At 67.6% G+C, this 56,131-nt stretch carries 51 protein-coding genes and 1 tRNA gene (1 of these 52 cut by a window edge); 25 read left to right on the top strand and 27 right to left on the bottom strand.

Translation table 11 applies throughout. The annotated features are described in order from the left end of the window. Positions 1-481: exopolysaccharide biosynthesis protein (locus tag FBT96_RS05240; RefSeq protein ID WP_136905282.1), on the top strand; the 481-nt coding region annotated here is incomplete at its 5' end. Positions 482-541: 60 nt separating this feature from the next. Here FBT96_RS05240 and ilvD read toward each other — a convergent pair. The 3 genes from ilvD to FBT96_RS05255 all read right to left on the bottom strand — a co-directional run bounded on the left by ilvD (position 542) and on the right by FBT96_RS05255 (position 4,686). Further along, positions 542-2,377, bottom strand: a complete 1,836-nt coding sequence (gene ilvD, locus FBT96_RS05245; RefSeq protein WP_136905283.1) for a dihydroxy-acid dehydratase — start codon at positions 2,375-2,377, stop codon at positions 542-544. A 351-nt stretch (positions 2,378-2,728) separates the two neighbouring features. Continuing rightward, positions 2,729-3,907: an acetyl-CoA C-acyltransferase gene (locus tag FBT96_RS05250; RefSeq protein WP_212635358.1), complete on the bottom strand. Its 1,179-nt coding sequence runs from the start codon at positions 3,905-3,907 to the stop codon at positions 2,729-2,731. Positions 3,908-3,918: 11 nt separating this feature from the next. After that, positions 3,919-4,686, bottom strand: coding sequence for a 3-hydroxyacyl-CoA dehydrogenase (locus FBT96_RS05255; protein WP_136905285.1), 768 nt, complete (start codon positions 4,684-4,686; stop codon positions 3,919-3,921). A gap of 162 nt (positions 4,687-4,848) precedes the next feature. Here FBT96_RS05255 and ybaK point away from each other — a divergent pair, with 162 nt between their 5' ends. The 3 genes from ybaK (at position 4,849) to FBT96_RS05270 (ending at position 7,545) form a co-directional block, all read left to right on the top strand. Further along, complete coding sequence (ybaK, locus tag FBT96_RS05260; RefSeq protein WP_136905286.1) at positions 4,849-5,328, top strand: Cys-tRNA(Pro) deacylase; 480 nt, start codon at positions 4,849-4,851, stop codon at positions 5,326-5,328. Between the two features lie 89 nt (positions 5,329-5,417). Further along, positions 5,418-6,329: a lipid A deacylase LpxR family protein gene (locus tag FBT96_RS05265; RefSeq protein ID WP_136905287.1), complete on the top strand. Its 912-nt coding sequence runs from the start codon at positions 5,418-5,420 to the stop codon at positions 6,327-6,329. 130 nt (positions 6,330-6,459) lie between these two features. Beyond that, on the top strand, positions 6,460-7,545 hold the full coding sequence (locus FBT96_RS05270; protein ID WP_136905288.1) for a Hint domain-containing protein: 1,086 nt from the start codon (positions 6,460-6,462) through the stop codon (positions 7,543-7,545). 235 nt (positions 7,546-7,780) lie between these two features. Here the strand turns inward: FBT96_RS05270 and FBT96_RS05275 are convergent, their stop codons facing one another. Genes FBT96_RS05275 through FBT96_RS05285 form a run of 3 tightly spaced genes read right to left on the bottom strand, consistent with a single transcriptional unit; the run spans position 7,781 to position 10,848 of the window. Further along, a complete protein-coding gene (locus tag FBT96_RS05275) occupies positions 7,781-9,049 on the bottom strand; it encodes a peptidoglycan -binding protein (RefSeq protein WP_136905289.1) in 1,269 nt (422 codons plus the stop codon). Position 9,050: 1 nt separating this feature from the next. Continuing rightward, the gene (locus tag FBT96_RS05280; protein WP_136905290.1) at positions 9,051-10,256 is read right to left on the bottom strand and encodes a biopolymer transporter ExbB; all 1,206 of its coding nucleotides are present in this window, start codon (positions 10,254-10,256) and stop codon (positions 9,051-9,053) included. Between the two features lie 58 nt (positions 10,257-10,314). Continuing rightward, positions 10,315-10,848, bottom strand: a complete 534-nt coding sequence (locus FBT96_RS05285; RefSeq protein WP_136905291.1) for a gamma-glutamylcyclotransferase — start codon at positions 10,846-10,848, stop codon at positions 10,315-10,317. A 60-nt stretch (positions 10,849-10,908) separates the two neighbouring features. On the opposite strand from FBT96_RS05285, the gene FBT96_RS05290 reads away from it, so the two are divergent. Beyond that, entirely contained in the window at positions 10,909-11,898 is a 990-nt protein-coding gene (locus FBT96_RS05290; protein ID WP_169583232.1) for a DUF2125 domain-containing protein, read from the top strand. On the opposite strand, the gene FBT96_RS21200 is transcribed toward FBT96_RS05290, so the two are convergent. From FBT96_RS21200 to hisC, 3 genes are read right to left on the bottom strand one after another with little or no spacing between them, the layout of a single operon-like run. Beyond that, positions 11,886-13,082: an extensin-like domain-containing protein gene (locus FBT96_RS21200; protein WP_249306322.1), complete on the bottom strand. Its 1,197-nt coding sequence runs from the start codon at positions 13,080-13,082 to the stop codon at positions 11,886-11,888. The genes FBT96_RS05290 and FBT96_RS21200 overlap by 13 nt on opposite strands. Further along, the gene (locus tag FBT96_RS05300; protein ID WP_136905293.1) at positions 13,082-14,011 is read right to left on the bottom strand and encodes a prephenate/arogenate dehydrogenase family protein; all 930 of its coding nucleotides are present in this window, start codon (positions 14,009-14,011) and stop codon (positions 13,082-13,084) included. The genes FBT96_RS21200 and FBT96_RS05300 overlap by 1 nt, the downstream gene beginning before the upstream one ends. Continuing rightward, a complete protein-coding gene (gene hisC, locus FBT96_RS05305; protein ID WP_136905294.1) occupies positions 14,008-15,099 on the bottom strand; it encodes a histidinol-phosphate transaminase in 1,092 nt (363 codons plus the stop codon). Before hisC ends, FBT96_RS05300 begins: the two co-directional genes overlap by 4 nt. Positions 15,100-15,328: 229 nt before the next feature. On the opposite strand from hisC, the gene FBT96_RS05310 reads away from it, so the two are divergent. Further along, complete coding sequence (locus FBT96_RS05310) at positions 15,329-15,724, top strand: hypothetical protein (protein ID WP_136905295.1); 396 nt, start codon at positions 15,329-15,331, stop codon at positions 15,722-15,724. Positions 15,725-15,792: 68 nt separating this feature from the next. On the opposite strand, the gene rpsD is transcribed toward FBT96_RS05310, so the two are convergent. The 4 genes from rpsD to gloB all read right to left on the bottom strand — a co-directional run bounded on the left by rpsD (position 15,793) and on the right by gloB (position 21,038). Next, positions 15,793-16,413 carry a 30S ribosomal protein S4 gene (gene rpsD, locus FBT96_RS05315; RefSeq protein ID WP_013068679.1) on the bottom strand — a complete coding sequence of 207 codons (621 nt, stop codon included), beginning with the start codon at positions 16,411-16,413 and terminating at the stop codon, positions 15,793-15,795. Between the two features lie 188 nt (positions 16,414-16,601). Then, positions 16,602-17,606 (bottom strand): M23 family metallopeptidase, encoded by a 1,005-nt coding sequence (locus FBT96_RS05320; protein ID WP_136905296.1) that lies wholly within the window; start codon positions 17,604-17,606, stop codon positions 16,602-16,604. 164 nt (positions 17,607-17,770) lie between these two features. After that, positions 17,771-20,092 (bottom strand): ATP-dependent Clp protease ATP-binding subunit ClpA, encoded by a 2,322-nt coding sequence (gene clpA / locus FBT96_RS05325; protein ID WP_136905297.1) that lies wholly within the window; start codon positions 20,090-20,092, stop codon positions 17,771-17,773. A 175-nt stretch (positions 20,093-20,267) separates the two neighbouring features. Continuing rightward, a complete protein-coding gene (gene gloB, locus FBT96_RS05330; RefSeq protein ID WP_136905298.1) occupies positions 20,268-21,038 on the bottom strand; it encodes a hydroxyacylglutathione hydrolase in 771 nt (256 codons plus the stop codon). Between the two features lie 60 nt (positions 21,039-21,098). Here gloB and FBT96_RS05335 point away from each other — a divergent pair, with 60 nt between their 5' ends. From FBT96_RS05335 to FBT96_RS05385, 11 genes are all read left to right on the top strand, one after another. Beyond that, on the top strand, positions 21,099-21,857 hold the full coding sequence (locus tag FBT96_RS05335; RefSeq protein WP_136905299.1) for a methyltransferase domain-containing protein: 759 nt from the start codon (positions 21,099-21,101) through the stop codon (positions 21,855-21,857). Positions 21,858-22,170: 313 nt separating this feature from the next. Then, on the top strand, positions 22,171-22,731 hold the full coding sequence (locus tag FBT96_RS05340) for a F0F1 ATP synthase subunit delta (RefSeq protein ID WP_136905300.1): 561 nt from the start codon (positions 22,171-22,173) through the stop codon (positions 22,729-22,731). After that, entirely contained in the window at positions 22,732-24,261 is a 1,530-nt protein-coding gene (atpA, locus tag FBT96_RS05345) for a F0F1 ATP synthase subunit alpha (protein ID WP_136905301.1), read from the top strand. A 21-nt stretch (positions 24,262-24,282) separates the two neighbouring features. Beyond that, positions 24,283-25,155: a F0F1 ATP synthase subunit gamma gene (locus tag FBT96_RS05350; RefSeq protein WP_136905302.1), complete on the top strand. Its 873-nt coding sequence runs from the start codon at positions 24,283-24,285 to the stop codon at positions 25,153-25,155. Positions 25,156-25,176: 21 nt separating this feature from the next. Continuing rightward, entirely contained in the window at positions 25,177-26,595 is a 1,419-nt protein-coding gene (gene atpD, locus FBT96_RS05355; RefSeq protein WP_136905303.1) for a F0F1 ATP synthase subunit beta, read from the top strand. A gap of 9 nt (positions 26,596-26,604) precedes the next feature. Next, positions 26,605-27,003 carry a F0F1 ATP synthase subunit epsilon gene (locus FBT96_RS05360; protein ID WP_136905304.1) on the top strand — a complete coding sequence of 133 codons (399 nt, stop codon included), beginning with the start codon at positions 26,605-26,607 and terminating at the stop codon, positions 27,001-27,003. A gap of 125 nt (positions 27,004-27,128) precedes the next feature. Beyond that, positions 27,129-27,479: an H-type lectin domain-containing protein gene (locus FBT96_RS05365; RefSeq protein WP_136905305.1), complete on the top strand. Its 351-nt coding sequence runs from the start codon at positions 27,129-27,131 to the stop codon at positions 27,477-27,479. 73 nt (positions 27,480-27,552) lie between these two features. Then, positions 27,553-28,452: a hypothetical protein gene (locus tag FBT96_RS05370; RefSeq protein ID WP_136905306.1), complete on the top strand. Its 900-nt coding sequence runs from the start codon at positions 27,553-27,555 to the stop codon at positions 28,450-28,452. Continuing rightward, a complete protein-coding gene (locus FBT96_RS05375; protein WP_136905307.1) occupies positions 28,449-29,153 on the top strand; it encodes an acylneuraminate cytidylyltransferase family protein in 705 nt (234 codons plus the stop codon). Before FBT96_RS05370 ends, FBT96_RS05375 begins: the two co-directional genes overlap by 4 nt. A 1-nt stretch (position 29,154) precedes the next feature. Then, the gene (locus FBT96_RS05380) at positions 29,155-29,946 is read left to right on the top strand and encodes an SDR family NAD(P)-dependent oxidoreductase (RefSeq protein ID WP_136905308.1); all 792 of its coding nucleotides are present in this window, start codon (positions 29,155-29,157) and stop codon (positions 29,944-29,946) included. Continuing rightward, complete coding sequence (locus tag FBT96_RS05385) at positions 29,940-30,887, top strand: Gfo/Idh/MocA family protein (protein WP_136905309.1); 948 nt, start codon at positions 29,940-29,942, stop codon at positions 30,885-30,887. Before FBT96_RS05380 ends, FBT96_RS05385 begins: the two co-directional genes overlap by 7 nt. Positions 30,888-30,889: 2 nt before the next feature. Here the strand turns inward: FBT96_RS05385 and neuC are convergent, their stop codons facing one another. Next, entirely contained in the window at positions 30,890-32,011 is a 1,122-nt protein-coding gene (gene neuC / locus FBT96_RS05390) for a UDP-N-acetylglucosamine 2-epimerase (protein WP_136905310.1), read from the bottom strand. Between the two features lie 102 nt (positions 32,012-32,113). Here neuC and FBT96_RS05395 point away from each other — a divergent pair, with 102 nt between their 5' ends. Further along, complete coding sequence (locus tag FBT96_RS05395) at positions 32,114-32,872, top strand: hypothetical protein (RefSeq protein ID WP_136905311.1); 759 nt, start codon at positions 32,114-32,116, stop codon at positions 32,870-32,872. A 5-nt stretch (positions 32,873-32,877) separates the two neighbouring features. Here FBT96_RS05395 and FBT96_RS05400 read toward each other — a convergent pair whose 3' ends face one another. The 4 genes from FBT96_RS05400 to FBT96_RS05415 form a co-directional block, all read right to left on the bottom strand. Continuing rightward, positions 32,878-34,020 (bottom strand): rhamnan synthesis F family protein, encoded by a 1,143-nt coding sequence (locus FBT96_RS05400; protein ID WP_136905312.1) that lies wholly within the window; start codon positions 34,018-34,020, stop codon positions 32,878-32,880. A 41-nt stretch (positions 34,021-34,061) separates the two neighbouring features. Next, on the bottom strand, positions 34,062-34,838 hold the full coding sequence (locus FBT96_RS05405) for a glycosyltransferase family 25 protein (protein WP_249306325.1): 777 nt from the start codon (positions 34,836-34,838) through the stop codon (positions 34,062-34,064). Beyond that, positions 34,835-35,863, bottom strand: a complete 1,029-nt coding sequence (locus FBT96_RS05410) for an N-acetylneuraminate synthase family protein (RefSeq protein WP_136905314.1) — start codon at positions 35,861-35,863, stop codon at positions 34,835-34,837. Before FBT96_RS05410 ends, FBT96_RS05405 begins: the two co-directional genes overlap by 4 nt. Positions 35,864-35,971: 108 nt before the next feature. Continuing rightward, entirely contained in the window at positions 35,972-37,024 is a 1,053-nt protein-coding gene (locus FBT96_RS05415) for an extracellular solute-binding protein (protein WP_136905315.1), read from the bottom strand. A 134-nt stretch (positions 37,025-37,158) separates the two neighbouring features. Here FBT96_RS05415 and FBT96_RS05420 point away from each other — a divergent pair, with 134 nt between their 5' ends. From FBT96_RS05420 to FBT96_RS05450, 7 genes are all read left to right on the top strand, one after another. Next, a complete protein-coding gene (locus tag FBT96_RS05420; protein WP_136905316.1) occupies positions 37,159-38,577 on the top strand; it encodes a cryptochrome/photolyase family protein in 1,419 nt (472 codons plus the stop codon). 99 nt (positions 38,578-38,676) lie between these two features. Next, positions 38,677-39,153 carry a TrgA family protein gene (locus tag FBT96_RS05425; RefSeq protein ID WP_136905317.1) on the top strand — a complete coding sequence of 159 codons (477 nt, stop codon included), beginning with the start codon at positions 38,677-38,679 and terminating at the stop codon, positions 39,151-39,153. A gap of 28 nt (positions 39,154-39,181) precedes the next feature. Continuing rightward, positions 39,182-40,324, top strand: coding sequence for an NUDIX domain-containing protein (locus FBT96_RS05430; RefSeq protein ID WP_136905318.1), 1,143 nt, complete (start codon positions 39,182-39,184; stop codon positions 40,322-40,324). Positions 40,325-40,388: 64 nt separating this feature from the next. Beyond that, positions 40,389-41,417, top strand: coding sequence for a cysteine synthase A (locus FBT96_RS05435; RefSeq protein ID WP_136905319.1), 1,029 nt, complete (start codon positions 40,389-40,391; stop codon positions 41,415-41,417). Then, the gene (locus FBT96_RS05440) at positions 41,414-43,897 is read left to right on the top strand and encodes a DUF3772 domain-containing protein (RefSeq protein ID WP_136905320.1); all 2,484 of its coding nucleotides are present in this window, start codon (positions 41,414-41,416) and stop codon (positions 43,895-43,897) included. Before FBT96_RS05435 ends, FBT96_RS05440 begins: the two co-directional genes overlap by 4 nt. Positions 43,898-43,959: 62 nt before the next feature. Further along, positions 43,960-44,049: transfer RNA gene (locus FBT96_RS05445), tRNA-Ser, on the top strand. Between the two features lie 361 nt (positions 44,050-44,410). Next, the gene (locus tag FBT96_RS05450) at positions 44,411-46,777 is read left to right on the top strand and encodes a methyl-accepting chemotaxis protein (protein WP_169583234.1); all 2,367 of its coding nucleotides are present in this window, start codon (positions 44,411-44,413) and stop codon (positions 46,775-46,777) included. A gap of 61 nt (positions 46,778-46,838) precedes the next feature. Here the strand turns inward: FBT96_RS05450 and FBT96_RS05455 are convergent, their stop codons facing one another. The 9 genes from FBT96_RS05455 to FBT96_RS05495 form a co-directional block, all read right to left on the bottom strand. After that, positions 46,839-47,879 (bottom strand): LacI family DNA-binding transcriptional regulator, encoded by a 1,041-nt coding sequence (locus FBT96_RS05455; RefSeq protein WP_136905322.1) that lies wholly within the window; start codon positions 47,877-47,879, stop codon positions 46,839-46,841. Then, positions 47,876-48,517, bottom strand: coding sequence for a dual specificity protein phosphatase family protein (locus FBT96_RS05460; protein WP_249306327.1), 642 nt, complete (start codon positions 48,515-48,517; stop codon positions 47,876-47,878). The genes FBT96_RS05455 and FBT96_RS05460 overlap by 4 nt, the downstream gene beginning before the upstream one ends. Next, positions 48,501-49,346, bottom strand: coding sequence for an inositol monophosphatase family protein (locus FBT96_RS05465; protein ID WP_136905323.1), 846 nt, complete (start codon positions 49,344-49,346; stop codon positions 48,501-48,503). The genes FBT96_RS05460 and FBT96_RS05465 overlap by 17 nt, the downstream gene beginning before the upstream one ends. 57 nt (positions 49,347-49,403) lie before the next feature. Then, on the bottom strand, positions 49,404-50,501 hold the full coding sequence (locus FBT96_RS05470) for an ABC transporter substrate-binding protein (protein ID WP_136905324.1): 1,098 nt from the start codon (positions 50,499-50,501) through the stop codon (positions 49,404-49,406). Positions 50,502-50,512: 11 nt separating this feature from the next. Then, positions 50,513-51,655: an ABC transporter ATP-binding protein gene (locus tag FBT96_RS05475; RefSeq protein ID WP_136905325.1), complete on the bottom strand. Its 1,143-nt coding sequence runs from the start codon at positions 51,653-51,655 to the stop codon at positions 50,513-50,515. A gap of 3 nt (positions 51,656-51,658) precedes the next feature. Continuing rightward, a complete protein-coding gene (locus FBT96_RS05480) occupies positions 51,659-53,455 on the bottom strand; it encodes an ABC transporter permease (RefSeq protein ID WP_136905349.1) in 1,797 nt (598 codons plus the stop codon). A 413-nt stretch (positions 53,456-53,868) separates the two neighbouring features. Then, positions 53,869-53,991, bottom strand: a complete 123-nt coding sequence (locus FBT96_RS21420) for a hypothetical protein (protein ID WP_283234917.1) — start codon at positions 53,989-53,991, stop codon at positions 53,869-53,871. A gap of 25 nt (positions 53,992-54,016) precedes the next feature. Continuing rightward, on the bottom strand, positions 54,017-55,261 hold the full coding sequence (gene arsJ / locus FBT96_RS05490) for an organoarsenical effux MFS transporter ArsJ (RefSeq protein ID WP_136905326.1): 1,245 nt from the start codon (positions 55,259-55,261) through the stop codon (positions 54,017-54,019). Between the two features lie 77 nt (positions 55,262-55,338). Further along, a protein-coding gene (locus tag FBT96_RS05495) for an ArsJ-associated glyceraldehyde-3-phosphate dehydrogenase (protein WP_136905350.1) crosses the window boundary here: on the bottom strand, positions 55,339-56,131 show its 3' portion. Its footprint extends 215 nt past the window's final position; only the last 793 of its 1,008 coding nucleotides appear in the window; its start codon lies beyond the right edge, outside the window; it ends in the stop codon at positions 55,339-55,341.

Here is a 56,131-nt window from a genome sequence, read left to right on the forward strand (position 1 = left end):
GATCTTTTCGCTGCCGAACGTGCTGCCGACGCCGCCGGGCACCTCGGCCGTGCTGGGGCTGCCGCTGATTTTCCTGACCTTTCAGATGCTGATCGGCGGGCCGCCGTGGTTTCCCGCCTTCATCGCCACGCGCTCGATCGCGCGGGCGGATTTCGCCCGTCTGGCGGCGGTGGTCGTGCCGCGGCTCTTGCGCGCCGAGAAGATGCTGAAACCGCGGCTGAGCTTTCTGTCCACGCGCTGGGCCGAGCAGGGGCTGGGGCTTCTGGCGCTGGTGCTGGCGATCATCCTGACGCTGCCGATCCCGCTGGGCAACATCGGCCCGGCCTTTGCGCTGGCGCTGATCGGCATCGGCCTGTTCGAGCGCGACGGGCTTTGGGTGATGGCCGGGGTGGTGGCGGGGCTGGGCGCGCTGGCGCTGGTGCATGGGGTGATCTGGGCGATGATCGCTGCCGCCGCGCATGTCTTGCAAAACTGGTCCTGAGGATCGGCGATGAAAAAAGGCCCCCGCGGCGGGGGCCTTGTTCCCTGCGCGGGGGGGCGATCACTTCGGCAGGATCCGCACGCCGCCCTTCGCCGCCGAAGACGCGAACAACGCATAAGCCCTGAGCGCGGTCGACACCTGGCGCGGACGCGGCGCCGCGGGCGCCCAGGGCAGCGGCCCCTTGGCGGCGCGGCGCGCCTCCAGCACCTCCTCGGCCACTGCCAGATGGATGGTGCGGTTCGGAATGTCGATCTCGATCACGTCGCCGGTCTCGACCAGCCCGATCAGCCCGCCTTCCTCGGCCTCGGGGCTGACATGGCCGATCGACAGCCCCGACGTCCCGCCCGAGAAGCGGCCATCCGTCAGCAGGGCGCATTTCTTGCCCAGCCCCTTCGATTTCAGATAGCTGGTCGGGTAAAGCATCTCCTGCATCCCCGGGCCGCCACGCGGGCCTTCGTAGCGGATCACCACCACTTCGCCCTCGGTGACCTTGCCGGTCAGGATGCCGGAGACCGCATCGTCCTGGCTTTCAAAGACTTTCGCCGTGCCGGTGAATTTGAGGATCGACTCGTCGACGCCTGCGGTCTTCACGATGCAGCCGTTCAGCGCGATATTGCCAAACAGCACCGCCAGACCGCCGTCTTTCGAAAACGCATGTTCGGCCGCGCGGATCACGCCTGCGCTGCGGTCGCGGTCGACCTCCTTGTAGCGGTTTTGCGTCGAAAACGCCTCGGTGGTGCGAACGCCCCCCGGCGCGGCGCGGTAGAAGCTGTCGACGGCGGGATCATTGGCCGTCATCACGTCCCAGGTCGCGATCGCCTCGCCCATCGAGGCGGAATGCACGGTGCGGGCGTCGAGATGCAGAAGACCCGCCCGGCCCATCTCGCCCAGGATCCCCATGATGCCGCCCGCGCGGTGCACGTCTTCCATGTGCACATCCTGCTTGGCGGGCGCGACCTTGCACAGCACGGGCACCTTGCGCGACAGCCGGTCGATGTCGTCCATGGTGAAATTCACCTCGCCTTCGTAGGCGATGGCCAGCAGGTGCAGCACGGTGTTGGTGGAGCCGCCCATCGCGATATCAAGGCTCATGGCGTTCTCGAAGGCCTGATGGGTGGCGATGTCGCGCGGCAAGAGGCCCGGTTCGTTGCCCTCGTAATGCCGCTTGGTGATGTCGACGATGCGCCGCCCGGCCTCCAGGAACAGCGCCTTGCGGTCGGCATGCGTCGCCAGCATCGAGCCGTTGCCGGGCAGGGCCAGACCCAGCGCCTCGGCCAGACAGTTCATCGAATTCGCCGTGAACATGCCCGAGCACGAGCCGCAGGTCGGGCAGGCGGCTTTCTCGATCGCCTCGACCTGGGCATCGGTGTAGCTGTCGTCGGCGGCCACCACCATCGCATCGACCAGATCAAGGTCATGGTCGATCACGTCGGGGCTGATCTTGCCCGCCTCCATCGGCCCGCCGGAAACGAAGATCACCGGGATGTTCAGCCGCATCGCCGCCATCATCATGCCGGGGGTGATCTTGTCGCAGTTCGAGATGCAGACCATCGCATCGGCGCAATGGCCGTTGACCATGTATTCGACCGAATCCGCGATCACCTCGCGCGAGGGGAGGGAATAGAGCATCCCGTCATGGCCCATGGCGATGCCGTCATCGATGGCGATGGTGTTGAATTCCTTGGCGACGCCGCCCGCGGCTTCGATTTCGCGCGCGACCATCTGGCCAAGGTCCTTCAGGTGGACGTGCCCCGGCACGAACTGGGTGAAGGAGTTGACGACGGCGATGATCGGCTTGCCGAAATCGCCATCCGTCATGCCGGTCGCGCGCCAGAGGCCACGCGCCCCCGCCATGTTGCGGCCATGGGTCGATTTGCGGGAACGATAGTGCGGCATCTGGCGTCTCCGGGCTGGCTTGGACTTGGCCCTTCTAGCGCAGGCCGGGGGGCGATGCCAACCCGAAGCCTTGCGGCAGGAACACGAAGCCTTGCGGCATGGGGCGCTTTCGCTGCCGTCGATCTCGGGCGGGGAAAGGCATCGCCTTTCCCCGCCCGCAGCGACCACAGTGCGCCACGACCGCTGCCACTGGACGCAACAGAGGCCGGCGCCAGCCCCGGCGGGCGAGAAGCGCCCGCCATGGGCGGGGCGGGCGCTGGCCGGCGGCCTTTGGGCCCCCGGCGGCCCCGGGGCCTCTGTCTCGCATGGCCAAGGCGATGGCCTTGGCCAACGAGCCGCCCGAACCCGGCCTTACGCCATCAGCTCCACCGCCATCGCCGTGGCCTCGCCGCCGCCGATGCAGAGCGTCGCGACGCCGGTTTTCAGCCCGTGCGTCTTCAGCGCCGCCAGCAGCGTCACCAGCACCCGCGCCCCCGAGGCGCCGATCGGATGCCCCAGCGCGCAGGCGCCGCCATGCACGTTCACCCGGTCCTGCGGCAGATCCAGCGCCGCCATCGCCGCCATGGCGACCACCGCAAACGCCTCGTTCACCTCGAACAGATCGACCGCCCGCAGATCCAGATCGAGCTTCCCGGCCAGCTTCGTCAGCGCGCCGATCGGCGCCGTCGGAAACAGGTTCGGCGCATCGGCATGGGTCGCATGGCCCAGCACCCGGGCGAGCGGCGTCAGCCCGCGGGCCTCGGCCTCCGAGGCGCGCATCAGCACCAGCGCCGCCGCCCCGTCGGAAATCGACGAGGAATTCGCCGCCGTCACCGTGCCGCCCTGCCGGAAGGCCGGTTTCAGCGTCGCGATCTTGTCCATCCGCGCCTTGCCGGGCTGTTCGTCGGTGTCGACCCGGACCTCGGTCTTGCCCGAAATCACCACCGGCGCGATTTCCGCCGCGAAATGCCCCGCCGCAATCGCCGCCTGCGCCCGGGTCAGCGAGGCGATCGCATAGGCGTCCTGCGCGGCGCGGCTGAAGCCCATCGTCTCGGCGCAATCCTCGGCAAAGGTGCCCATCAACCGGCCGCGGTCATAGGCATCTTCAAGCCCGTCCAGAAACATGTGATCCAGCACCTGCCCATGCCCCAGCCGCAGCCCGCCGCGGGCTTTCGGCAAAAGATAAGGGGCGTTCGTCATGCTCTCCATGCCGCCCGCCAGCACGACACGCGCCGAACCGGCCAGCAAAAGGTCATGGCCCAGCATCGCCGCCTTCATGCCCGAGCCGCACATCTTGTTGATCGTTGTCGCCCCCGCCGCAAGCGGTAGACCCGCCTTCAGCGCCGCCTGCCGCGCCGGGGCCTGACCCTGACCCGCGGGCAGGACGCAACCCATCAGCACCTCGTCGACATCCTCGGCCGGGATGCCCGCCCGCGACAGCGCCGCGCCAAGCGCCACCGCGCCCAGATCGGCCGCGGCAAGGTCGGAAAACGCGCCCTGAAACCCGCCCATCGGCGTGCGGGCAGCCCCCGCGATCACCACCGGATCCATCTGCGCCCGCCTCATTTCGCCGCCATCCGCAAGGCGCCGTCAAGCCGCAGCACCTCGCCGTTCATCATCTGGTTTTCGCAGATATGCCGCACCAGCGCGGCATATTCCGCGGGGTCCCCCAGCCGGTTCGGGAAGGGGACCGAGGCGCCCAGACTGTCCTGCACCTCCTGCGGCAGACCCGCCATCATCGGCGTGCGGAAAATGCCCGGCGCCACCGTGACGACGCGGATGCCATGCCGGGCGAGTTCGCGCGCCGCAGGCAGGGTCAGCGCCGCCACGCCGCCTTTGGACGCGGCATAGGCCGCCTGTCCGATCTGCCCGTCAAAAGCCGCGATCGAGGCCGTGTTGACGATCACCCCGCGCTCGCCGCCCGGGCCGGGGGCATTGCCCGCCATCGCCTCGGCCGCCAGCCGCAGCATGTTGAAGGTGCCGACAAGGTTCACTGTCACCGCGCGGGCGAAACTGTCCAGCCGGTGCGGCCCCTCGCGGCCGAGGATCTTTTCGCCCGGCGCGACGCCCGCGCAATTCACCAGCGCATCCAAGCGGCCAAAGACCGAGACCGCCAGCGCGATGGCCGCCCGGCCGTCCCCCTCCTGCGTGACATCGGCCCGGCAGAACCGCGCCGCCGCGCCCAGATCCGACACCATCGCCATCCCGGCCTCGGCGTTCAGATCGACGATCACCACCTTGCCGCCCGCGTCGACGACCATCCGCGCGACTGCCGCGCCCAGCCCGGAGCCGCCGCCGGTGACGACAAACACCCTCTCTGAAATCTGCATCCGTTCCTCCCTTTCCCTGACGTCAAATCCTATCGGCCGGGGGTGGTCTGGCAACGGCAAAGGCGGGCCCTGCCGTGGCCGCGACGCAACGGAATTTGCGGCGTTGACGGCGGCGTTGACGGCGGGCAGGGGTCTTGGCAAGACAGGGAAAAGGAGAGCGTGATGAGCACAGCCACCCCCGCCACCCGGGCGCTTGACGCCGCCAGGGTGGCGTTCGAGCGGATCGAATATGACTACGTTGCCGGGCAGGACAAGATCGGCCTGCATGCGGCGGCGGCGATCGGCGCCGATCCGGCCGAGGTGCTGAAGACGCTGATGGTCGAGGTTGACGGCAAGCCCGCCTGCGCGGTGATCCCGTCGGATTGCACGCTGTCGATGAAAAAGGTGGCGGCGGCCTTCGGGGCCAAGGCGGCGGCGATGATGCCCCCCGACAAGGCCGAGCGGCTGACCGGCTTTCACACCGGGGGGATTTCGCCCTTCGGGCAGAAGAAGCGGGTGCCGGTGGCCTTTGAAGCCTCGGCGCTGGGGCAGGCGCAGATCGTCGTGAACGGCGGCAAGCGGGGGCTGATGGTGCGGCTGGCGCCTGCCGCGGCGCTGGCGGTCTCGGGCGGTCTGGCCCGGGATCTGATCGCCGCGCCCTGATCGCCGCGGATGTCACGCCCGCGTCGCAGTTTCGCCGGATTTCGGCGCGATACCAAGGTTAACCGTTCCCCTCCGCCCTCTGGAGCCCCATGCCGCGTCTGATCCCGCTTGCGTTCGCCCTTCTTGGCCTGCTGGCCCTTGCCCCCGCCGCCTCGGCCGAGACCCGGCCGCTCGGCTTTGGCCATTTCCTGAACAACGATGCGCTTGGCGACGGCAAGGACCGCTGGCAGACCGGCTCTTACACGCTGTCCTGGCTGCGTGGCCCGGACTGGCAGGGGCGCCTGCCCGGGCGGCCCTTCGAGATCCTTGAATACCGGCTGAGCGGGGCGGTGATCGCGCCCTCGCGGCTGAAAAGCTTGCGCGGCGATCGGCGCTATGTCGGCAAATCCGCGCTTTCGGTGCATACGCAGTTCGCGCCCACGCCGCAGACCGAGGCCGATCTGGGCCTTGGCGTGGTCTGGACCGGGCCCGCGAACGGCCTGTCCGAGGTGCAGCGCCAGCTGCATGATCTGCTGGGCGAACCCCGGCCGCGCGCCGCCGACAGCCAGCTGCCGAACCATCTTTATCCGACCGTCACGGCGGAAATCGCCCGGCCGATCGCGCTTGGCGGCGCCGAGCTGCGCCCCTTCGCCGAGGCGCGGGCGGGCGATGAAACCCTGCTGCGTCTGGGCGCGGATCTGGCCTTCGGTCAGCGCGAGCGGGGCGCGCTCTGGCTGCGCGACGAGATCACCGGGCAGCGTCATGTCGGCATCGGCGGCACCGATGCGGGCGGCACCGCCTTTGTGCTGGGGGCCGATGTCGCGCATGTCTTCGACAGCGCCTATCTGCCGGGCGGCTGGGGCGTCGCCCCCGAACAAACCCGCACCCGCCTGCGCGCCGGGGTCTCGACGCGGCTGGGACGGGTCGGGCTGTTTTACGGCCTCACCTGGCTTTCGCGCGAATTCGTCGGCCAACCCGAGGGGCAGCTGGTCGGCTCGGTCCGGCTGCGGCTGCGATTTTGACTTTTTCGCGCCAAATCGTCCTTTCCTTGATCTGGGTCAAAATGGGGGATTCACAAGCCGAATCACCCATGTTAGGTTTTGCTTAATCAAGGACCGAAGGGTCCATAAAACGAGGCAGGACATACAGGCAATGAAGCCGGGCTATCTGGGCACCTTCGTGATCGCGTGGGACCAGACAGAGATCGACGGCACCGCAGGCGCCCCGGTCGACAGCCTTGCGACGGGGGCATGCTGGCGCTGGAGCGGCGAGGCGGTGCGGGTCGATGGCCCGACCGACCTGCTGATCCTGAGCGGGGCCGAGGGCAGCGAGGCGCTGCGCCAACGCGCCGCCCGGGTGGTGCGTCGGCTTCTGGGCGTCGCGATCGAGGGCGGCGACAGCGCCGCCTTTCGCGCCCGTGCCGATCTGCCCGACCTTCCCGATCAAAGCTTTACCGTGACCGACGGCATCCGGGCCTATGCCATCACCCTGATCGAACTGCCCGCGGCGCGGGCGCGTCTGTTGATGTTTGCGGGCGGCCTGCCGCCGCGCGACACCGATCTTTGGCTGGTCGAAAGCCGCGTCGATCCGCGCCCGGCGGGGCTGCGCCTGCCCGAGCCCGGGGTGATCTGTTTCACGGCGGGCACGCTGATCGACACGCCGCGCGGGCCGCGCCGGGTCGAGACGCTGCGGCCCGGCGACCGGGTCTGGACCCGCGACGAGGGCGCGCAGGAGCTTTTGTGGATCGGATCGCGGCGGATGAGCGGGGCCCGGCTTTACGCGCTGCCGCATCTGCGCCCAGTGCGACTTGGGGCGGTGCGGCTGCGGGCGGGAGCCCTTGGCCTGCTGCGCGCCGAAGCCGATCTGCTGGTTTCGCCGCAGCACCGGGTGCTGATCACCGGCCCCGCGGCGCGGGCGCTGTTCAACGAGCCCGAGGTGCTTGTGCAGGCGCTCGATCTGGTCGATGACGGCGCGGTGCGGGTGGAGACCCGGCTGCCCGAGGTCACCTATCTGCATCTGCTGTTCGCGCGTCATCAGGTCTTGCGGGCGAACGGGGTCGAAACGGAAAGCTTTCACCCCGCCGCAACCGAAGTCGACAGCATCGCCGAGGATCAACGACAGGCGCTGTTGCGGCTGTGCCCCGGGATCGACGCCGATCCGATGGCCTACGGGCCCTTCGCGCGGCGCGTGCTGAGTACTTCGGAAGCGGCGATCCTGCGCCACGATCTGGCGGCCTGAGCCCGCCTTCCTGCCCCGGACAGTCTTGACCGAGGCCATTGCCGAGGTCATGCGGCACCTCAGCCCCCTGACCGCCGAGGGCCCAAAGGCACTCGGTCAGCGCCCGCCCCGCCCATGGCGGGCGCTTCTCGCCCGCCGGGACGGGCGCCGACCTATGGTGTGCTTGGGGAAACGGTCGTGATGAAGCGTGGTCGCGGCGGGCGGGGAAAGGCGGTGCCTTTCCTGATCCGCCCGATCATCGTTCGGTCAGCTTCAGCTCGATGCGGCGGTTCTGCGCCCGGGCCTCGGGGCTTTTGCCCGCGGCCACCGGGCGGAACTCGCCAAAGCCCGCCGCCGCCAGCCGTTTCGGCGCAAAGCCCTGCGCGTCGATCAGATATTTCACCACCGAGAGCGCCCGCGCCTGCGACAATTCCCAGTTGTCCTTGAACGCGCCCTGACCCGACAGCGGCGTGTCATCGGTGAAGCCGTCCACCTCCAGCACCCAGTCGATTTCCGGCGGGATCTCGGATGCCAATTCGCGGAAGGTCTCGGCCACGCGCGAAATCTGCGCCTGCCCCTCGGGCAAAAGATCGGCCGAGCCGGGCTGAAACAGCACTTCGGACGAAAACACGAAGCGGTCGCCCACCACCCGCACGCCCGCGCGGCCCTCCAGCAGCTGCGACATCCGGCCAAAGAATTCGGACCGGTAGCGCGCCAGATCCTTGGCTTCGGCCTCGGCCTTCCTGCGCGCCTCTTCCTCAAGCGCGGCGCGGCGTTTCTGTTCCGCCGCCACCTGCGCCAAGGCCGAATTCAGCTGGCTGCCCAGCGCCTCGACCTGCACCTTGGCTTCGGTATCTCTCGCCTTGGCCTCGTCCAGAACCGCTTGCAGATCAGACAGTTGCCCGCGCAGCGCCGCCACCTGCTGATTGAGCAGCGCCACCTGTTCCGCCTTGCGATCGCTTTCCGCCCGCGTCTCGGTCAGGGTCTTTTCCGCCAGCGCCTGCAACGCCGCCTGCTTCTCGGTCTCGCTCAGCTGCACCTCCAGCCTGCCCTGCAGATCCTTTTGCGCCGCCTCGGCCGCGGCCAGCAGCGTCAGCGTTTCCTCGGCCTTTTTGCGCGCGTCCTCCAGCTGCAACCGCGCCGAGGCCAAGGCCGCGTCCGAGGTTTTCAGATCCCCCTGCAGGCTGGCGATCGCGGCCGATTGCGCCGCCTTCTCGGCCAGCAATCCCGCCACCTGCGCCTCGAAGGCGGTGATCCGCGCCCCCGCCGCCTCCAGCCGCCCGGTCAGCGCCTCGGTCTGCGCCTGTTCCAGCGACAGCGCCTGCGCCAGCCCCGCCACCTGCGCCGACAGTGCGTCCAGCTCATGATCCTTCGTCGTGATCGTGTCGCGCAGCATCGATTGCACCATCATGAAGATCGACAGCACGAAGATCAGCACCATCAACAGCGCGCCCATCGCATCGACGAAGCCGGGCCAGACATTGGTGGTGGTGAAACGCTGCCCGCGGCGGCCCGAGAGCGCCATCTCAGCCCTCCCCGCCGCGCGCCCGTGCCATCAGCGCCCGCGTCAGCGCCGCGAAATCATTGCGCAGATCGGCCATGCTTTCCTGCCGCCCGGCGGACATTTCCTCCAGCATCCGCGACATCTGCAGATCGATCGAGCGCAGCCGCATCCGCATTTCCGCATCGACATCGATCTCGGCATGGCGGTCGGCGGCGCTTTGTTCGGCCAGCCGGTCCAGCGCCGCGATCAGCCGGTCCTGCCCCTCGGCCATCTGCGCCAAAGCCTCGGCCTGCCTGGCGCGGCTCTCGACCTCGGCCCCCAGTTTCTGCGCCAGATCGGCAAAGCCCTGGGTCAGCTGCGCCAGCCGCGTCTCGGTCTGGCTGCGGGCCTGTTCGGCGCGGATGAACAGCGTCTGCAGCGCGTCCATCTGCTCGGCCATGTGGTCCAGCACCCCCGCCACGGCCGAGGCCTCGCCCGCGCCCTCGACCTCGGCGGTGGCGAAACTCAGCCGGGTGATCGAGGAAATCCAGTCCTCCAGCTCGCCGTAAAAGCGGTTCTGCCCATGCGTCGCGAAAAGCTCAAGCAAGCCCACGACCAGCGATCCGGCAAGCCCCAGCAGCGACGAGGAAAACGCCGTGCCCATGCCGCCAAGCTGGCCTTCAAGCCCGGTCATCAGCCGGGCAAAGACCGCCGTTGCCGCCTCGCCCTGTTGCGGGGCCAGCGCGCGGATCGTGTCGACGACGCCCGGAACGGTGGTGGCAAGGCCGTAGAACGTGCCCAGAAGGCCAAGGAAGATCAACAGGTTCGACAGATACCGGGTGATGTCGCGGGCCTCGTCGATCCGCGCCGCCACCGATTCAAGGATCGAGCGCGCGGCGGTTGTCGCGATGGTGCGGCTGGCGCCACCGCGGCCCAGAAGGGCTGCGAGCGGCACCAGCATCTGCGGCGGGCGATACATCGGCCGGCCGGGGCGGTCGGCGGCGAAGCTCTCGATCCAGCTGACGGCTTTCACCAGCTGCACCACCTGCCAGAAACAGCCCAGAACCCCCAGCACGAAGACCCCGCCAATGAGCCCGTTCAGCAGCGGATTGGTCTGGAAGATCGGATAGATGCGGGCATAGGCAAAGAACCCGCCCGCGCCCACCAGCGCCAGCACGACCAGCATCGAGACGATCTGTCGGACGGGTTGCGAAAACTGCGGGGCCTGGACCCGGACCGGTGCGCGCATGTTCTGCCTCTCTGCTCTTTGCGGGAAGGATAGGCTGCGTTCGCCCCCCTGCCAAGCCTCAAGCCAGCAGCACACGCACCCTTGCGGCCAGCGCCTCCAGATCGGGATCGGCAAGCCCCAGATCGGCCAGATGCGCGGCGGTGTTGAACAGGTAATCCCGGTTCGGGCCGCGCGCGCCGACGGCATGGGCGATGGTCTGCGCCTGCGCCTCGAAATCCAGCCTGCAATACTGCGGCCCGGCGCGGTCGATGACATAGGCGATCGCCGTGACCTGCCGCCCGTCGGAAAGCGTCACCGGAAGCGCGCGTTCCAGATAGGCGTCGGTGACCAGTTCGCGGGCGCGGATCTCGGCCAGGATGCGGGCGGCCTCGGCCTCGGGGGCGCGCAGCGCAAGGCCCCGGCACTGGGCGCCCGCGGCGGCATCAAGGGCCAGCACCAGACCCGGCGCCGCGGGCGTGCCGCGGAAATGGATCGAATGCATGCAAAAGCTGCGATGCCAGCCGTCAAGCCGCGCCGGGCAGGCCTCGGCCGGGGTGAAACCGGGATCCCAGATCAGCGATCCGTAGCCGAAAATCCAAAGCGCCTCGGGCATGGCTGGCCCTCCTTCTTCACGGGGGATAAAAGGAAGGCCGGTGTTTGGAAAGAGGCTGCGATGCGGGTCTGGGTTTGGGGCGCGGTTCTGGCGGGGGGGCTGGCGCTGGCCGATTGGGGCGCGGGGCAGGGGATGGCGGCCTGGCTGCGCGCGGCGCTGGCCGGGTCCGGGACCGCCGCGGCGCAGGTTTCGGCCGAGGGCTTTCCGGCCCGGGTCGGCGTGCGGCTTGACGCGCCGCGTCTGACCGAAGCGGGTCGGACGGTCCTCGCGCTTGAACGGCTGACGATCACCGCGCCGGTCTGGAACCCGCTGTCCTGGCGGCTCGATCTGCCCCTGCCGCAACGGATCACCTGGCAGGGCCTGCCCTTTGAAGCGACCGGAACGCGGGCGGCGTTGCGCGTCGATGCCGCCTCCGGCCGCGATCTGCCGCTGGCCGGGATTGCGCTGCGGATGGAGGCCCCGGCGCTGCGGCTTGCCGCGGCCAAGGCGCCCTCGCTGGCGGCCGAAAGCCTTGCGCTGACCCTGCAGCCGACGGACGATCCACGACTCTGGCAGCTGACGGGCAAGATCGCCGCCCCGGGCCTGCCGCCCGGGCTTGCCGCCGCGCTCAGCCGTCAGGCCGGGCTGTCAACGCCCTTGCCCGACCGGCTGGACGCGCTGACGCTGGAGGCCGGGGTGGAGGTCGCGCAGCCGCTGGCGCTGCTTTCCGATGCCCCGGCCGCGTTGACGGCGGTCGATCTGCGCCGCGCCGCGCTGATCTGGGATGGTCATCGGATCGCTGTGTCCGGCCGTCTGACCGTCACCTCCGACGGCCTGCCCGAGGGCACGCTGACGATTGCGCTGTCCGATTTTCCGGTCTGGCTTGATCTCGGCCTTGCCGCGGGGGTGGTGCCGCCCGAGCGCAAGGCGATGCTGGCGGCGATGGGCGAATATCTGGGCCGGCAAAGCCCGGACGGGGCGGTGCGGCTGCCGCTTTCCTTTGCCAAGGGCCGGATGAGCCTTGCGGCGATCCCGCTTGGGCCTGCGCCGCGGCTGCCTCAGCGGCAATAGGTGCCCGAGCGGTAATGCATCGTGTCCACATGGATGTGGTTGAGGTGGAAGCGGTCGGCCTTTGGCCCCAGCACCGTGCCAAAGACGCCGCAGGCCGAGGCGTGGATCGACTTGAAGATCCGCGGCTGGCTTTTCCAGCCCCGCTCGACATCCAGGCTCTGACCGTTCTTCAGCACCAGCCCCATCAGGTCGATCGCCTTGCCGCGGCCGTGTTCCGACAGTTTCGCGCCGCGCTGGTTGTTGCGCGGACGGCAGACATAGCCGGGTCCGACATCCAGTTTCGCGATGCCGCCGCCCTTGCCGCCCACCGCCGGAACGATGCCGCGGTCGATCCAGCGCTTGAAGGCGGTGGCGGTGGCGCAATCGACCGTCATCGGCTGCGTCAGCCGGATGCCCGAGACCGCGGTGATCTTCACCGGCGCGGCGATGCCGCAGCCCGAGCCGCGCCCGCCATTGCCGATCGGCGCCACCTCCTGCCCGATCAGGCCGGGCACGCCGCAGACCGAGCCGCGCAGGCCGGGCGCGGGGGCCGCGGGGGCTTCGGGCGTGGGGGCGTTGCGCTTGCGCGGGGCGCCGAAGAGCCGCGACAGCACCCCGCCCGGCGGCGGTTTCTGCGCCGCGGGCGTCACCGCGGCCTGCGCTTCGGCGGATGGTGCGGCGGACGGTGCGGCGGTCTCCTCCGCCGCGGCGGGGGGCAGGACGGCCAGCGCCGCGGGGCGCGGTTTCGGCCGGTAGCCCGCAAGCCGCGGATCGGAGACCGGAGCGGGGGCGGTGTCGGGGTCCGGCGGCGCGGCGGTCACCAGCCCCTTTGGGCGCGGTTTCGGATGCGCTGTCGCCAGCCGCGGATCGGCGGGCGGGGGCAGGCTTTCGGTGCGGGCGCCTGTCCCGATCGCCTCGGGGCGCGGCAGCGGGCGGCGGCCTGCCGGGGCGGCATCGGAGCCGGGCGGGGCCTCGGCCCCGGCGGGCTGCGGCCTGTCGATCGGCGATTGCCCGGAGCTTGCGGGCAGCGCCACCCCGCCCGGCGTGGCCTTGGGGGCCGCGGGCGGGGGTGCGGGCAGGGGGGAAGCCGCGGCGGCGGGCGGACGGGGCCGCGGCAGCGGCGAGGTTGTCAGGGTTTCGGCCGCAACGGGCCCGCACGCCAGCGCCGTGATCAGCGCCAGCGCAAGGCTCCGAAGGCCGCGCATCAGCGCGTCTCCGCCTTGGGCGGCGGCACGCGGCCGAAATCGGGGGCGGCGGTGTCCTGACCGGCCTCGATGATGCCGCGGCGGATCGCGCGGGTCTCGGTGAAATAGTCGAACAGCATCTGCCCATCCCCCATGCGGATGGCGCGTTGCAGCATGAACAGTTCCTCGGTGAAGCGGCCCAGAATGTCGAGCGTCGCTTCCTTGTTGGTCAGGAACACGTCGCGCCACATCGTCGGGTCGGAGGCCGCGATGCGGGTGAAATCGCGAAAGCCCGAGGCGGAATATTTGATCACCTCTTCCTGCGTCACCCGGCGCAGGTGATCGGCCACGCCCACCATCGTGTAGGCGATCAGGTGCGGCGTATGCGAGACGACGGCCAGCACCAGATCATGCCGGGCCACGTCCATCTCGTCGACATTGGCGCCGAGCGCGGTCAGGAACGCCTTCAGCCGCGCGACGGCGGCGGGGGCGTTGGTTTCCAGCGGCGTCAGCAGCCACCAGCGGTTGACGAAGAGCGTCGCAAAGCCCGAGCGCGGCCCGGAATGTTCGGTCCCGGCCAGCGGGTGACCGGGGATGAACTGCACATGCGCGGGCATGTGCGGGGCCACGGCTTCGACCACCGCCTGCTTGACCGAGCCGACATCGGTCACGGTGGCGCCGGGCGCCAGATGCGGGGCGATTTCCGCGGCAATCGCCGCCATCGCGCCCACCGGCACGCAAAGCACCACCAGATCGGCGCCTTCGACCGCTGCGGCGGCGGTGTCGAAAACCCGGTCGCACAGGCCGATTTCCAGCGCCGTCGCCCGGGTCTCGGCCGATTTCGCATGGCCGATGATCTCGCCCGCCAGACCCTTTTCGCGCATCGCATGCGCCATCGAGGAGGCAATCAGCCCCAGCCCGATCAGGGCGACGCGCTTGTAGTGGGTCATGCCGAGGCGCCCGCCTTGAACAGGCCGATCATATGCGCCACGCGCCGGCACGAGGGCTCGTCGCCCACCGTGATGCGCAGGCAATGCGGCAGGCCGTAGCTGGCCACGCGCCGCACGATCAGCCCGTCCTTTTTCAGGAAGTCGTCGCAGGCCTCGGCCTCGGCCTCGGAGCCGAACCGCGCCAGCACGAAATTCGCCATCGAGGTGTCATTCGGCACGCCGCGCTCTGCCAAAGCCTCGGAGAGCCAGTGCCGCAGACGGGCGTTTTCCGACCGCGACTGGGCGACCCAGTCCTGATCGCGCACCGCGGCCTCGGCGGTCTCAAGCTGCGAGGTCGAGAGGTTGAACGGATCGCGGATGCGGTTGAGCACGTCGATGATGTCCTTGGGGCCGTAGCCCCAGCCGATGCGCAGCCCGCCCAGACCGTAGATCTTGGAAAAGGTGCGCGTCATCATCACGTTGGGCAGGCGCGAGGCCAGTTCGGCGCCGCCGTCATAGCCCTCGACATATTCCGCATAGGCGCTGTCGATCACCAGCATCGCCTGTTTCGGGATGCCCATGGCCAGCCGTTCGAGTTCCGCCAGACCGACCATCGTGCCGGTCGGGTTGTTCGGGTTGGCGATGAAGACCAGCTTCGTCTTTTTCCCGCAGGCCTTCAGGATCGCGTCCACATCCAGCGTGCGTTCGCGTTCGGGCACCGAAACCGGGGTCGCCCCCGCCCCCAGCGCCGCGATGCGATACATCAGGAAGCCGTGTTCGCTGTGCACCACCTCGTCCTTCGGCCCGGCATAGGCGTTGACGATCATGCGGATGATTTCATCCGAACCGACGCCGCAGATGATCCGCGACGGGTCCAGCCCGTGCACGTCGCCGATCGCCTGACGCAGCGCGCCATGGTCGGTGGACGGATAGCGGTGCAGCTTGTGCACCGTGCGCGAGAACGCCTCCTTGGCGCGGTCCGAGGCCCCATGCGGGTTCTCGTTCGAGCTGAGCTTGATCGCATCGCTGATACCGGCCACATGCGAAGCGCCGCCCTCGTAAAGGGCGATGTCGAGGATGCCGGGCTGGGGGCGGATCGGGTCTGTCATGCTGAGGTCCTTGTCCTGGATGCCTCAATAGCCGGGGCAAAGCCGCATGGGAAGCGCTGTTTCAACCGGAAATACGCCTGAAAGCGGCAGTGAGGCCGCCAGACCGCAGCAGGCCGATCAAATTTTAGGAAATTTTTAGAACATCAGCCCCATATTGCCCTCTCAGCCGCCGCGCCGTGCCACATTTCTGGCGGAAACGAGGCGGGTTGGGAAAAGCTGGAAGGTCCTGATGAAACACCCCTCTCTCCGTGCCCTGTTGCTCGCTGCCCTGTGCCTGCCCGGCCTGCCGTTCGGATCCGCGGCTTTTGCCGGCGATCTGGGCGCCGCCTTTCATGCCCTGCCGGTCGATACCCGCGTTGCGGTGCAGGCCGAGCTGGCCGAGGTCGATCTCTATCTGGCCGATCCCGATGGCGACTGGAGCGCCGCGACCGAACGGGCCGTGTTGCGGTCTGTCGAGGCGATCGCGCTGAATTCCGGGGCGCGGGTGCGGCCGCAGCTGACCAGCACCCCGGCGATGCAGAGCTATCTGGAGGCGCTGGCCGAGGGGTCCTATTCCGCCTATCTGCGCCGCGGCGATTTTTCGGGTGGCGGCGCGCTTTGGCGCCGCATCCAGCTGGGCGGCTGAGCCGGACGCATGAAACGCAAAAGGCCGCCCAAAAGGGCGGCCTTTCGTTTGGAAAGCAAAGAACCGGATCAGTTCTTCGCGTAGAATTCGACGACCAGGTTCGGCTCCATGTGCACCGGATAGGGCACGTCGCTCAGGCCCGGGGTGCGCACGAAGGTGGCGGTCATCTTGCCATGGTCCACTTCGAGGTAATCCGGCACGTCGCGCTCGCCCGACTGGGCGGCTTCGAGGACGATGGCGAGTTGCTTCGAACGGTCACGGACGGCGATCACGTCGCCTTCCTTGACGCGGTAGGACGCGATGTTGACGCGGGCGCCGTTCACGGTGACGTGGCCGTGGTTCACGAACTGACGCGCGGCGAAGATCGTCGGCACGAATTTGGCGCGGTAGACGATCGCGTCGAGACGGCGCTCGAGCAGGCCGATGAGGTTTTCACCGGTGTCGCCCTTGACCCGTTCGGCTTCGCCGTAGATCTTGCGGAATTGCTTTTCGGTCAGATCGCCGTAGTAGCCCTTCAGCTTTTGCTTGGCGCGCAGCTGGGTGCCGAAGTCCGACAGCTTGTTCTTGCGGCGCTGGCCGTGCTGGCCCGGACCGTAGTCACGCTTGTTCAGCGGCGACTTGGCGCGGCCCCAGATGTTTTCGCCCATGCGGCGGTCGATCTTGTACTTGGCAGCGGTGCGTTTGGTCATCGCTGATCTCCTTCTTGACTGTGAAGGGCGTTGTCCTTTCCCGCGGCTTTTGGCCTTGGGCGACAGGCTTCCCCTTGCGGGGTCCACCAACACCAATGAAAGCCCCGGCAAGCGTCGCCGCTGCCGGGATGGGGGGCTTATACAGAGGCCGCGGGCAGAGTCAACGCCCCAGGGGCGGCTTTCGTGGCTCAAGGCGCGGCAAGGGTCACGAAAGCTTCCTTGCGGCTGATTTCGGCGCCGTCGCGGCTTTGGGTGACCGTCGCCTCGTAGCGGCCCGGGGCGAAGCCGCCCGCGGGGGCGCGCTTGCCCGCGTAACGAAAGAACAGCGCCTGCGGTTTTTCCAGCATCTCGTCATGGGCAAAGGCAAAGCCGCCGGGGCCGGTGATCGTCAGGCGCACCACGTCGCCCTTGCGGCTGTCATAGCCGTAAGCCCAGAGCACGAGCGCGGCGGCGGTGGCGGGCAGCGCGTCTTGCGCGGAAAGCCCGGCCTTCACCGCCGCGAAGCCGGGCGGGGCATCGGTCAAGGCCGCCTGCAGCAGGCCGCCGCCGACATAGGCGGGCGGGTCTTGCCAGAGCGTGCGGCGGGGCGCGGGATCGCAGGCGGCGCCGGGATCGGGTTGGAACGGATCGACATCGACGCCGTCATGGCGCAGGGCCAGATGCAGATGCGGGAATTCGGCCTTGCCCGACATGCCGACCTGACCAAGCCTTGTGCCCGCGCCGATCTTCGTGCCCGGCCGCACCGCGACCGAGCCCTGCTTGAGGTGGCAATATTGCGTCTGCCAGCCGCCGCCATGGTCGATCACGACGCCATTGCCGCATTCCTTGGTCGCGACATCGGCCCCGGCGGCAAAGGCGCCATCGGCCTCGCCATCGCGGATCGCCCGGACCCGGCCCGGCGCGGCGGCCAGGACATCGACGCCCGCCGCCATCGCGGCCAGGGTCGGCAGGGCGAAATCGGTGCCGTCATGGCCCTGATAGCTGGCGGCTCCGCAGCCGAAATCGCGCACCTCCGGGCCGGGGTCGTGATCGACGTAGTGCTGGATGTAGCAACTCTCGCCCAGGGTGCAGGCGACCGGCTGTTTCAGCACGATGTCTTGCGCCAGGGCTGCGCCGGGCAGGGCGGCAAGGCTAAGCGAAAGCGCCAGAGCACCGGCGCGGCGGTCGGCATGCCGAAGGCGGAACAGAGGCATCGAAACGTCCCCGCAAAAGATCAGGCGCCCCCGGGGGAGCGCCTGAAAAGCCTAGCACAGGGATATCGGCCGGGTCACGCCCCTTCGGGCCCGTTCCTTCGACCTGCGCTGCGGCGGCGCCTGGCCCGGACCGTCTGGCCCGGACCGTCTGTCCTGACCGCGGCTCAGCCCGCGGGCAGCAGCCGCGGTTTCGCCCCGGGCAGGCGCGGTTTGCCGGGTTCTTCGACATCAAGCGCGATCGCATCGTCGCGCACCGTCACCCGGACCACACCGCCCTTGATCAGGCGGCCGAACAGCAGTTCTTCCGCCAAGGGTTTCTTGATGTGCTCCTGAATGACCCGGCCCAGCGGACGCGCGCCCATCTTGTCGTCGTAGCCCTTGATCGCCAGCCATTCGGCGGCTTCGGGGGTCAGCTCGATATGGACGTTGCGGTCGATCAGCTGCGCTTCCAGTTGCAGCACGAACTTGTCCACCACCTGCAGGATCGTGTCGCGCGGCAGCGGCGCGAAGCTGACCACCGCATCCAGACGGTTGCGGAATTCCGGCGTGAAGGTGCGTTCGATCGCCGCCGTATCCTCGCCCTCGCGGCGTTCGCGGCCAAAGCCGATCGCCGATTTCGCCTGTTCGGCCGCCCCGGCATTCGAGGTCATGATCAGGATCACGTTGCGGAAATCCACCTGACGGCCGTTGTGATCGGTCAGCTTGCCGTGGTCCATCACCTGCAGCAGGATGTTGAACACGTCCGAATGCGCCTTTTCGATCTCGTCAAGCAGCAGCACGCAATGCGGATGCTGATCGACGCCATCGGTCAGAAGCCCGCCCTGATCGAAGCCGACATAGCCCGGAGGCGCGCCGATCAGCCGCGAAACCGCGTGTTTCTCCATGTATTCCGACATGTCGAAGCGCAGCAGCTCCACCCCCAGCGTATTGGCCAGCTGTTTCGCCACCTCGGTCTTGCCGACGCCGGTCGGACCGGCAAAGAGATAGTTGCCGATCGGCTTTTCCGGCTCGCGCAGACCGGCCCGCGCCAGCTTGATCGCCGAGGCCAGCGTCTCGATCGCCTTGTCCTGACCGAAGACCACGCGCTTGAGCGTCTTTTCCAGATCGCGCAGGATCGCAGCGTCGTCCTTCGACACGCTTTTCGGCGGGATCCGGGCGATCTTCGCCACCACGGCCTCGATCTCTTTCGCGCCCAGCGTCTTGCGCTTCTTGCTGTCGGGCAAGAGGTGCTGCGCCGCCCCCGCCTCGTCGATCACGTCGATCGCCTTGTCGGGCAGCTTGCGGTCATGGATGTAGCGCGCCGCCAGTTCCACCGCCGACTTGATCGCGTCATTGGTGTAGCGCACGTCGTGATGTTCCTCGAAATAGGGTTTCAGCCCCATCAGGATCTTGATGCTGTCGCCGACCGAAGGTTCGTTCACGTCGATCTTCTGGAACCGGCGGCTCAGCGCGCGATCCTTTTCGAAATGCTGACGGAACTCCTTGTAGGTGGTCGAGCCCATGCAGCGCAGCTTGCCGCCCTGCAGCGCGGGCTTGAGCAGGTTCGAGGCATCCATCGCCCCGCCCGAGGTCGCCCCCGCCCCGATCACCGTATGGATCTCGTCGATGAAGAGGATCGCATCGGGATGTTCCTCGAGCTCCTTCATCACCGCTTTCAGCCGTTCCTCGAAATCGCCGCGATAGCGGGTGCCGGCCAGAAGCGCCCCCATGTCGAGCGAATAGATCGTCGAGCGCGCCAGAATGTCGGGCGTCTCGCCGCGGGTGATCTTCAGCGCCAGACCTTCGGCGATGGCGGTCTTGCCGACGCCCGGATCGCCCACCAAGAGCGGGTTGTTCTTGCGGCGGCGGCACAGCACCTGAATGCAGCGCTCGACCTCTTCGGCGCGGCCGATCAGCGGGTCGATGTCGCCCTTTTGCGATTTCTGGTTCAGGTTCACGCAGTATTTGCCAAGCGCGGATTCCTTCGCCTCGCCCGGTTGTGCGGCTTCGGCCTTGGCGGTCTCTTCCTCGGCGCCGATCACCGGACGGCTTTCGCCGAAGGCCGGATCCTTGGCCACGCCATGGGCGATGAAATTGACCGCGTCGTAGCGGGTCATGTCCTGTTCCTGCAGGAAGAAGGCCGCGTTCGATTCCCGTTCCGCAAAGATCGCGACAAGGACATTCGCCCCCGTCACCTCGGTCCGGCCCGAGCTTTGCACATGGATCGCGGCGCGCTGGATCACCCGCTGGAAGGCGGCGGTGGGCACGGCTTCCGAGCCCTCGACCTCGGTGATCAGCGTCGAGAGATCATCGTCGATGAACTCGGTCAGGGTGGTGCGCAGCTCGTCAAGATCGACGCCGCAGGCGCGCATGACGCGACTGGCATCGGGCTCGTCGATCAGCGCGAGCAGAAGATGTTCGAGCGTCGCCAGTTCATGCTTGCGCGTGTTTGCCAGCGCCAGTGCGGCGTGGATTGCTTGCTCGAGCGTGGTCGAAAACGAAGGCATGCGGCGCTCCTTTCCTCGGGTCTCCCGATACTGGCCTCATGGGGTTAAGTTTCGGTGGATTTCGCCGCGCTTCAAGGCCCGCACGCGTGTTTTTTCCACCGCGCCCCACTCTGTTGCAAAACTGACCAGCGCGGGGGGCTTTCGCGCGGTCCGCAGGCGGCGCGCGAAAGTGCTTTCAGAACCGGTCCTTGCGTGCCCGCGCCGCGGTAAAGACGGCAAGCGCGTCGGCCTCCTCGGGCAGGCCGAGCGCGGCGCGCAACGCAGCGTCATCGGCACGCAAAAAGGGATTCGTCGCCCGTTCCTCGGCCAAGGTCACCGGCAAACTGGGCTCCCCCGCCAGCCGCAGCGCCGTCACCCGGTCCATCCGGTCGTGCAGCCGACCGTTCCCCGGCTCCAGGCTGAGCGCGAAACGGCCGTTCGCGGCGGTGTATTCATGCCCCGAACAGACCCGGGTTTCGGGCGGCAGCGCGGCCAGACGGGCGAGCGTGTCGAACATCTGCGCGGGCGTCCCCTCGAAAAGCCGCCCGCAGCCCCAGCTCATCAGACTGTCGCCGGAAAAGAGCAGCCCCGCCCCGGGCAGATGCCAGGCGACATGGCCAAGCGTATGGCCATCGGCGGCGATCACATGGGCGCTCTCCATCCCCAGGGGCAGCACATCGCCCGGGCGCACCGGATGATCGAGCGGCGGCAGCCGGTGGGCATCGGCCGCGGCCCCCGCCACCTTCGCCCCGGTCGCCTGCGCCAGCGCCTCGACGCCTGCGATGTGATCGGCATGGTGATGGGTGATCAGGATGTGGTGCAGCTGCCAGCGCCGTTCGGTCAGCACCTTCAGCACCGGCGCCGCCTCGGGGACATCGACGACGACGACGGTATCGGTGGCGGTGTCGTGCCAGAGCCAGGCGTAATTGTCGGTCAGGCAGGGGATCGGGGTCAGTTCGAGGGTCATGGCCTTTTGCGCATCTTTCGCTATCCTGACCCAGCTTCGCCCAAGGAAGGCCAACCTGCAATGCATCTCGACGTGCTCGACCTGCGTGATTTTTACTACCGCACCCAGCTGGGGCGCACGGCGCAAAAGGCGATCCGCGACAAGGTGGTCGAGCTGTGGCCCGACACCCAGTCCGGCATGGCCGGGCTGACGATGGCAGGCTACGGGTTTGCGGTGCCGCTTCTGCGTCCCTATCTGGGGCGGGCGCGCCGGGTGATCGGGCTGATGCCGGCGCAGCAGGGGGTGATGCCCTGGCCCGCCGGAGAGCCCAATGTCTCGGTGCTCTGCGCCGAAACCAGCTGGCCGATCGAGACCGGGATGATCGACCGGCTTGTCGTGCTGCACGGGCTGGAGGTCTCGGACGACCCCGATGCGCTGATGGACGAATGCTGGCGCACGCTGGGCCCGGGGGGGCGGGCGCTGTTCATCGTGCCGAACCGGGTCGGGCTTTGGGCGCCGCGCGAAACCACGCCGTTCGGCTTTGGCCGCCCCTATACGATGGGCCAGCTCGAGGCGCAGGCACGACGGGCGGGGTTCGCCCCGGAACGTCAGGCGGCGGCGCTGTACATTCCGCCCTCGCAGCGGCGGTTCTGGCTGCGCTCGTCCGAGATGTGGGAACGGCTGGGCACAAGGGCGGCGGGCTATCTGGCGGCCGGGGTGGTGATGCTGGAAGTGATCAAGCAGGTGCATTCGGTGCGCCGCTCGGGGCTTGGCGCGGCGGTGCGCAAGCCGCTTTCGATCCTGGAAGGGGCGCCGAAGCCGGTGGTCGGGCGGATCTGAGCTGCGCCGCAGCATCAAGAATCGCCGGGCCGGAAAGGCCCGTTTCCGCGGCACTTCGCCCTGCGGCGGGGAAACGCACGCGGGCGGGCTTCGACCCTTTGCGCTAACACTCCGTGCCGGTGCAGAAAATGTGCCAGCCTGATGTGGATTCCTGCCGCCAAGATGGTTGCGAGGGTCTTGATGCTCTGCTAGACGCAACCCCGAATGCGGCGCGTGAGACCATCTTGGGCGCCGAGGGGGGCCTCTGAATCGGTGACGGAACGATTGGTTCCGGTCGTCCGCGTGCGGAGGCAAAAGCATCGGAAGGGTGGACGTGTCCGAACCAGCTTCGATTTCCGCAGCCATTGCCGGGCGCTATGCCACGGCCATCTTCGACCTCGCGCAGGAGGCCAAGGGCATCGACGCGCTCTCGGCCGACGTCGACGCGCTGACGGCCGCACTGGCCGGCTCGGCCGAGCTGCGTGACCTGATTTCCTCGCCGGTCTACTCGCGCGAGGAACAGGGAGCCGCGATCGCCGCGGTGGCTGCGAAGATGGGCCTGTCGGCACCGCTTGCCAACGGTCTGAAACTGATGGCGACGAAGCGCCGTCTGTTCGCGCTGCCGCAGCTGCTCAAGGGCCTTGCCGCCGCGATCGCCGACGCCAAGGGCGAGATGACCGCGGAGGTCACCTCGGCCACCGCGCTGAGCGCGGCGCAGGCCGACAAGCTGGCGGCGACGCTGGCCAAACAGACGGGCAAGACCGTCAAACTGAACGTCGCCGTCGATGAAAGCCTCATCGGTGGCATGATCGTCAAGCTGGGTTCGCGCATGATCGACACCACGGTCAAAGCCAAACTCGCTTCCCTTCAGAACGCCATGAAAGAGGTCGGATAAATGGGCATCCAAGCAGCTGAGATTTCTGCGATCCTCAAGGAGCAGATCAAGAACTTCGGGCAGGATGCCCAGGTCGCCGAAGTGGGCCGCGTGCTCTCGGTGGGCGACGGTATCGCGCGCGTTCACGGGCTCGACAACGTCCAGGCGGGCGAGATGGTCGAATTCCCCGGCGGCATCCGCGGGATGGCGCTGAACCTTGAAGTCGACAACGTCGGGATCGTGATCTTCGGGTCGGACCGCGACATCAAGGAAGGCGACACCGTCAAGCGCACCAACTCGATCGTGGACGTTCCGGCGGGCGAAGGCCTGCTCGGCCGCGTCGTGGACGGCCTTGGCAACCCGATCGACGGCAAGGGCCCGATCACCGCGAAAGAGCGTCGCGTTGCCGACGTGAAAGCCCCGGGCATCATTCCGCGGAAATCGGTGCATGAGCCGATGGCGACCGGCCTCAAGTCGGTTGACGCGATGATCCCGATCGGCCGCGGCCAGCGCGAGCTGATCATCGGCGACCGTCAGACCGGCAAGACCGCGATCGCGCTCGACACGATCCTGAACCAGAAGTCGTACAACGACGCCAACCCGGGCAACAAGCTGCACTGCTTCTACGTCGCCATCGGGCAAAAGCGCTCGACCGTGGCGCAGCTGGTGAAGAAGCTCGAAGAAGCCGGGGCGATGGAATACACCACCGTCGTCGCCGCGACCGCTTCGGACCCGGCGCCGATGCAGTTCCTGGCGCCCTATTCGGCGACCGCGATGGCGGAATATTTCCGCGACAACGGCATGCACGCGCTGATCATCTATGATGACCTCTCGAAGCAAGCCGTGGCCTATCGTCAGATGTCGCTGCTGCTGCGCCGTCCGCCGGGGCGTGAAGCCTATCCGGGCGACGTGTTCTATCTCCACTCGCGCCTGCTGGAACGTTCGGCGAAACTGAACGAGGATTTCGGTTCGGGCTCGCTGACCGCGCTGCCGGTCATCGAAACGCAAGGCGGCGACGTGTCGGCCTTCATCCCGACGAACGTGATCTCGATCACCGACGGCCAGATCTTCCTTGAGACCGAACTGTTCTACCAGGGCATCCGCCCGGCCGTGAACACCGGTCTGTCGGTGTCGCGCGTCGGTTCCTCGGCCCAGACCAACTCGATGAAGTCGGTCGCCGGTCCGGTGAAACTGGAGCTTGCGCAATACCGCGAGATGGCCGCCTTCGCGCAGTTCGGCTCGGACCTCGACGCCGCGACGCAGAAGCTTCTGAACCGCGGTGCCCGTCTGACCGAGCTGATGAAGCAGCCGCAATATTCGCCGCTGACCAACGCCGAAATCGTGGCGGTGATCTTCGCGGGCACCAACGGCTATCTTGACGCCGTGCCGGTGAAAGAAGTCGGCCGGTTCGAGAAAGGCCTGCTGGCCTATCTGCGCTCGACCCGCAAGGACGTGCTTGAGTGGCTCACCAAGGAAGACCCCAAGATCAAGGGCGACGCCGAGAAGAAGCTCAAAGACGCGATCGCCGAGTTCGCCAAGACCTTCGCTTGACCGGCCTGAAAGGACAGGGAGATGCCCAGCCTTAAGGACCTCAAGAACCGGATCGTGAGTGTCAAGAACACTCGCAAGATCACGAAAGCGATGCAGATGGTCGCGGCGGCGAAACTTCGCCGCGCCCAGGAAAGCGCTGAAGCTGCCCGGCCCTATGCCGAGCGGATGAACGCCGTGATGTCGAGCCTTGCCGGTGCGGTGGGCTCGACCGATGGCGCGCCGCGCCTGCTTGCGGGCACGGGCTCCGACAAGGTCCATCTCCTCGTCATCATGACGGGCGAGCGCGGGCTTTGCGGCGGCTTCAACGCCAATATCGCGAAACTCGCGAAGGCGAAGGCGATGGAATTGCTCGCCCAGGGCAAGACGGTGAAGATCCTCACCGTCGGCAAGAAAGGTCGCGACGCGCTGCGTCGTGATCTGGGCCAGCACTACATCGACCACATCGACCTGAGCGACGTGAAGAAGCTGAGCTACCCGGTGGCGCAGAAGATCGCCCAAAACATCATCGACCGCTTCGAGGCGGGCGAATACGATGTCGCGACGATCTTCTTCTCGGCCTTCCAGAGCGTGATCAGCCAGGTGCCGACCGCCAAGCAGGTGATCCCGGCGCAGTTCGAAACCGACGGGGCGGCGGCCTCGGCGGTCTACGACTACGAACCGGGCGATCAGGAAATCCTGACCGCGCTTCTGCCGCGTGCGGTGGCCACGGCGATCTTTGCCGCGCTGCTGGAAAACAACGCGTCCTTCAACGGGGCGCAGATGTCGGCCATGGACAACGCCACCCGCAACGCGGGTGACATGATCGATCGTCTGACCATCGAGTATAACCGCTCGCGTCAGGCCGCCATCACCAAAGAGCTCATCGAAATCATCTCGGGCGCCGAGGCGCTCTGACGGAACCGGAGATAGAATAGAATGGCAAGCAAAGGCAAAGTGACCCAGGTCATCGGCGCCGTCGTCGACGTGCAGTTCGAGGGCGGTCTTCCGGCGATTCTGAACGCCCTTGAAACCACCAACAACGGCAAGCGCCTCGTTCTGGAAGTTGCGCAGCACCTGGGCGAAAACACCGTCCGCACCATCGCGATGGACGCCACCGAGGGTCTGGTGCGCGGCGCGGCCGTGTCCGACACCGGCGGCCCGATCACCGTTCCGGTCGGCAACGCCACCCTGGGCCGCATCCTGAACGTCATCGGCGAGCCGGTGGACGAGCGCGGCGACGTGTCGAAAGTCGAAGCCCGGGCGATCCACCAGCCCGCGCCCGATTTCGCGGCGCAATCGACGGAAAGCCAGATCCTCGTCACCGGCATCAAGGTGATCGACCTGCTCGCCCCCTATTCCAAGGGCGGCAAGATCGGCCTGTTCGGCGGCGCCGGTGTGGGCAAGACCGTTCTGATCATGGAACTGATCAACAACATCGCGAAAGTGCACTCGGGCTTCTCGGTGTTCGCGGGCGTTGGCGAACGGACCCGTGAAGGCAACGACCTTTACCACGAGATGATCGAATCGGGCGTTATCAACCTCGACAAGCTCGAAGAGTCGAAAGTGGCGCTGGTTTATGGCCAGATGAACGAACCCCCGGGGGCGCGTGCCCGAGTGGCGCTGACCGGCCTGACCCTTGCGGAACAGTTCCGCGACCAGTCGGGCACCGACGTGCTGTTCTTCGTCGACAACATCTTCCGCTTCACCCAAGCCGGGTCGGAAGTGTCGGCGCTGCTGGGCCGTATCCCCTCGGCCGTGGGCTACCAGCCGACGCTCGCCACCGACATGGGTGCGCTGCAGGAACGCATCACCTCGACCAAAGCCGGTTCGATCACCTCGGTGCAGGCGATCTACGTGCCGGCCGACGACCTCACCGACCCGGCCCCGGCCACGTCGTTTGCCCACCTCGACGCCACGACCGTTCTGTCGCGGGCGATCTCGGAACTCGGGATCTACCCGGCGGTGGACCCGCTCGACTCGACCTCGCGGATCCTTGACCCGCAAGTCGTCGGCGAAGAGCACTACCAGGTCGCCCGTGACGTCCAGGGCATGCTGCAACGCTACAAGTCGCTGCAGGACATCATCGCCATCCTCGGCATGGACGAACTGTCGGAAGAAGACAAACTGACGGTGGCCCGCGCCCGGAAGATCCAACGCTTCCTGTCGCAGCCCTTCGACGTGGCGAAAGTCTTCACCGGCTCGGACGGCGTGCAGGTTCCGCTGGAAGACACCATCAAGTCGTTCAAGGCGGTGGTTGCCGGCGAATACGATCACCTGCCGGAAGCGGCCTTCTACATGGTCGGCGGTATCGAAGACGTGATCGCGAAAGCCCAGCGCCTCGCCGCTGCGGCGTAAGGGGGAACCATGGCCGATACCATGCAGTTCGACCTCGTCAGCCCGGAACGGAGGCTTGCCTCCGTTGCCGCGCGCGAGGTCCGTCTTCCCGGCGTGGAAGGCGATCTGACGGCGATGCCGGGCCATGCGCCCGTCATCCTCTCGCTGCGTCCCGGCATCCTGACCGTGGTCAGCGCCGCGGGCACGGCCGAATACGCCGTGACCGGCGGCTTCGCCGAGGTTTCGGGCGAGAAGGTGACCGTTCTGGCCGAGCGCGGTCTGACCAAGGCGGAACTGACCGCCGCGGTGCATGCCGAGATGCTGGCCGAGGCCAAGAAAGTCGCGGACGCCGCGCATCCGACGGTGGCCGACGCCGCTGCGAAGATGCTGGCCGACATGGAAGCGCTTGGCACGCATATCAATCTCTGACGGGACATCCCGTCGGATATCTCGGGCCCCGGTCTTCGCGCCGGGGCCCTTGCTTTTTGCTTTTGTCTTTCGTCGCCGCATATTAGCGTGACGGCGGACAAGGCCGGAATGAGCGACAGGAACGGATGAAGAAGTTTTCCTCGACCCGGATCGGCGTGGCACAGGGATCGCTGGTGCTGTTTTCGGACTATCTGGACGGCGGCGTGATGTGGACGGGCGAGGGCCCGCGCGAGTTGCGCCGGGTGGTGGTCTTTGACGAGGCCTTCCGCGACATCCCGGCGGTGCAGGTGTCGCTGTCGATGTGGGACATCGACCAGAAGCACAATCCGCGCATGGACATTTCCGCCGACATGGTGACGGCCGAGGGCTTCGTGATCGTCTTTCGCACCTGGGGCGACACCCGCGTCGCCCGCGTCCGCGCCGACTGGCTGGCGATCGGCGGCTGCGGCAACGAGGACGACTGGGACGTGGTCTGACCCCGCCCGGCTTGACTTTCCGCCCCCCCGCGCCGATGGTGCGCGCGACTTCCCCATCCAATGAGGCCCGCCCGTGCAACAAGATGCCCCCCGCTGGCAGCTCGTGGTGATCCTGTGGGGGACGAAATATCCGGTTGCCGAACTCAACGCCCTGATCGAGACCGTGCTGGCGCGGGCCGCCACCCCGCCGCGCGTCGTGCTGATTTCCGACCGCGACCGGCCCGGCCTGCTGCCGCAGGTGCTGTTGCGGCGCTTCCCCGACTTCTACCTGTCGCCGCCGATGCTGGCGGGCGGCTGTCAGGCGAAGCTGGCGATGTTCGCGCCGGGCGTCGTGCCCGCGGATCTGCCCGCGATCTATCTTGATATCGACACGCTGGTTCTGGGCGATGTCACCCGGTTTCTGGATCTTCTTGACCGGCCCGAGCGCATGGCGATGCTGCAAAGCGTCGTGCTGCCCTTCGGGGCTTTGGGGCGGACGCTGCACCGGCTCAGCGGCGGGCGGCATTACGCGCGCGGCAATTCCTCGATCGTCGTCTATCATCCGGCGCATTGCAGCCATATCGCCACGACCTATGAACGGCTGCACGCGGCGCATGGCTACAACGGCCTGCGCCCGATGATCGCGGATGAACGCTTCATCTCCTGGTCGGCCCAGGCGCAGTTGCGGGCGATCCCGAAGCGGCTGGCGGTGAAATTCCCGACCGAATTCATGTGGCCCTGGCGCTGGCTGATTCATCTGCGGGCACGTCTGCCCTGGTTGCGGCGCCGCTGGGCGGGGCTGGTCGCGATCACCCTGCCCGGCGACGAGGTGAAGGGCCCCGAACTTCTGACCCTGCCCGAGGGCGCCGAGATCACCGACCGCAAGGGCCGCCGCCTGATCTGGTCGGACCGCGCTTTGGGGCCGGTCCGCGCCCGCATCATCGCTTATTACACCGACCTGAACGCCCGTCTGCGGCAAGGGGAACAACCATGATTCTGGGCCATATCGGCGCACGCAAGGGCTCGAAAGGCGTGCCCGGCAAGAACTTCCGTCCGATCGCGGGCAAGCCGCTGATCGACTGGTCGCTCGACCAGCTTTTCGCCAATCCGCGCATTGATGCCGTCGTCGTCTCGACCGATGACGAACGCATCTATGATCATGCGGTGGCGAAGGGCGCGCTCGATATCGGGCTGCGGCCCGCGCATCTGGCCACCGATGCCGCGCCGAAATGGGGCGTCTGGCAACATGCGCTGGCGGCCGGGCAGGCGGCGCTGGGGCAGCCCGTCACCACCTTTGTCGATCTGGATTGCACCTCGCCCCTGCGCCTGCCCGAAGATCTGGAGGGCGCGCTTGACCTGTTCGCCCGCGAACAGCCCGACATGGTGATGAGCGTCTGCGAGGCGCGCAAGAACCCCTATTTCAACCTGGTCGAAGCCGATGAGACCGGGGCGCTGCATGTGTCGAAGCCGCTGCCGGGCGGGGTCTGGTCGCGGCAATCGGCGCCGAAGGTCTGGGAACATGCGGCCTCGACCTATGTTCTGTCGGCTGATTATCTGCGCCGGGCGAAGACGATCTACGAAGGCCGGGTGATCCCCTTCGAGATGCCGCCCGAGCGCTGCCTTGACATCGACACGCCGTTCGATTTCCGGCTGGTCGAAATGCTGATGAACGACCGTCTGACGGAGGGAAACTGACATGACCGGGCAATTGTCTAACCGCACCATCTTCATCACCGGCTCGGGCGGCGTGCTGGGCTCGACCTATGTGCGCCGGATGCTGGAGCAGGGCGCCCGCGTCGTCGCGACCGATCTGCCCGGGCATCGAGCCGAGGCGCTGCAGGCCGCGCATGCGGGCAACGAGGCCTTCCGCTTCTACGATCTGGACGTCGGCGACGAGGCGCAGGTGACCGAGATTTTCAAACGCGTTCTGGCCGATGGCTGGGAGCCGAATGTGGTGCTGAACAATGCCGCGATCACCGGCGAGATGCTGATGGGCGCGGGCAAGCCCTTCCCGGATTTCGCCGATACGACGGTCGCCGATTTCGAGCGCACTTTGCGCACCAACCTCACCGGCGCCTTCATGGTGGCGCGGCAGATGGATCGCGACATCGTCGGTCGCTGGCCGGCAACGCTGATCAACGTGGCGTCGATGTATGCTTTGAACGGCGCGCATCACCCGATCTATGACGGCATGCCGTTCAAGAATTTCTCGGCCTACGGCGTGACCAAGGCGGGCATCCACGGGCTGACGGTCTGGCTGGCGGGCTACTGGGCGCCGCGCGGCGCCACCGTCAACACCATCGCCCCCGGCGCGGTCTTCAACAACCATTCCGAGGAATTCCAGCGCCGCGTGGGCGAGCTGATCATGCTGAACCGCATGGCAAAACCGGATGAAATCGCCGATGCGATGCTGTTCCTGTGCTCGGCCGGGGCGGGCTACATGACCGGGCAGCTGGTCAATGTCGATGGCGGGTTCTCGGCGTGGTAAGCGCACGGATCGCCGTCATCGGCGCGGGCTCGATCGGGCGGCGGCATGCCGCGAACCTGACCGCGCTGGATTGCACCGTCTCGCATCTGCCCTGGCGCAGCTTCGACGCGGCGGCCTTTGCCGCGCGGACCGATCTGGACGGGGTGGTGATTGCCACCGAAACGCAGATCCGGCTGGAGCTGATCGAGATCTGCGCCCGGATGGGCCTGCCCTTCTACGTCGAAAAGCCGCTCGCCCATACGCCCGAACAGGTGGCGGCAATCTACGCCGCCGCCGCCCCGGTGGCCGATCGCAGCCTGATCGGCTTCATGATGCGCTACAACCCGGCGCTGCAGGCGCTGGCCGCCGAAGACCTCTCCGACATCTACCGCTTCTCCTTCGAGATCGGCCATGACGTGCGGCAATGGCGGGCGAACTGGCGCTTCGCCGACAGCTACGCCGCCCGTCCCGAAGGCGGCGGGGTGCTGCTTGATCTCTCGCACGAGGTCGATCTGGCGATGACCCTCTTCCCCGGCCTGACGCTCGGCCGGGCGGAAAGCCTGGGCCATCCGTCGTTCCCCGGCGTCGATTTCGCCACCACCTTGATGCTTGCGGCTGCGGGCGGGCCGGTCGGCACCGTCGCGATGGATTACCTCTCGCCGGTCTTCATCCGCCGCGCCCGGCTGGTGGGATTGAAACGCCTGATCGAGGTCGATTTCCTGACCCCCGAGATCACGTTCCTCACCCCCGGCCGCCGCACCAGCCAGTCTTATGTCTTTGACCGCAATGACATGTTCCTGGGCGCGATGCGCGACTTCCTGCGGCTGATCGCCGAAGGCCCGGGGGCCGATCTGTCCCCGCTCGCGCCGCGTTTCACCACGATGCGGCCGGTGAACGAGATGGTGGCGAGCGCCTGGTCCGCCCGGCATTTCACCGGACAGGTCGCGATGGAGATGGGCTGAATTCAGCCGTGATCGGCGAAGGTCTTCTGCAACCCGCCCTGCCAGAAGCCTTCGTCGGCCAGCACCTCAAGAAAGCGCTCGGCGGCGCGGCCCTCGCCAAAGGCGGTGTGGGGCGGATAGCGCTTGCCCCATTCGGTCGCCAGAAACGCACCGATCTTGTCCCGCTCCGCCGCATCGGCGGAAAACAGCGACGGCGCCTCGGCCCGGTTCGTCTGCCGCGTGCCGATATCGAGCGAGGGGATGCCCAGAAACGGCGCCTCGCGCACCCCGGCGCTCGAATTGCCGACCAGACAGGCGGCATGTTTCATCAGCTCGGAAAAATGCGCAAACCGCATTGAGGGGATCAGCCGGAACCGCTCCCGCGGCAGCTGTTCCAGCACGGCAAAGATCTCGCGCGAGCCCGGATCGTTGTTCGGCGCGATGACGACGAACTTCCGCCCCGAGGCCTCGAGCGCGCCAAACAGATCCGCCGCCTGCCGCCCCATCGTCGCGGCTTCCGACGTGACCGGATGGAACAAGGTCACCCCGTAATCGTCAAACGGAATGTCATACCGCTTCAGCACCTCGGGCAGGGTGACCCCCGAGGGCCGGGCGTGGAAATCCAGCTCCGGCGAGCCGATGACATGGATCTTGTCGGCCGGCTCGCCCAGCGTCATCACCCGCTTCGCCGCCGCTTCCGAAGATACGAAATGACAGGCGGCCAGCTTGGTGTTGCAATGCCGGAACACCTCGTCGATCGTGCCCGAGACCTCGCCGCCCTCGATATGGGCCGAGCGGATGTAGTTCGTGGCGCAGACCAAGGCGCAGGCCAGGGCCTCGATCCGGTCGCCGTGAAAAACCACCAGATCGGGGCGCAGCTCGGCGAAAATGTCGGAAAAGCCGATGATCGACTTTGCGAGGATCGTGTCCTGCGGGTCGCCCTCGCGCTGGTTGAGAAATTCATGCACGGTGGCGCCCTGCACCCGGTGCACCTCGATCTTGGTCAGGCCGTAGCGCTCTAGCATATGCATGCCGGTGACCAGAAACGACACCTTGAGCCCGGCATCGCGGGCGGCCAGCGCCAGCGGTTCGATCTTTCCGAAATCGGCACGGGTGCCGGTGACGAAGAGGATTTCGCGGGTCATTCCGGGCTTTCTCTGCTGCGCTGCTCGGGTCGCCATTACATTGCTTGTGCCCTCGGCGGAAGGGTTATAATGCGGCAAAAGGCTGCGAGGGGAGAGAGCGCGATGGATCGCGTCGTTCTGTGCATGAAATGGGGGACGCTTTACGGCCCCGATTACGTGAACGTGCTTCACAACGCCGTGCGGGCGCATCTGCCCGGGCCGTTCCGCTTCGTCTGCCTGACCGATGATGCGACCGGGATCGATCCGGGGGTGGAATGCTTCCCGGTGCCCGACTTCGGTCTGCGCCCCGATCTGTGGCAGATCGGCGGCTGGCCGAAGATCGGGGTGTTTCAGCGCGATCTTTACGGGCTGCGCGGCCGGGCGCTGTTCATCGATCTCGACATGATGATCCTGTCGGATCTGACGCCCTTCTTTGACCATCCCGCCCCGTTCATCGCCACCGACATGGGCGCGAACTGGAAGCCGCGCGCGGGCAAGGGCCCCGAGGAACCGGGCACCTGCCTGTTCGCCTTCACGCTGGGCGCCGAGCCGCAGATCTATGAGCGCTTCAACGAGGATCGCAACGGCAACGCCCATCGTTTCGGGCTGGAACAGAATTGCGTCGCGGCCTTTGCCAATGCGATCACCTGCTGGCCCGCCGACTGGGTGATCAGCTTCAAGCGCCACCTGCGCCCGCCGGCGCTTTTGGGCGCGGTGCTGCCGGTGCGGCGCCCGCCCGCCAGCGCCAAGGTGCTGGCCTTCCACGGTCGGCCGCGGCCGCTCGATCTGATCCGCAAGGGCTGGTGGGGCGAGCTGCCCAATATCGGCCGCGGCCCGGTGGGCTGGATGCGCGATTACTGGCTGCGTTACGGCGGAAACTGAGCCGGTCAGCGACGGCTGCGCGCTTGCGCGACCATCGCCGCGATCTCGGCGCGGATTTCGGCGGGGGGCTCGGCCACCGCGCCATCTTCCAGCGCGCGCAGATAGGCGGCGCGCATGTTCGCGAAAATCGGCTCGCTGCTTTTCTTCAGAAAGGCCGTGCCGAAGATATGGTCATTGGCAAAGGGGAACGAGGCGTTGAAGCGCTTGCGGTTCACCGTGCGGCGGATGTGGTCAAGCACCGCCGCGCGCCAGCCCGGGCTGGCCGGATCCAGCGCCGCAATCCGCCGCGCCGCCTTGATCCGGTCGGCATCGGCATAGGCGGCATATTTCAGGGTCTGGCGCAGGAAGGCATCGTCCTTCTCGCGCAGCCGTTGCAGGAACACTTCGCGGCGCGAATAGGCATCGAGCCGCAGCCCCGCCGCCGCCATCCGCCGCGAAAAGCCGATCTCGCCCAGCTTGATCGTATGCGGCTTGTAATCGGTCATCTTGTAGTCGCGCCAGAACGCCTGAAAGGCCGGATGATCCCAGGCGCTGCGGCGGATCAGGTAGAAATAGCTTTCGATATGGCTGCGCTTGCTTGGCATGCCGCCGCTGGTGTCGTGGATCACCTTTTCGTCATGCAGCAGCCCGCAGATGTCGGCCTCGGCGAAGTCGGTCTCGATCAGCGCCAGCAGGTCGGCCCGCATCGGCGCCCAGACGCTGTCATTCATCACGATCAGCCGTTCGGGGCGCGCGCCGTCGCGGTTCAAAAGCCGGATCGCATCCTGATAGCCGCCGAAATCATAGCCGAAATTCGGCCGCTCCAGCAGGCTCCAGCACAGATCGAGCAGGCGGTCCCGGTCGGTTTCGGACACCGGGCAATTCAGCACGAGGAAGGGCGCATAGCCCTCGGAAATCAGCCAGTTGCAGGTCGCAATCGCCGAGGCGGAAATGCCATCCGGCTGATAGATCAGGAAAATCGCGATCCGCTCCGAGGGGGGAAGCCGCCCGGCATGGCGTTGCGTCAGCTGGTCGAAATCGCGCAGATAGGCGGCCCGGCGCGCGGGCTCGCGCAGGCGTCCGGGCAGCGACGCAAGGGTCTGGGGGAGTTGCAGAAACTGATCCTTGATGCGGTTCAGCTCACGCTTGATCTTCCAGGCGGGGACCATGCTGAAAACTCCTCGTAAAACGGATTCGACCTTTGTCCGCTTTAGCCCTCCGAGGCGCGGAAGGAAAGCAAGCCGTGCCGCGCCAGCCAGATCAGCCGCCGGGCGTAATTCGCCAGCTTCTGCCGATAATGCGGCAGGCGTTTGTATTTCGGGAATTTCTTCGCCCCGGCCATGGCGGTGCCGGTGATGAAGCTTTCGCCCCGGTCGCGCGGCGGCGCGGTGAAGGGCTCAAGCCCCATCAGCCTTATGTCATGGTCGAAGAAGCGGTTCAGCTCGTGGTCATGGGCGCGGCGGATCGGATAGAAGCGCGCGGCCAGCCGCGCCGCCACCGCGCGCTTGATCAGATAGCAGCCGTTGCCGGTGAAGGGCCCCCAATAGGCCATCAGCGTGAAGGGGCCAAGCTGCGCCTGCGGCAGCCGCCCCTTGGCGCGGATGCAGGAAAACCGCAAGATGTCCCAGCGCTCGGCCATCGCCAGCCCCGCCGCCAGCGCCTGGCGGAAATCCGCGGTGAAGGTGACGTCGTCTTCGCAGATCAAGACGATCTCGGGGCCGTCTTGCGCAATCTGGCGCCAAAGCTCGACATGCGAGGCATAGCAGCCCATATGCCCGGCCGAGATCGGCGCCCCCATGTTGCGATGCCAGGCGGCCAGATCGGTGCGGCCGAGCAGCTCGGCCTCGCGCGCGGCGCCGTCGATGCCCTCGTAGATCGTGTAACGCATCCCGATCCGAGCGAATTCCTGCGCCACCTGCGCCTGCCGCGCCGTGGCGCGGGCCAGCGAGATCACCTGAACCGGCAGATCGGGCAGCGGGGCGGTCACGCCAGATCGCTCCATTTCAGCTGGGTGTTGCGGGGCAGGGCGCGGGTGGTGCGCTTGCCCACCACCTTGTCGAAATCATAGCCCGCGATCTCACCGGAGCCCGGGCGGCGGGCCCAGATGTCGGCCTCGGTGATCAGATGGCCCGCGGGCAGGTCGCGATCCGCCACCACCGAGGCCCGCGCGAAGCGATAGACCGGCTCCTCGGCCGCGGTGCGTTCCTTGGGGTTGCGGCTTGCGATCCAGATTTCCTTCGAGCGATCAATCAGATGGCGCAGCTCCGACGGGTCCATCGAATTGATGATGTCAGGCCCCACGCGATAGCGCGTGTCGGTGTAGTGCCGTTCGAGGATGCAGGCGCCCAAGGCGACCGAGGCCAGCGCCATTTCCGGCCCGATCGAGTGATCGGAAAAACCGACCGGCACGCCCGGGAAGGCATCCTGCAGATCCCGGACCCCGCGCAGCGACACGATTTCGGGCGGGCTCGGGTAAAGGTTGGTGCATTCCAGCAGCGCGAACTCGACGCCCGCGGCCTGCAAAATCTTGACACTCGCGCGGATCGTCTCGATCGTCTGCATTCCCGTCGACAGGATCACCGGCTTGCCCAGCCGCGCGATGTGACGGATCAGCGGCAGGTTGTCCGCCTCGCCCGAGCCGATCTTGTAGGCCAAAACGCCGATGCTTTCGAGAAACTCCGCCGCCGCGCGCGAAAACGGCGTCGAAAGATAGATCATGCCCAGGCTTTCGGTGTAGCGCTTCAGCTCGATCTCGTCGTCTTGCGACAAAGCACAGCGCGCCATCACCTCCCAGATCGAGACATCGGCATTGGGCGGAAAGATCTGCTTCGCCTCGTCGGTCATCTCGTCTTCAAGGATATGGGTCTGATGCTTGACGCATTCGCAGCCCGAGGCCGCGGCCAGACGCACCATTTCCTTGGCCACGGCGAGCGAGCCGCCATGGTTGATGCCGATTTCCGCGATCACCAGCGGCGGATGCTCGGGTCCGATCTGACGCGTTCCGATCTGCATGGCATTCCCCCTTGGCTGGCCCCTTGCCACAGCCGATAGAACCCCGGGGCGCACCCGTCAAGCGGCGGGCAAAAGCGAAGGGCGCCCGAAGGCGCCCCTGCTGTGATCTCAGAACCCGGCCTTGATCTTTTCGAACTCGGCCAGTTGTTTTTCGCGTTGCTGCGGATCGTTCGGCACCTGCGGCAGGATCGGCGCCTTGACCGGGCCGATGCCCGCGGTGATCTGTTCTTCCAGCGGGATCGTCTCCATCGCCTTCAGGCTGGAATGGCCGTAGCCGATATTGTCCAGAAGCGCGCGGGCGGCTTCGGGGCGCAGCCAGGAATTCATGAAATCATAGGCTTTCGCCTCGTCGCCGGGGCCGTCCTTGAGGTTCACATAGCCGCAGAAGAAGGTGGCAGAGCCTTCCTTGGCTTCGCGCTGGAAGGCGACGGGATAGTTTTCGTTGCGCAGCGCGGTGACGCCGTCGTTCCAGGACCAGGAAATCAGCACCTCGCCCGAGGCCATGGTCTGCGCCTGTTCGGCCGGGTCGGCCCAGTAGCTGAGCACGTTCTTGTGCGCCTCGCGCAGCCATGCGGCGGCGGCGGCGAATTGCGCGTCGGTGACCTTGGTCCAGTCGGTGACGCCGGTGGCCAGATAGGCCAGCGACCAGACGTCGTCGGAGGAATTCGGCAGCGAGATCCGGCCCTGATATTTCGGGTTCACGAAGACCTGCAGCGAGGCGACGTCTTCGGCCGGGACTTCCTCGGGGTTGTAGGCGATGGCGGCGGCGCCCCAGTCGGTCGGGATGAACCAGACGCCCTTGTCATCCTTGAAGATCGGCGAATCGAGATATTTCGGGTCGATGTCGGCCAGCGCCGGGATCTTCGCCGGATCCCAGGGTTCGATCAGCCCGGCATCGCGGTATTTCGACACCATCTGCGAACAGGGGTGGGCGACGTCCGCCTTGAAGCCCGAAGCGACCTTCTGATAGGCCTCGTCGTCATCGCCATAAAAGGAATAGGTCGGCGCGTCGCCATATTTGTCCTTGTAGGCCTGATACAGGCCCTCGACCTCGAAGCCGGCCCAGTCAAAGACCAGAAGGCCGGACTCGCCTGCCTTTGCGGGCAGCGACAAGGCCAGCGCAGCCGCGGCCGAGACAAGCAGAAGCGATGATTTCTTCATGGTGGCGTTCCCCGTTGAGATTGGATTTGCCGAAACGCTAGACCGCGGGTCGCGTGCGAACAAGTGAATATTTCGCCGCCCTTGCGGCCCGGTGTCCCCTTGCCGAACCGCTCTGGCGGCCCCAGTTGGGGGGAATGCGTGATGAAACCCCGATCCTGCTCTGGTTGCGCCGCGATTTCCGGCTGAGCGACCATCCGATGCTCTCTGCCGCCGCTGCCTCGGGGCGGCCGGTGCTGGCGCTTTTCATCCTCGACCCGCTGGCCGAAGCCTATGGCGCGGCGCCGAAATGGCGGCTGGAACAGGCGCTTGCGGCCTTTGCCCCGGCGCTTGCGGCCTGTGGTGTGCCGCTTGTGCTGCGCCGCGGCCCGGCGCTTTCGGTGCTGCGGTCGGTTCTGGCCGAAAGCGGGGCCGGGGCGGTCTGGTGGAGCCGCGATCTGGACCCGGCGGCGATCACCCGCGACACGGAAATCAAGGCCGCGCTGCGCGCCGAGGGGCTGGAGGCGCGCTCGTTCGACGGGCAGGTGCTGTTTGCGCCCTGGGCGGTGCAGACCGGGCAGGGCGGTCCCTATCGCGTCTACACGCCGTTCTGGCGCGCGGTGCGGGGCTTGGCCGTGGCCGATCCGCTGCCCGCCGTCACCGCGCTGCGCCCCGGGCCGGTCCTGCGCGGCGAAAGCCTGTCGGCGCTGGGGCTGGGCCTTGCGATGCGGCGCGGCGCGGCGGTTGTGGCGAAATATGCCCGGGTGGGCGAGGCGGCAGCACAGGTCCGGCTGGAGCGTTTCCTGCGCGACGGCATCGAGACCTATCAGGCGCGGCGGGATTTTCTGGCCGAGAACGCCACGTCCGACCTGTCGGAAAACCTGGCCTGGGGGGAGATCTCGCCCCGGGTGATCTGGCACGCCGGGGCGCGGGCGCTGGCGGAGGGCCGGGCGGGGGCCGAAACCTTCCTCAAGGAACTGGTCTGGCGCGAATTTGCCTGGCATCTGATGTATCATTACCCAAAGCTGGCCACGGCGAATTGGCGGCCGGACTGGGACGCTTTCCCCTGGGCGGGCGACAGTGCCGCGGCCGAGCGCTGGCGGCGCGGCCAGACCGGCGAGCCCGTCGTCGATGCCGCGATGCGCGAGATGTATGTGACCGGGCGGATGCACAACCGGGCGCGGATGATCGTCGCGTCTTACCTGACCAAGCATCTATTGACCGATTGGCGCATCGGGCTCGCGTGGTTCGAGGAGTGCCTGATCGATCATGACCCCGCGTCGAATGCGATGGGCTGGCAATGGGTTGCGGGCTGCGGGCCGGATGCGGCGCCGTATTTCCGCGTCTTCAATCCGGCGTCTCAGGCCGAGAAATTCGACCCCGAAGGGCGCTATCGCCGGGCCTGGCTGGCCGAGGGCAACCGCCACGCGCCGCAGACCGCGCTGGATTTCTTTGCCGCCGTGCCGAAGTCCTGGGCGCTGGCGCCGGGGGCCGCCTTGCCGGCGCCGCTGATCGATCTGGCCGCGGGGCGGGACCGCGCGCTGGCGGCCTATGCGGCGCGGCCGAAGGCGGGTTGAACCGGCTCCGGCCCTGCCACGATTGCATCCCGATTTGGCCATATTTCTTTGCGATACCAATCAACCGGCAGTGTCAAGCCTGTCGGTCGGAGGTGCGAGATGCAGAAAGTCGTCGTTCGTGACACCCAGATGAGCCTGCCCACGACGGCGAAGCTGTTCGGGGCGCTTGGTCTTGCGGCCACGGGCTTCATCACCGCAGAGCTGATCCCCGGCAATCTGCCGCCTGGGACGGCGGTTCATGGGCTGGCGCTGATGGCGGCCTCGTTCGGGCTGCTGCTGGGCTGGCGGGTGATCGGGCGCAACCCGGGCCGGGGCCGGGTCAAGGTGGTCGAACGCGGGCTGCATGCGGCGATCTATCTTCTGCTCTGGACGCTGGTGTTTCTGGGCGCGCTGCAGATGATGCGCGAAATGGCGCGCGGCCGCTATGACAGCCCGAGCGAGGCGCTGCTGGACGTGCTGGCGCAGGGGATGCGGCTGGGCGCCGAGGCGCTGCGGCTGGACGTGCTGGGCACGCTCTTTTGCGGCGCCGTGCTTTCCGCTATGCTGGCCGAATGGGCGTGGAAACGCTGGCACTAGGCCGCGCCCCAACCGCGGACGGGGCGTCATGTCATTGAGCAAACTCTATTTCTTTTACGGCACCTTGGGCCATCCGCCGTTGCTTGCCGCCGTGCTGGGGCGCTCTGCCGCGCTGCGTCCGGCCCGCGCCGCGGGCTACGAAGTCCGCCACGCCTGCGACGCGGCGGGCGCGGAACTGGGTTATCCGCTGCTGGTGCCCGGCCCCGCCGGGGTCGAGGGCGTGCTGGCCGAGATCACCCCGGCCGAGGAAGAGGTGCTCGACTGGTACGAGATCGGCTACCGCAAGGCGCTGCTGAACGTGCTCGACGCCGCCGGGCAGGTCGTCGCGGCGCTGGCCTATCTGCCCGAGGATCGGCGCTGGACGCCGGGGCGGCTGTGGCGGCTGGACGACTGGGCGGCGGAAAAGGGCGATCTGGCGACGCTTGCCGTGGCCGAGGTGATGGCGCTGCGCGGGCAGGTCTCTGCGGAGGCGGCGATCGCCCGCTATCCGATGATCCGGGTCCGCGCCGCCTCGCGGCTGCGGGCGGCGCAGCCGCGCCCGGCCAGCCTGCGCCGGACCCCGGCCGCGGGCGATGTGGTGATCGAGAGCCTGACCACGCCCTATGCGAAATTCTTCGCCCTCGAGGATTACCGGCTGCGCCATCGCCGCTTCGACGGGGGGATGAGCCAGACGCTTGACCGCGCCGCCTTCGTGTCGGGCGATGCGACGGTGGTGCTGCCCTATGATCCCGTGCGCGACACCGTGCTTCTGGTCGAGCAGTTCCGCACCGGGCCCCTGGCGCGCGGCGATGCCAACCCCTGGGCGCTGGAAACCGTCGCGGGGCGCGTCGATGCGGGCGAAACCCCCGAGCAGGCCGCCCGCCGCGAGGCCGGGGAAGAGGCGGGGATCACCCTTGGCCGCCTGATCCCGGCGCCCGCGCATTACCCCTCTCCGGGGGCGAAAAGCGAATATATCTATTGCTTCATCGGGCTTTGCGATCTGCCCGAGACCGGCCCGGGTCTGGGGGGCCTCGAAGCCGAGGGCGAGGATATCCGCAGCCACCGCATTCCCTTCGACGCGATGATGGCGCTGATCGACAGCGGCGAGATCGAGACCGGGCCGCTTGTCATCCTGGCACTCTGGTTGGCACGTCTGCGCGAGGAGCTGCGCAAAACCGCCCTCGGGGCTTGAGGCGCCCCCGCTTGCCCTTTAGTCTTGCCCGACCGGGCCCAACGCCCCGGGACGAGGGAGAGACATGATCTGCAAGGACCTGGCCGCCGCCATCGGCAACACGCCGCTGATCCGCCTGAAGAAGGCGTCCGAACTGACCGGCTGCGAGATCCTCGCCAAGGCCGAATTCATGAACCCGGGCCAGTCGGTCAAGGACCGGGCGGCGCTGTACATCATCCGTGACGCGATCGCGCGCGGCGCGCTGAAACCGGGCGGCACCATCGTCGAGGGCACGGCGGGCAATACCGGCATCGGGCTGGCGCTGGTCGGCGCGGCGATGGGCTTTCGCACCGTCATCGTGATCCCGGAGACGCAAAGCCAGGAAAAGAAAGACATGCTGCGGCTGGCCGGGGCCGAGCTGGTGCAGGTGCCCGCGGCGCCCTATGCCAATCCGAACAACTATGTCCGCTATTCGGGCCGTCTGGCCGAGACGCTGGCGAGGACCGAGCCGAACGGCGTCGTCTGGGCGAACCAGTTCGACAACACCGCCAACCGGCAGGCGCATCTGGAAACCACCGGCCCGGAAATCTGGGAGCAGACCGGCGGCAAGGTCGATGGCTTCGTCTGCGCCGTGGGCTCGGGCGGGACGCTTGCGGGCGTGGGGCTGGCGCTGCAGCCGAAGGGCGTGAAGATCGCGCTCGCCGACCCCGACGGCGCGGCGCTGCACAGTTTCTACACCACGGGCGTGCTGAAATCCGAAGGCAGCTCGATCACCGAGGGCATCGGGCAGGGCCGGATCACCGCCAACCTCGAGGGCTTCACCCCGGACATGAGCTTCAACATCCCCGATGCCGAGGCGCTGCCGGTGGTCTTCGACCTTTTGTCGGAAGAGGGCATCTGCGTCGGCGGCTCTGCGGGGGTCAACGTCGCGGGGGCGATCCGCATGGCCCGCGCGATGGGTCCGGGTCACACCATCGTCACGGTGCTGTGCGATTACGGCACCCGCTACATGTCGAAATTGTTCAACCCGGACTTCCTGCATGCCAAGGGCCTGCCGGTGCCGGCCTGGCTGGATGGCCGCGGCCAGACCGTGCCGGAGGTGTTCGAAGGATGATCGCCCGCCTTTTGCTGCGCGTCCTGCTGCTGACGCTGGTCCTTGCGCTGCCCGTCGCGGCGCAGGACGATGCCGAACCGAATTACAAGGCCTTCGGCAAGGCCTCCTCGCAGGTGGAAGAAGCCGTCGCCAAGGGCGAGATTTCCGACGCGCGGCTCTCCGACATGCGCGCCGAGATGGTGAAATGGCGTACCGCCTTCACCGAGGCGCAGGATACGAACGCCAGCCAGATCGAGACGCTGAAAAGCCAGATCGCGGCGCTCGGAGCGCCCCCCGCCGAGGGCGCGGCGGAAGATCCGCTGATCGTCAAGCGGCGGGAAGACCTGAACGCCAAGCTGTCCAAGCTGCAGGCGCCGGGGATTTCGGCGACCGAGGCCGCAAGCCGTTCGGATGCGATCATCCGGGCCATCGACAAGCTGATCCGCGAACGGCAGGCGGACAAGCTGTTGCGGCTTTCGCCCTCGGTGGCCAATCCGGTGAACTGGCCCGCGGGGGCCTCGCTTTTGCGCTGGATGGGCGAATGGATCTATGACGAGACCCGCTGGCGCTTTACCCAGCCGGTGAATTACGAAACCACCCGCGACAATGCCCCGCTGATCATCGGTCTGATCCTGGGCGCGCTTTTGCTGCTGGCGCGGGGCGGGGCCTGGATGGCGCGGCTGACGCGCTGGCTTTTGACGAAAACCGCGATGCGCGGGCGCAATCTGATTTCCGGCATCGTCAGCTTCGGGCAGGTGCTTCTGCCCACGGCGGGGGCGGTGATGGCGACGACGGCGCTCGACAAGACCGCGCTCTTCGGGCCGATCCTGTCCTCGCTGTACCTGCTGGCGCCGGGGATGCTGTTTGTCGTGCTGTCGGCGCGCTGGCTGGGCACGCGGGTCTTCCCGCCGCAAGCGGGCGAGGGGGTGATCACCCCCGGCGCCGAGGGCCGGGTCTATGCGCTGATGCTGGGTCTGGCCTTCATGACCTATCGGCTGATCGAAATGTGGGTCGCGCCCCGGGCCGAGGATTTTCTGGGCGGTGCGGGCGAGCTTGGCTCGGAGCGGGCGGCGGATGTGGCGGCCAAGGCCGATGCGGCGCTCTCGGTGCTGCAGGTGCCGCTGCAGGTCTTTGCGGCGCTGGCGCTGTTCCGGATGGGGCAGCTTCTGCGCCGTCAGGGCAGCGGGGCGAACCTGGCCGAGGAAGCCGATGGCGCCTTCCGGCTGGGGATGCTGCGCTGGCTGGGCAATGCGCTGCTGATGATCGCGGTGGCCGGACCGGCGCTGGGGGTGATCGGCTATGTCAGCGCCGCCAATGCGCTGATCTGGCCCGCGGTGCTGACGCTGGGTCTGTTCGCGCTGGTGATCACGCTGCAAAGCTTCCTGGCCGAGCTTTACGTCACCGTCTCGGGCCCCGAGTCCCGCCGCGACGCGCTGTTGCCGGTGCTGGGGGGCTTCCTGCTCTCGCTCGCTTCGATCCCGGTTCTGGCGCTGATCTGGGGCGCGCGGATCGAGGATCTGGTCGAACTCTGGACCTCGTTCCGGGCCGGGATCGAAGTGGGCGGCGTGCGGATTTCGCCGACCTCCTTCATCACCTTCGCCGTCGTCTTCACCATCGGCTACACGCTGACCCGGATCTTCCAGGGGGCTCTGAAAGCCTCGATCCTGCCGCGCACGACGATCGACAAGGGCGGCCAGAACGCCATCGTCTCGGGGCTGGGCTATGTCGGCATCCTGCTCGCCGCGCTGATCGCGATTTCGACCGCGGGGATCGACCTGTCGTCGCTGGCGATCGTCGCCGGGGCGCTGTCGGTCGGCATCGGTTTCGGTCTGCAGACGATCGTGCAGAACTTCGTGTCGGGCATCATCCTGCTGGTCGAACGCCCGATTTCCGAGGGCGACTGGATCGAGGTCGGCGGCCGTCAGGGCATCGTGAAGAACATCTCGGTGCGCGCGACGATCATCGAGACCTTCGACCGCACCGATGTGATCGTGCCGAACGCGGATCTGATTTCGGGCGCGGTGACGAACTGGACGCGCGGCAACAAGACCGGGCGGCTGATCGTGCCGGTGGGGGTGGCTTACGGCAATGACACCCGCCGGATCGAGGCGATCCTGAACGAGATCGCCCAGGCGCATCCGCTGGTGATGATGACGCCGCCGCCCTTTGCCGTGTTCGCCGGTTTCGGGGCGGACAGTCTGAACTTCGAGATCCGCGCGATTTTGTCGGATGTGAACTTCAAGCTGCGGGTGCATTCGGAAATGAACCACCAGATCGCCGAGCGTTTCGGCCGCGAGGGGATCGAGATTCCCTTCCCGCAGCGCGATGTCTGGATCCGCAACCCCGAGATGCTGCGCCCGGATTATGTGCCGCCGGTCGAGAAGATGGTGGTGGGCCACGGCACGATCGCGGCGGCGCCGGCGCCTGCGCGCCCGGAGCCGGGCGAGGGGATCGCGGTGCTTTCGGACAACGACGGCGCCGAAGAAGGCGACGATCGCTGAGACGGTATCAAGGCTGATCTCCCCCCTTGCGAGGGGGGAGATTTGCCGCTAAACCCGGCCGCGGACGGGTGGCCGAGTGGTCGAAGGCGCACGCCTGGAAAGTGTGTAGGCGGGGAACCGTCTCGTGGGTTCGAATCCCATCCCGTCCGCCACTTGCCTCGAAAATCTCCGCCACGATCCCTTGATTGTATTGCCCAAAAGGGCATTGCGGTCGGCAACAGGATCGCGGCAACGGATGCCTGCCCCCCCCTTTTTTCCAGCTCGGCTTGGGGCAAAGGGGGCAGCATGACCGGGACTTTGCGGCCTCGAACCTTTCGCCTCGTCCGCCGGGTGCGGCGCAGATTGCGGTTTGACATGACGCTTTGCCGGACACCGTAGCACGCCGTCTGAAGGCGGAAGACCTTGGAGGGGGGCTCCGGAAGCGGAAAATTGTTCGCAGGATCTTAAGCTTTCCGCCTTAGGGTCCGGGTTTGCCGCTGTGGTCAACTTCGAAGGCCTGACATGTTTTCATGGATGAATGCGTTGGATCTCTCCCGGCGTCTGCCGGTGATGATGACGCTGGTCGCGCTGATGGCGGGGCTTTGCGCCGCCGTGCCAGCTTATCTGATCACCCGGCAGTCCCTGCTGGAGAGTTCCGAGGCCGCGCTCGACACGCTTGCCCGCGGACCGGAGCAGACGCTGACGCTTTTGCTCAACGGAACCCGGGCCGATCTGCTGTCGATGGCGGAGGATCATGCGATCCAGCGCGCCTTCGTGGCCATGACGGCGGCCTATGACCAGCTTCCCTCTGCCCTCGAGACGCTGCAAAAGACCTATATCGACGACAATCCGAACCCGCTGGGCGAGAAGAACCGGCTGGTTTCGGCGGGCGATGGCACCCCCTATGACACGCTTCATGCCGATCTGCATCCCGGCCTCGCGACGCGTCTGGCCGAACGTGGGTTTTACGACATCTTCCTGATCGATCCGCAGGGCAATGTCATTTACACCGTCTTCAAGGAGCGCGATTTCGCCACCAATCTGCAGACGGGCGCGGGGAAGGAGACTGGCCTTGGCGCGGTGTTCCGCGAAGCCATGACGCTTCCCGCGGGCGGGGCCGCGTTTCGCGATTTCGCCCGTTATGCGCCCAGTGCCGATCTGCCCGCCGCCTTCGTCGCCGCGCCCGTCCTTGACGACGCCGGCAACAGGCTTGGCGTGATCGCGATCCAGTTGCCGATCGGGGCGATGAATGCCGCCGTGCAGAATGTCACCGACGGCGCCGACACCAAGGCGGCCTATCTTGTGGGGGCAGACGGGCTTCTGCGCTCGGACCTGACGGCGACGCCCACGGACGACATCTTGACGACGCGCGAGGAAAACGCTGCAAGCCGCGCCGCTCTGGCGGGCGAAACCGGGGTGATGCGGGTGCAAGATGCGCAGGGCGATCGCTTCATCGCTTACCGGCCGCTGTCGTTTCTGGGCACCCGATGGGCCCTGCTGACCAGTCAGGAGGCGTCCGAACTGATGTCGCCGCTGTTCAGGATGAGCCTTGCGGTGCTGGCCATCGGTTTGTTGGTGATCGCGGCGGCGGCGGCGCTGGCGGTGCGGCTTTCCAGTTCGATCAGCGGGCCGCTGACCCGGCTCACCTTTGCGATGGACGAGGTCGGGCAGGGCCGTCTGGATAACGACGTGCCGCATCGCGACCGGTCCGACGAGATCGGCCGCATGGCGCGCACGCTGGAGCGGTTTCGGCTGGCGCTGGTGCAGGCGCATGAAACCGAAGCCCGCCTTGCCGCCGAGCGCGAAGCAAATGCGGCGCTTGAACGGGACCGCACCCGGCAGGAAGCGGAGCGCGAGCGTCAGGAGCTGAGCCGCGCCCGCGAGGCCGAGGATGCCCGGCGCGCCGCGGAAGATGCGCGCCGCGCCGCCATCGATGCCGAGCGCGCCCATGCCGACGAGGCCCTGCAACGCGTCGTGACATCGCTCAGCGCGTCGCTTCGGGCGATGGCCGAGGGGCGGCTCGATGTGACGATCGATCAGTTCTCCGGCGAATCCTTCAAGACCTTGCGCAACGATTTCAACGCCGCCGCCGACAGCCTGCGCCAGATCGTGAGCGAGATTTCAACGGCCGCGCGCAGCATCGGCACCGACAGCGACGAGATCGCGAATGCCGCCGTCAGCCTGTCGCGGCGGACGGAATCCTCGGCCTCGGCGCTGGATGAGACCGCTTCGGCGATGCATCAGATGCTGGCCGCGGTCGGCCAGACCAATTCCGGGATCAACAGCGTGCGCAATCTGGCGCAGGACGCCTGTGATCGGGCGGGCCGGTCGCAGGCGACGATGCAGGCCGCGGTCGAGGCGATGCAGCGGATCGAAGCCTCCTCCCAGGCGATCACCCGGATCATCAACGTCATCGACGACATTGCCTTCCAGACAAATCTTCTGGCGCTGAATGCCGGGGTCGAGGCGGCGCGCGCCGGAGAGGCCGGTCGCGGCTTTGCCGTTGTCGCCTCCGAAGTGCGGGCGCTGGCGCAGCGTGCGGCCGATTCCGCGGCGCAAATCGGCACGCTGATCGCCGACAGCGGCGCCCAGGTGAGCGAGGGGGTGGCGCTGGTGCGCGATTGCGGCACGGCGCTCGAGACGATCTCGAGCGCGGTCTCCGACATCTCCGGGCGCGTCAGCGAGATCGCCGCAAGTGCCACGGAACAGGAGCAGGGCATCTCGGAAGTTACCCGTGCGCTGGGTCAACTCGACACCGCCACGCAGGAAAACGCCGCGATGTTCGAAGAGACGACCGCGGCAACCACATCGCTTGCGGCGGCGGTGGCCGATCTGGGCAAGCTGATCGCGCATTTCCACGGCTGGGAAGAGACCCCGCGCGCGGAACGCCTGCGCGCCTGAGGGCAGCCGTGATCCCGGGCCAGCTTTGGGCCAAAGAAACAGCACGGGCAGGGGACGTGCCTCAGGTCCCGCCCGTGCCGGGCCGCACGCTGGAACGCCAGCGCAGCTTCGGCGGCAGCGTCTCGGGGCGGGCGGGGGGCGGCTCCTCGGAGGCGATGATCGCCACGATCCGCTCGGCCAGGGCCTCGAAGGGCTGAGCGAAGGTCGTCAGATCATAGGCGCCCCAGCCCGCCTGCGGCACATCATCGAAGCCGATCACGTTCAGATCGCGCGGGATCTGCAACCGGAACTCGACCCGCGCTACATCAAGCAGGCCGAAGGCCAGCAGATCATTGGCGCAAAAGATCCCCTCGGGCCGGTCGGCGCCGCCCAACAACTCGCGTCCGGCGCGTTGGCCGGTCTCGTAGCTGGTCGGCCCCTCCTGCCAGAGCCGCACCGACAGCCCCGCCGCCGCCGCTTCCGCCAGGAAATGCCCGGTCCGGCGCACCAGCCCTGCGGTGCCGCTGGCCGAAGTCACCAGCGCCGCCCGCCGCACGCCCGCGCGCTGCAGCATCGCCACGCAATCGCGCATCGCGGGGGCGTCCTCGGTCTGCAGGTGACAGACGCCGGGCAGGGTTTCGGCGCGGTTCAAGAGGATCATCCGCTGCCCCGCCGCCACGCAGCGGCGCACCAGATCGGCGGGCGGCGTGCCCGACAGCACCACCGTCGCCGCCGCCCGATACCCCAGCGCCTGTTCCAGTGCCTGCTCCGCGCCGCGCCCGTCGGCGGGATCGCTGCCGGTGTTGACCACCATCACCATCCGCCCCGCCGCCTGCAAGGCCTGCGTCAGCCGGTCGAAAAGCGCCGCATGAAACGGCGCTGCAAGCGTTGCCCCGATCAGGCAGACGGGGCGGCTTTCGGGTTTCGAAATGCCCCGCGCCAGATGGTTGACGTGATAGTTCAGCGCCTCGGCCGCGGCCAGAACCCGGTCGCGGGTCTCGCGCGAGACGCTGGCGCCGTCGGTGAAGGTGCGCGACACGGCAGACCGCGACACCCCCGCCAGCCGCGCCACTTCGGCCGCCGAGGGCGGGCGGGAACCGGGGGCGATGGGCTGTCTGGTCATGCGGGGGCGGGTCCTGGCAGATGCGGTTCGATCATCCGCGCCATTTTCGCCGCCCAGAGCGCGGCGTCAATCAGCACGGGCTTGGGCGTCTTGTAACGCAGCGCGTCGGGGATGCCGCGCAGCGCGCAGATATGGGCGATGGCGGCCTCGAGCGTGGGAAACCGCGCGGGCTCTTGCAGATGCAGGTAAAGCGCGACCAGCGTCACGGACCGCGACCGACCGGCGCGGCAATTGACCAGCAGATTGCCGTGTTCGCGCCGCGGATAGGAAGGTTTCTCGGGCATCTTCTGCGCCAGAAGCCCGCAGAGCTGGTAATAGCCCGCCAGCATCATCGGCACCGGATTGCCCGGCCCGTCGACGATGCCCAGCTTGTAATAGCGCACGAATCCGGTGCCCCAGGGCAGGGCTGCGGCCTCGGGGCTGGGCTCGGTGACCAGGTTGATGTCAAGGTTCACCGCGCAGTTCAGCACGGTGGTGATCCCGTGTTCCGCCAGCAGCGCCGGGTCCGAGGCGGCGCGCTTGTCGCCGATGTAAAGGTCGATGCCGAGGCCCGAAAGGTTCCGCTCGATCAGCGTGAGCGGGCGGCGCAGCGACTTGTCCTCGATCATCTCGGGGCAAAGCTCAGGGGTGACGTTCATCGGCGCTCTCCGCAAGGGCTTGATCCAGAAGGGTTTCGATGGCGGGGGAGGCGGCGGCCAGCACCCTCCCCGGCGCGGCCAGATCGGCAAGACCCGCGGGCCAGGGGCCGACCTGCCCCCCGGCCTCGGAGACGAGGAGAAGCCCCGCCAGGCAATCCCAGCTGTGCATCAGCGGTTCCCCATAGCCGTCCGAGCGGCCATCGGCCACATGTGCGAGCGCGAGCGCCCCCGATCCTGCCCGCCGCACGCTGACCCCCGCGGAAAGCAGGCAGGCCAGCGCGCGCAGATAGCCCGACGTCGCCAGCCGCCCCGACCAGCCCAGTTCCAAGATCGCCTGTTCGGGCTGCGCGCCCTTGCGCACCGCAAGCGGGCGGCCGTTCAACGTCGCCCCGCGGCCGCGCCGGGCCAGCCAGGTCTCGCCCGAGATCGGCTGCACGATCGCCGCCATCTCGGCCCGGCCCTCCAGCGCCACCGCGATCGAGACGCAGAAATGCGCGACGCCGCGGGCGAAATTGGCGGTGCCGTCGATCGGGTCGATGACCCAGGTGACGGCGCCCACCGCGCCGCCGCCCTCTTCGCCGAGGATCGCATCGCCGGGAAACCGGGTGGCGATCTCGTGCCGGATCAGGGCTTCGACCGCGGCATCGGCCTCGGTCAGATAATCCTGCGGCCCTTTCAGCGTGAAGGTGCCGCGCGGACGGCTGCGAAAGGCCGCTGCCGCGGCGGCCCCGGCGCGGGCGGCGATCTCGCGCAGCGCGGCGAAGCGGGCGTCCAGCGCGGGGGCGGTTGGCGTTGGGGCGGCGGGGGGCGCCGCAAGAAGAGAGGTCATCGGAACTCCGGGAAAAGGGGCGGCGGGCGTGACGCCGCCGCCGTCAAGGGGAAGGGATCATTCGGCGCGGGCGACCGCCCAGAGATCCTGCCAGTCCTGCCGCCGGGTCCAGTCGCTTTGCGCCGTGGCCGGTTCATAGGGCGTCATTTCGGCAAAATGCGCCGCCACGCCCGAGGGTTCGTCGGCGGGCATCGCGATGGCGCGGTTCGAGGATTGCTTGCCGTCCTGCGTTTGCGGCGCAGCGCCCTCGGCGGTCATGATGAAATGGATGAACAGCTTCGCGGCGTTCGGGCTGGGCGTGTTTTTCACCATGAAAACCGTCTTCGCCCCCATGAAGCCCGCAAAGGGCTGCACCCCGGCGCAGAGGCCCAGTTTCGCGCCATTCTCGTTTTCGCGATATTTGCCGGTCGAGATCAGGCCGACGAAAGTCTCGCGGCTGTCAGGGGCGCCCACGGCCTGCGCCGCGTCGCTGTCGCTGTCGGTCAAAAGCGGCTGGTTGCGCGCCAAAGCCGCCACCCATTGCGCGGTGGCCGTGCCCTTCGACGGGTCAATCGGCGTGCCGAACTCGGCCGCATAGGCCGCGGCCATCGCCGCGTCGTGATGCTCCTCGAGCTGGTTGAACCAGTCGGTATAGGCGGGCTTGCCCAAGGGGTCCTGCATCGCCACATGGCCCTTCCAGGCGGGCCGGGTCAGCTGCCACAGGTTGGTGATCGGGCAGGTCTGGTGCAGCGCGGTGTTGTAGCTCACCACATCGGCCGAGACATTGAGCACCAGCGGCGCCTGCATCTCGGCGGGAACCAGATCGGCCAGATCATCGGGGAACCAGGTTTTGACAAAGCCCGGCCCGATCAGCTGCGCCTGCGCCGCGGGCACGTCCGAGATCACCACGACCCCGGCCTGCACATTGCCTGCCTCCTGTTCCGCGGTGACGATCTTGATCGTCTGCGTCACCTTGGATTTCGTGCCATTGGCCTTGAGGCCGTATTTCGCGGCGAAGGCCTCGGCCTGTTCGGTGATCTTGCCGGTGGAATCGTAGATCACCAGCGGCGGTTCGCTGCGGGCGGCAGAGAGCAGCGCGGCTTCGTCGAAGGGCTCGGCCAGACCCGGCAGGGCGGGCAGACAGAGCGCAAGGGCAAGCAGGGACAGGTGTTTCATCTCGGATCCTCTCAGGAGGTTGCGGGAAGGGAAAGGGGGGGCTGCGGCGCCGTCCGGCGCCCGGGGTCGGTCAAGGTGATCCGCTGCCCGGTCGCGTCGAACAGATGCAGCGCCTCGGGGCTGAGCCGCGCCTGCAGCGCGGTGCCGGGGGCCCAGGGCGGCGGGCGGTGGGTGATCGCGGTCAGGACCGTGGTTTCGGCCGGGGCGCGGTGCAGAAGTTCCAAAAGCCAGCCGCCGCCGGTGGGCAGCACCGCGCCCAGATCAAGCGGCAGGCTGCCCGGGCCGGGCCTTGTGTCGAGCGCGATCCCCTCGGGGCGCAGGCCAAGCGCGGCGGCCTGCGGCAACAGCCGGGCGAGCGGGCCAAGCGCCCCGGTCCGCGCCAGCGTCTCGGCGAGCGGCGTTCCGGTCGCGATCATGTTGATCGGCGGGTTGCCGATGAATTCCGCGACGAAACGGGTGGCAGGCTGGCCATAGATCTGATCGGGGCTGCCCACCTGCTGCACCGCGCCGCGGCGCATCACCGCGATGCGGGTGGCCAGCGTCATCGCCTCCCACTGGTCATGGGTGACGAAGACGATGGTGGTGCCGAACTCGCGGTGCAGCCGCGCCAGTTCCGCCCGCATCGTCAGCCGCAACCCGGCATCAAGGTTCGACAAAGGTTCGTCGAGCAGCAGCACCCCCGGATCGACCACCAGCGCCCGCGCCAGCGCCACGCGCTGTTGTTGCCCGCCCGAAAGCTGGCTGGGCAGCCGGTCCGCCAGGGCCGAGATGCAGAGCTTTTCCATCACCGCGCCCAGCCGCGCCTGCCGCTCGGCCGCGGGAACATTGCGCAGCCGCAGCCCGAAATCGATGTTGCGCGCAACCGTCATGTGCGGCCACAGCGCATAGGACTGGAACACCAGCCCCAGACCGCGCCGCTCGGGCGGGACGAAGATGCCGCGGCGCAGGCTGTCGACCAGCTGCCCGCCGATGGCGATTTCCCCGCCCGAGACCTGTTCCAGCCCCGCGATCATCCGCAGGATCGTGGTCTTGCCGCAGCCCGAAGGCCCCAGCAGGCACATGAAATCGCCCTTCGCCACGGTCAAGGAGACCGCGCGCACCGCGGGATCGCGGCCGTAACTCTTGCTCAGGTTTGTCAGCTCGATCTGCGGCATCAGTCACGCTCCCAGCCCGTCGGCCAGTCCCGTGCGGGTCAGCCGGTTGATCGCCATCGTGCCGCCCCAGGAGACCAGCGCGATCATCAGCACCACCGCATTGGCGGCCTGTTCGTAATTGTAATCGACGAGCCGAAGCGCCCAGGTGGTCAGCACATCGGTTGCCGGAACCGCAAGAATGATGAACAGCGAGACGTTCTTGATCCCCGAGATGAAGGGCATCAGCACCGCGCTGATCAGCGGGCCGCGCTGGATCGGCAGCACGATGGCGCGCATCCGGGCCAGCCAGCCCGCGCCGATCATCCGCCCGGCCTCCTCGGCCTCGGCGCCCAGCTGCGTCATCGCGGCAATGCCGGTGCGGGCGGCGAAGGGCATCTGATCGGCGACCATGGCTAGGAACAGGATGACCGGCGTGCCGTAAAGCGCCGGGATCGGGCCGCGTTGAACCGCAAACAGCGCCATGAAGGCGGCGGCAAAGGCGATGCCGGGCACCAGATAGGGCAGGAAGGTGATCTGACGCAGCGCCGTGGCGACCCAGCGCACCGGGCTGCGCACCACCGCATAGCCCACCAGCATGCCCAGCACCCCCGCCGTCAACGCCGCCGCGCCGACGATGCGGACCGAATTGCCGAAAGCCTGCCAGAACTCGGGCGCGAGCAGGATGCCCGAGCGCAGGGCGACCGTGTGCAGATCGGTGCCGATCCAGTAATCGAAGGTGAAGTTCTCTGCGGTGAACCGGCCGGGCAGCTTCATCACCGTCGAGAGCGCCAGCGCCGAAAGCGGCACCGCCACGCCCAGAACAAAGGTCAGCGCCGCCAGCGTGAAGGCGGGCCAGCGCCAGCGGCCCAGCGCTTGCAGCCGCTCGGTCATGCCCTTGCCGCCGATGGTGACGAAGCGGCGGCTTTCCCGCATCATCCAGGCGTCCAGGCCCAGCGTCGCCACGCCGATCAGCAGGATCACCCCCGCCAGCACCGCCGCGACGCCATCTTGCTGCGTGCCGATGGCGCGGTAAAGCGAGGTCGAGAGCGTCTCGAACCGCACCGGCAGGCCAAGGATATAGGCCACCGAAAACTCGCCCACGCCATCGGCAAAGATCAGCAACGCCGCCGACAGAAGCGCCGGACGCAACAGCGGCAGCAGGATCTTGCGCAGGATCTGGCCGCGCGGGGCGCCCAGCATCCGCGCGGCTTCCTCCAACTGGCCATCGATGCGGCGCAGCGCGGTGCCGGTCAGCAGGATCGCATAGGGCGTGTAATGCAGCGCGAGGATCAGCACGGTCGGAAAGAGCCCGTAAGACACCCAGTTGGGCGGCGCATGGCCCAGCGCCTCGGCCCAGCCGGGCTGGCCGCCGACGGTGCGGTTCTTGAACAGCGTCAGCCAGGCCAGCGCGAAGGTCGAGGCGGGCAACATGCAGGGCACGATCAGCGCGGTCGAAAACCAGCGCCGCCCCGGCAGGTCGGTGCGCGCCAGAAGCCAGCCCAGCAGCGTGCCGAGCGCGAGCGCCAGCGCGGTGGCCGACAGCGCCACGATCAGCGTGTTCAGCAGCGGCCGCCAGAACAGCAGCTGCGACATGCGCGAGGCCAGAACGCGCTCAAGATAATAGCTGGTGAGGCTGCCAGGTTGCACATGCGTGCGCGCCTCGTCGCCGATCTGCGCGACCACCAGATCCGCCAGCAGCGACGCCACGGGCGCGGCGATCAGATAAAGGAACAGCCCCAGCAGCACGAGGGCCAGAACCAGGGTGGCGTCCTGAAACGCTGTTCTTGCCCGATAAAGGGACGGCCCCAGTCGTTCCGGCATCTGAAGGAAAGAAGAGCGTATCGGCATCGCGGGATCCTTGTCCATTGCCGGATCCCTAGGCCGATTCCGTGACGGGCCGATGACATCTTGCACCTATGTGCAACGCGGGTCTGCCCGAAGCGCCCGGTCCCATCGGCGGCGGTGCGCAGCTTTGACCCTGCCGGAGCCACATCGTGACCCCGGGCGGTCAGAGGGGTCACATGAGCAAGCCGGGACCCTCTCGCCCGCACCGGCGAACGGGTCCGGTTCTGCCGCCATCATCGACCGGAAGCGCCCTTTCGCCCAACAGCTTTTGCGACGCCGTCGGACGGGCGCCGCGCGCCTGCGGCAGACCAGACCCCAAAGCCCAAGCGCAACGGCAAGCCCAAGATGCCATGCCCACGCCGGGGGGGCGGTCGAGACGGTTGGATCGTTCATGCGGCGCTCCTGCGGGGGGCGGCGGCGGCCGCCAGAACGGCGGTCAGCACGGCGCGGATTTCGGGCGCCATCTCGGGGTTCCGCCGATAACGGACCCATTGCGCGTCGCGGCGGTCCACCACCAGCCCCGCCTGTTTCCGCGCCTCAGTCCCGCGCCAGCCTGCGCGCGGCGATCCAGCTTGCCGCCGCCATCGCGCCCGCGGTGGCAAGGCAAAGCGGCAGCCCGCCGATCTGGTAGCTGAGGCCCGACAAGAGCGTGCCAACCAGCCGCCCGGCCGCATTGGCCATGTAGTAAAAGCCCACGTCGCGGGTGATCCGTCTGGCGTCGCCAAAGGCAAGGATCAGATAGGAATGCACCGAGGAGTTGATCGCGAAGACGAAGCCGAAGGCGAGAAGCCCCAAAAGGATCGTGGCGGTCAGCCAAGGCGCGGGCGCGGGGGCGATCTGCACGGCCGCCGCCAGCGCGAAGGGGATCGGCACGAGATAGCCCGCCCAGGCGATCGCCTTTGCCGTGATCGCGGCCTCGGGCTGGGATTTCGCGCCCAAAAGCCGCGGCGCAAAGGCCTGCACCGCGCCATAGGCGATGATCCAGAGCGCCATGAAACCGCCGGTCAGAAAGAACGCCTCGCGCCGCCCCTCGGCCGTGCCATCCGACAGAACCGCCTGGAAATACACGGGCAAGCCGACGACGAACCAGACATCGCGGGCGCCGAACAGGAACATCCGCGCCAAGGAGAGCCGGTTCACCCGCGGGTCTTGGGATCGCCAGCCGCCCCAAGACTCCTCGGATTTCATCTTTCCGGGCAGGCCTGCGGGCAGGAACAGCACCACCGCGATCAGGATCGCCGCCAAGAGCCCTGCCATGCCCCAGATCGCCGGTGTGAACCCCACAACGCCCAAGAGCGCCGCGCCGAGGAAGAAGCCCAGCCCCTTGACCGCGTTCTTTGACCCGGTCAGCGCCGCGACCCAGCGAAAGAGCCCTGCCTCGCCGCCGGGCGCCAGCAGCTTGACCGCCGATTTCGACGACATCTTGGCCAGATCCTTGGCCACGCCGGACAGCCCCTGCACCGTCATCACGAAGGCGACCGAAACCGGGATCGACCAGCCCGGGTCCAGCTGCGAAAGCGCGATCAGCGCCGCCACCTGCAGCCCCAACCCGGCGTAAAGCGTGGCCGCCAGACCAAACCGCGCCGCCAGCCACCCGGCGCCGAGGTTGGTGCCGATCCCCGCGATTTCATAAAGCAGAAACAGCCAGGCCAGCGCGACCGGGCTGAACCCCAGCCCGTTGAACTGCAAGAGCACCAGCATGCGCAGCGCGCCATCGGAAAGCATGAAGGCCCAATAGGCGGCGGTGACGGCGGCGTAAGCGCGGATCGGAGTGTCGGACATGGCGGGTTCCTGCCCGGGCCGCCGGGGGCTGTCTGCCCCCGGACCCCCGAGGATATTTTGACCAAGGTGAAAGCAGATCAGAGGCTTGCGGCCACCATCCGGGTGATATCGGCCATCCGGCAGACATAGCCCCATTCGTTGTCATACCAGGCGTAAAGCTTCAGCTGCGTGCCGTTCACCACCATCGTCGAAGGACCGTCGATGATCGCGGACCGCGGGTCATTGGTGAAATCCGAAGACACGAGCGGCCGGGTCTCGAAGCCGAGAATGCCCTTGAACGGCCCTTCGGCGGCGGTTTTGAACAGGCTGTTCACCTCCTCCACCGTCGTCGGGCGCTCGAGCTCGAAGACGCAATCGGTCAGCGAGGCGTTCAGCAGCGGCACCCGGACGGCATGGCCGTTGAGCCGCCCCGTCAGTTCGGGATAGATCAGCGTGATCGCCGTGGCCGAGCCGGTGCTGGTGGGGATGAGGTTCATCAGTGCGGACCGGGCCCGGCGCAGATCTTTCGCGGGGCGGTCCACGATGGTTTGCGTGTTCGTCACGTCATGCAGCGTGGTGATGGATCCGTGTTTGATCCCGAGGGCTTCGTGGATCACCTTCACCACCGGGGCAAGGCAGTTCGTGGTGCAAGACGCCGCCGTGATCAGCCGTTGGCTGCCATCATAAAGCGCGTGATTGACACCATGGACGAGGTTCAGCGCGGCTGCGTCCTTGATCGGGGCACTGACGACGACCTTGCGCACCCCCGCGTCGAAATAGGGCTGCAGCCTGGCCGCGGTCTTGAAATGGCCGGTGCAGTCCAGCACCAGATCGACGCTCCTCTCGGCCAAGGGCAGGGCTTCGAGCGTCTTTTCGCGCGTCAGGGGGATG

The organism is Rhodobacter capsulatus (assembly GCF_005144475.1).
Classification (GTDB): Bacteria; Pseudomonadota; Alphaproteobacteria; order Rhodobacterales; family Rhodobacteraceae; genus Rhodobacter; species Rhodobacter capsulatus_C.

Excerpts from the sequence above, each read along its gene's own strand:
- FBT96_RS05320 (WP_136905296.1), bottom strand. The coding sequence starts at position 17,606 with ATGCCTCTGTTCCGCCTTCGGCATGCCGACCGCCGCGCCGGTGCTCTG.
- FBT96_RS05350 (WP_136905302.1), top strand. The coding sequence starts at position 24,283 with ATGCCCAGCCTTAAGGACCTCAAGAACCGGATCGTGAGTGTCAAGAAC.
- FBT96_RS05450 (WP_169583234.1), top strand. The coding sequence starts at position 44,411 with ATGAATGCGTTGGATCTCTCCCGGCGTCTGCCGGTGATGATGACGCTG.
- ilvD (WP_136905283.1), bottom strand. The coding sequence starts at position 2,377 with ATGCCGCACTATCGTTCCCGCAAATCGACCCATGGCCGCAACATGGCG.
- FBT96_RS05280 (WP_136905290.1), bottom strand. The coding sequence starts at position 10,256 with ATGCGCGCACCGGTCCGGGTCCAGGCCCCGCAGTTTTCGCAACCCGTC.
- FBT96_RS05400 (WP_136905312.1), bottom strand. The coding sequence starts at position 34,020 with ATGGTCCCCGCCTGGAAGATCAAGCGTGAGCTGAACCGCATCAAGGAT.
- atpD (WP_136905303.1), top strand. The coding sequence starts at position 25,177 with ATGGCAAGCAAAGGCAAAGTGACCCAGGTCATCGGCGCCGTCGTCGAC.
- FBT96_RS05270 (WP_136905288.1), top strand. The coding sequence starts at position 6,460 with ATGAAGCCGGGCTATCTGGGCACCTTCGTGATCGCGTGGGACCAGACA.
- arsJ (WP_136905326.1), bottom strand. The coding sequence starts at position 55,261 with ATGTCCGACACTCCGATCCGCGCTTACGCCGCCGTCACCGCCGCCTAT.
- FBT96_RS05360 (WP_136905304.1), top strand. The coding sequence starts at position 26,605 with ATGGCCGATACCATGCAGTTCGACCTCGTCAGCCCGGAACGGAGGCTT.
- FBT96_RS05410 (WP_136905314.1), bottom strand. The coding sequence starts at position 35,863 with ATGCAGATCGGAACGCGTCAGATCGGACCCGAGCATCCGCCGCTGGTG.
- FBT96_RS05455 (WP_136905322.1), bottom strand. The coding sequence starts at position 47,879 with ATGACCAGACAGCCCATCGCCCCCGGTTCCCGCCCGCCCTCGGCGGCC.
- FBT96_RS05475 (WP_136905325.1), bottom strand. The coding sequence starts at position 51,655 with ATGCCGCAGATCGAGCTGACAAACCTGAGCAAGAGTTACGGCCGCGAT.
- FBT96_RS05310 (WP_136905295.1), top strand. The coding sequence starts at position 15,329 with ATGAAACACCCCTCTCTCCGTGCCCTGTTGCTCGCTGCCCTGTGCCTG.
- FBT96_RS05255 (WP_136905285.1), bottom strand. The coding sequence starts at position 4,686 with ATGCAGATTTCAGAGAGGGTGTTTGTCGTCACCGGCGGCGGCTCCGGG.
- FBT96_RS05435 (WP_136905319.1), top strand. The coding sequence starts at position 40,389 with ATGATCTGCAAGGACCTGGCCGCCGCCATCGGCAACACGCCGCTGATC.
- FBT96_RS05250 (WP_212635358.1), bottom strand. The coding sequence starts at position 3,907 with ATGGATCCGGTGGTGATCGCGGGGGCTGCCCGCACGCCGATGGGCGGG.
- FBT96_RS05395 (WP_136905311.1), top strand. The coding sequence starts at position 32,114 with ATGGATCGCGTCGTTCTGTGCATGAAATGGGGGACGCTTTACGGCCCC.
- FBT96_RS05425 (WP_136905317.1), top strand. The coding sequence starts at position 38,677 with ATGCAGAAAGTCGTCGTTCGTGACACCCAGATGAGCCTGCCCACGACG.
- FBT96_RS05300 (WP_136905293.1), bottom strand. The coding sequence starts at position 14,011 with ATGACCCACTACAAGCGCGTCGCCCTGATCGGGCTGGGGCTGATTGCC.
- FBT96_RS05430 (WP_136905318.1), top strand. The coding sequence starts at position 39,182 with ATGTCATTGAGCAAACTCTATTTCTTTTACGGCACCTTGGGCCATCCG.
- FBT96_RS05480 (WP_136905349.1), bottom strand. The coding sequence starts at position 53,455 with ATGCCGGAACGACTGGGGCCGTCCCTTTATCGGGCAAGAACAGCGTTT.
- ybaK (WP_136905286.1), top strand. The coding sequence starts at position 4,849 with ATGAGCACAGCCACCCCCGCCACCCGGGCGCTTGACGCCGCCAGGGTG.
- FBT96_RS05470 (WP_136905324.1), bottom strand. The coding sequence starts at position 50,501 with ATGAAACACCTGTCCCTGCTTGCCCTTGCGCTCTGTCTGCCCGCCCTG.
- FBT96_RS05420 (WP_136905316.1), top strand. The coding sequence starts at position 37,159 with ATGCGTGATGAAACCCCGATCCTGCTCTGGTTGCGCCGCGATTTCCGG.
- neuC (WP_136905310.1), bottom strand. The coding sequence starts at position 32,011 with ATGACCCGCGAAATCCTCTTCGTCACCGGCACCCGTGCCGATTTCGGA.
- gloB (WP_136905298.1), bottom strand. The coding sequence starts at position 21,038 with ATGACCCTCGAACTGACCCCGATCCCCTGCCTGACCGACAATTACGCC.
- FBT96_RS05465 (WP_136905323.1), bottom strand. The coding sequence starts at position 49,346 with ATGACCTCTCTTCTTGCGGCGCCCCCCGCCGCCCCAACGCCAACCGCC.
- FBT96_RS05375 (WP_136905307.1), top strand. The coding sequence starts at position 28,449 with ATGATTCTGGGCCATATCGGCGCACGCAAGGGCTCGAAAGGCGTGCCC.
- FBT96_RS05335 (WP_136905299.1), top strand. The coding sequence starts at position 21,099 with ATGCATCTCGACGTGCTCGACCTGCGTGATTTTTACTACCGCACCCAG.
- FBT96_RS05415 (WP_136905315.1), bottom strand. The coding sequence starts at position 37,024 with ATGAAGAAATCATCGCTTCTGCTTGTCTCGGCCGCGGCTGCGCTGGCC.
- FBT96_RS05365 (WP_136905305.1), top strand. The coding sequence starts at position 27,129 with ATGAAGAAGTTTTCCTCGACCCGGATCGGCGTGGCACAGGGATCGCTG.
- clpA (WP_136905297.1), bottom strand. The coding sequence starts at position 20,092 with ATGCCTTCGTTTTCGACCACGCTCGAGCAAGCAATCCACGCCGCACTG.
- FBT96_RS05440 (WP_136905320.1), top strand. The coding sequence starts at position 41,414 with ATGATCGCCCGCCTTTTGCTGCGCGTCCTGCTGCTGACGCTGGTCCTT.
- FBT96_RS05275 (WP_136905289.1), bottom strand. The coding sequence starts at position 9,049 with ATGGCGCTCTCGGGCCGCCGCGGGCAGCGTTTCACCACCACCAATGTC.
- atpA (WP_136905301.1), top strand. The coding sequence starts at position 22,732 with ATGGGCATCCAAGCAGCTGAGATTTCTGCGATCCTCAAGGAGCAGATC.
- rpsD (WP_013068679.1), bottom strand. The coding sequence starts at position 16,413 with ATGACCAAACGCACCGCTGCCAAGTACAAGATCGACCGCCGCATGGGC.
- FBT96_RS05290 (WP_169583232.1), top strand. The coding sequence starts at position 10,909 with ATGCGGGTCTGGGTTTGGGGCGCGGTTCTGGCGGGGGGGCTGGCGCTG.
- FBT96_RS05285 (WP_136905291.1), bottom strand. The coding sequence starts at position 10,848 with ATGCCCGAGGCGCTTTGGATTTTCGGCTACGGATCGCTGATCTGGGAT.
- FBT96_RS05380 (WP_136905308.1), top strand. The coding sequence starts at position 29,155 with ATGACCGGGCAATTGTCTAACCGCACCATCTTCATCACCGGCTCGGGC.
- hisC (WP_136905294.1), bottom strand. The coding sequence starts at position 15,099 with ATGACAGACCCGATCCGCCCCCAGCCCGGCATCCTCGACATCGCCCTT.
- FBT96_RS05460 (WP_249306327.1), bottom strand. The coding sequence starts at position 48,517 with ATGAACGTCACCCCTGAGCTTTGCCCCGAGATGATCGAGGACAAGTCG.
- FBT96_RS05265 (WP_136905287.1), top strand. The coding sequence starts at position 5,418 with ATGCCGCGTCTGATCCCGCTTGCGTTCGCCCTTCTTGGCCTGCTGGCC.
- FBT96_RS21200 (WP_249306322.1), bottom strand. The coding sequence starts at position 13,082 with ATGCGCGGCCTTCGGAGCCTTGCGCTGGCGCTGATCACGGCGCTGGCG.